Source organism: Aquimarina sp. Aq78 (genome assembly GCF_900299525.1).
Taxonomy (GTDB): Bacteria; Bacteroidota; Bacteroidia; order Flavobacteriales; family Flavobacteriaceae; genus Aquimarina.
Window position 1 is genome coordinate 1 of record NZ_OMKA01000026.1, and the last position, 57,671, is coordinate 57,671.

The window sequence follows — 57,671 nt, forward strand, 5'->3', positions numbered from 1 at the left end:
AAGATATTTATATTGATTTATAGTTTCTTTAACTATAGTATATCCATTACTTTCTCTTTTAAATGTTCTTTCCTGCTCAAGGTTTCCACGTAACCATTCTAATACTACTGGGGGTGTAAAAGGAAATCTATCTATATCAGAATCATCATCTAAATTAAATGAAAACTTATACTCTTTTTTTCCTGTGTTATTTTCCTTAGTCCCAAAGTATTCAGTTACATTCCTATAGCCTACATAACTACTTTTGGTAGTGGTCATAGGGTTATTACTTGATGAGCTAATAATATCTGCAGTAGCAAATGTACCATTACTAAATACTGCCTTTCTTTCAATAAAAAATGGAGTTGATGTAATCCCTCCAGAACTCGAAGTGGTATTGTCACTTTCCCAATTCAAGTACTCATAAGATTTCTCAAAATAACTAGTGTCAGTATCATATTTTTTGATGTTCTTTACCCTTAATCCACCTACCTCATAGTTAACACCATCCGTAGTTAAAGAGCCAAGGTCTAGTTTTTCACCATAAACACGAACCCTAAAATCAGGATAGTTACCAGAGTCATCACGAGTTATTGTACCTTGTATTGAATAATTTCCGGGAGGTAATATTACGCTTGAATCTGTAGCAAGAGCAACTGGAGAACCATCACTTTTAATTAATTCTAGTTGAATCCCACAAGTACGTTGTGATATATCACAGGGATAAGTAACATCAATGAAAGCAAAATCCTGAACTATCTCTCCTGGCGAAATCGTAAACGGTTTATTAATCTCTGATGAATTTTGTATGTCAGAGACTCCAACAGTAACTAATGAGTGTTGAACTCTAGGGGCTATATCATTTGCAAAAGCCAATTGTCCAATAGTATTCCCTTCATATCCAAACACTGTATACCCTTTTGTAGGATGGGTTAGTTTTTCTAATATTCCAGCTTTGGCAAAATCGGAATTTGCGCTTCTATCTGCTCCCTCATATCTTATTCCTAAAAGGGTAACTGAAGGGATTAAACTTGTGTTACTATGTTTCCCATTATAGTATCCCCATAAATCCCTTGCTAAAGAGAAACGATCTGGCAATGGGGTTGAGTTGTATTGCATGCTATAAGGCGGTAAAGATTCCTGACCTTTAGACTGTTGTACAGAAGTCAAAAACATTCTATAATAACGATCATTACCACTACAAGGAACTGCATGAGAATTTCCTACTTCTCCTACAGTATTATAGGTAAGGTTAAATTTTTTAACCTCTTTCCCATCCAAGTCTTTAATGATAATTTCCTTAAGACTATAATCTCCCGGTTGATCTAATCGTTCTGTAGTATTTTTGATAAATTCAATCGTTCCATTTTGACTTTCTATACTTGATATTTTCGAAGAACTAATCATACTCTCGTAATACGTAATAGGTTTGATCCCATTAGAAAGTATTTGACCATCTATTTCTCCTTTAACATTAACATACCGTTGTTGACCTGAAGCAGAACAGGTATCATACGTATTCTCTACATACGTAAATCGTATATAATTCTTTGAAATGGCATCTTCTATATCCATCAATTTCCAGCCGTTAATATATCCGGCATTAAAATTCTTACCGCCACCCAATGAGACACTTCCTAATAATGCTTCATGTCCTTTTCGAGTTCCATCTTGTGATACTCCAAAATAATATTTTACACCATTTGGGGCAGTGATAAACCAAGTTGTAATTCTTTTATTCCCGTCTTTTTGATAATTGATTCTAACATCTGTATGTGGCATAGAAACAATCTGTCCTGATTGTCTAAAAAAGAAACTTCCAGAATATCCCGGGATATTATAATGATACATATCAGGTTCGTAGTCTAATTCTCCATTAACTGCTCTTGTTATAAGATCAGTGGCCTGATTTACCTGACTGGCATCAAATTGAATAGTTAAGAAATCCTCAACTGTTTTTGTAGTATTCAAAAACCCACCAACACCATCATCAGCAATTCCTCGTACCACTCGTGTGACCGATCCTCCAGAACTTAGACTCCATCCTAATCCTGTCCAAGATGCTGTTTCTTCTACCTTGACACCTCCCGCATGATAAGAAAGGCTTACAGGTAAACTTAAATTACCACTTGATACCGACCCTATAGGGATAGAAACGTTGGGGATACCCGAATAAAGACTTACAGGAGTCTCGATAAATTTACCTAATGATGCTACTTCTGGTGTAGAAGGAGCATAGTTTAAATTGTTTTGATAACCGCTTTCTCTTTGAGCAATCAAAGGGATAGAAAGCAACAACATCAAATAAAACGTTAGTTTTCTCATATAAAAGTAATTAGTGACTGATTTTGTTTTTTATTGTATTCCAGTAGCAATATTACGGTATCCCAGTTTCGTTTTTCGGGACTGAGAAAAAAAAATGAAAGTTTTTTAGAAATGAGATAATAAGGTTTCAGGTCACTGATTACTGGTTGCCAGATTTTGGAGATACCTGACTTTGCTGCCATTGCCATTGAGATCCGGTAGCAAACAGATCATAGAAAGATTCTAGACAGCATAAATAGCAGCATCAAAACAGATTGTTTTCCTCAATTGTATAACTTTCTAAATTAAACATATACAGGTGTATGTATTACCCTTGCTCTGTATGTAGTTTGATGCGTAATGCAATATAAAAATCAAAAGAAACGGCTCTGGTAATGGCATGATCTTCTAGACAAACTTTTGCTGCATAGGCATCTACAGTATCATGATACCACTCCCACAAAGCATCGGTTCGGTTGTTAAAACCCATTAATGATAATATCGCCATCCCCAGTTCTACACTAAAAAAAGAAGTATCAAAACCTATCGCGGCCAATTGATTTATAAATCGGGTACCTAATAATTCGTTCTTAATAAGATATAAGATCAAATCCTGATGTGTTGATAGCTTAAATTTCGGGAAAATCTGAGTGTCTAGATCTATTTTCATCTGCTTATAATTATGGTTTCCTTTGATTTAGATAAAATTAGCGTAGTTTCCGGCCTTTGCTAAAACATACATTAGATAAATCAAATGCATGCCAAGTGCTATCTTCTCAAAAAGAAGCGGATATAAATGTGCTCGACTTGTAAAGAGGTAAACCCGAATTATCCGGGTTAAAAACGTGATCTATTATACATCACTTTCTCTTTATAATTAACAGATTTACAGGATTGCCAGGTAGGATGTGCAATATAGTCCTGAAAAAAGAATACCTTAAATCTGTAAAAAAGGTATTGTATTTAATTTGTTGTGCATTTAAGATTTTTGAATCCAAAATTCGTCAATTCGAGTGCTTCGATACACTCAGGATGACAAGGATTATTGGTTTAAAAAAGCTATTCTCGATAGTCCTACTGAGCTTGCCGAAGTACATTTTCTTCATTTCATTACGACAAAACACTCGAATTGACGCTTTTTCACAATGTTTTTCCCAAAAGCACAATGGGTATTATTTTTTATTTTTTTAATGTCTTGCGATATTCTGCTTTTTCTTCTGCAACTTTAAGCAGTTCTTTAGAACAACCTATCTCATACATATGCTTTGCAAGTTGATCACTTGCATATTCGTCTTGTAATTCTTCTATACTAAGATCAAAAACCTCTGCCAGTTTAGAAAGTTTCTTTTTATCAAAATCACGTATGCCATTCTCCATTCTACTCAGGTTTGCAAAATCCATTTGTAATAGACCCGCCAGTTGGGTTAGTGTAAGCCCATTTGTTGTTCTAAGCATTTTGATATATTCTCCAAACGTTTCTTTCATTCACTTTGTCAAAGTTTGACAAATCTACTCTTTTTTTTAATCCCATCATAATAATAGATTCTATTTTTTGGGATACCTGTGTTAAGAAACAGATCGAATATCCTGTACCTGTATACAATCTAATAATTTGTATACGGTTTTAAGATGCCCTATCATTCTTTTGTCCGCTTTATTAACTTCTACTTTGCTTAATATCCCCAGGATCCCATCTTTATATACTTCTAATTCTTTTTCTCCTGTAAGAGGGATTTTAATATAGGTCTGGAACTTTTTTTGGTTGTTATCAATCATTGTTTACACATTTTCTTGACAATCATACATATAATATTGACTATATAAAAATAAAATGAAGAAATTCTTTACATTAGTCATAATAATTCATATGATTAGACCGAATAAAATGAAATCCAAATGACAAAGCTAGGAGCTTATTTAAAAAGAAAAGCAGTGAATAAATCCCAAGTATCTAGAAGAACAGGTATAAGCAAACAAAGGATAAGCGAACTCTCGATCAATGAAAACACAAAGCTTAGAGCAGATGAATTGTATCTCATTGCCTTAGCTATAGAAGTAGATGCCTGCGAACTGCTAGAATATGTTTGTGGAAATCTAAAATTGAAAAAAGAAAGCAAATAATTGCACTATAGTATAATTAAACAACAGTATCTTAAAAAATAAGCATAGATAGAATAAAGGATATATATTCTTTATTTTGTTGTTAGCTACAATTCTCTGAGTATAACACTTTACATGAAAAATTGGTTATTCTTCCTTTCACTTTTACTACTGTTCAATTCTGCGTTTGGACAGAATAAAAGTATAATTGACAGCTTAATAGTAGTTAAGGAAATACCCTACAACACTATTAAAACAAATACGCTTAACAAAATAGGTTTACAACATGAGTCCCAGGAAAAATACCATGAAGCTTTGGTGATGCTCGATTCTGCTTACACACTAGCCTCTTCTACTAATAACAAGCAACAGCTAATAATAATAATGACCAACCAAGGAATAGCTTATACCTGGTTAGAGCAGCATCAAAAAGCTAACAAATTGTTTAAAAGCGCCTATGAAATTGCAACAGAAATTGGTTCTCTCTACCACCAGATGGAATTGGCAGGAAAATTAGCCACTAACAACGAAAGAGTAAAGAATTTCAAAAAGGCGGCTTCATATTATAAAATCCAAACTAATCTGAAAGACACCATCTTCAAAAATGATATGAAAATGGCAATTGCAGAAAAACATACTAAATATGAAACACAACGAATTTTGAATGAGAAACTAAGTGAAGAACGTAAAAATGCAGAATTGCAAAAAGAAAATGTGATTAAAGACTTAAAACTGTTAGAAGAAAGAGCTGCTAACAAAAACTTAGCGTTTTGGGGTGGATTAAGTTTAGGGCTAGTGATATTACTAGGGTTGATTTATTATTTTAATACTCGAGTAAAAGAGGCTAAATCAAAACGTAACGAAGAAACTGTACGCTATAGAGCTGTGTTTGAGGCAGAGGAGAAAGAGCGTTCACGTATTGCAAAAGACCTTCACGATGGCTTAGGCCAGTTGCTTTCTACAGCAAAATTAAACATTGCAGGGTTAGAAGACGAAGTAAATGAAGAGGATAAGATATTAGTTCAAAATTCAATGAACTTGATAGATGAGGCTGTAAATGAAGTACGCACTATTTCACACAATATGATGCCAGCCGCACTTATGGAATACGGATTGGTTTCTGCCATTGAATCATTTGCCAATACAATAAATGAGTCTAAAGCACTTCATGTTAATTTTAGCTACAAAGGAATGGATAACCGATTAGAGGAAAGTAAAGAAATTGCATTATACAGAGTTATTCAAGAAGTTCTAAACAACATGATTAAATACGCTAAAGCAGATAAAATTACTGTAGCCTTGAATCGAATAAACAATAAGGTACACCTTTTAATTTCGGATAATGGAAAAGGATTTGATATAAGTACCATTCACCAAAGTAAAGGCATTGGTTGGCAAAATGTTTTTTCTAGAATATCCATGATAAATGGTGAAGTTGATGTTATTTCTACTGAGGGAAAAGGAACAGATATCCGAATTGACGTAATTCTTTAAATATGGAAACACCTGTGAAAATAATGATTGTAGACGACCATCAAATGTTTATTGATGGAATTAAATCATTGCTTCGAAAAGAGGAATACTTACAAATTGTATCTGAATACCTTTGCGCTGAAGATGCATTAGAGCAGCTTAAAAAAGATACTGTTGATATTGTTATTACCGATATTAGTATGCCAGGAATGAGTGGTATAGAACTTATTAAAACAATAAAATCTACTTACTCCAACTTGAAAGTACTTGTGCTATCGATGCATAACGACAAAGAAGTTGTTAGCGAAATAATGATGAGTGAAGCCGATGGCTATATCCTCAAAAATACAGGAAAACAAGAGCTCATTGAAGCACTAACTAGAATTACGGACAATGGCACTTATTACAGCAAAGAAGTCCTGTCTGTTATGGTGAACAAGGTTAAAAAAGAACGGAAAATTGAAGCCGAAACAAATGAACTAACAGATAGGGAAGTAAAAGTTCTCGAATTAATTTGCCAAGAATATAGTAGTCAAGAAATTGCAGACAAACTTTTTATAGGAAGGCGAACAGTTGATACACACCGTCAAAATATTCTTCGAAAAACAAAAGTAAAAACCATTGTAGGCCTTATTAAATATGGTATAAGAAACGGGTTTACCCCAGATTTCTAGTAGCATTCAACCTTCTTCTCCTATGCTCTTCTGTAATCCTACGGATATAAAATCAGTACAATTACCTATTTTATCAATTACATATAAGAGGTAATTTTGCTGTATAAAATATTAAACATAAAGAAATTAAAAACAATCCTCATTCTTACCTTTTTAATACTATCATATTCTGCCAGTGCTAAACACTGGGTCAAAAACGGTTTGTGAAGAGGGATTTGTGTTTTTGATGCTACAGGAACGAAGAGAGAATCCAATAAAATGAATAAACTAAAAAAGTAGCCAACAAAACACTAAAATGAATATGCGAATTGAGTTGTTTAGAAGGGCATTGCAAATCACTAACATGATTACTTCTAGTAACTATAGAGCATACTCATTTAGTTGGAGGTTGTAAACCATAACTCAAAAAAACATTATCTAATTATGAAAAATTTATTTGTTGCATTATTTTTATTATCTATCTACACAAAATGTTCAAGTCAAACTAAAGCAGAAGCGCTTCTATCTTTGGGTGAAAAAATAGATATGCATAAACTTTATGATAGCAAAAAAAATTATAACTATCTGCTTGAGGAGGTTGATTTTAATCATAACAAAACGATTAAATTTATACAATTCTGTACAGCTTTTAAACTTTGTTCAACAGCATATTATTTGACCGCAAAAGAGTATTCAGAAATAACAGTCAAGCAAAAAGCTGAAAGTAAATACATTCAAATATTTTTCCCCAATAATTCTATAGAGACTAAAAAGATTAACATAAAAACTGAAGAACATTTCGATGGGGAAACCGCATCTAGCATAACAATTTTTCTAGAAAAAGATACACCGCAGTCTGAAGTGAATAAAATAAAAAACGGATTTGTTGATTTATTAAAAATGTATACTATTGAAAAAAAGGTCGTTTTGGACTAAAAGTCAATTGTCTATAATATTTATCAAAACCCCGCTCCCGTCTCTCTAGTGGCTTTACTGTTTAGATAATCAAAACAGACACCTCATCACTATCTATTTTTAATAGTATCTTAAAAAATAAGAACGCCTTAGAAAGTTTTTATACTCAATACTAAGAGTTTGATACAAGATTAAATTTAAAAATAAGCATAGATGTGATATAAAGGATATATATTCTTTATATCATTGTTGTAAGTAATTGAAACCACAAAATGAAATACTTAATTCATAGTATATTTATCTTAGTACTACTAATTATCTCCTCGAATTTAATTGCTCAGGAAGAATCGAACAAAAACATTGTCGAATGGAAATCTGATCGAAAATTACTCTGGTCAGATTTCATAGCAGAACCAAATACAGATATTTTTGCATTTGCTTTAACAAGTTACAAAATTGAGATATTTCCTACTGATGTAATGGTTGATGAAAATAATAATATTCAAAATTATAAAGACTTACATCTGAATGCTCTTTTTTATAAAAATCATTCTTGGGTTATTAAAAAAACCGAAAAATTGTTGCAGCACGAACAATTACACTTCGATATTGCGGAATTGTTCGCTAGAAAAATGAGACAAAAATTCGAGGAGCTTAAAGTCCAAAACATTGCAGATTATGATTCTTATATGAGCGTATATACCATGCTTTGGAAGAAATGTAGAAAAATGCAGAATGACTATGATGAAAAAACAAACCATGGTATTAAAGAAGCAATTAACTCTCAATGGCAAATAAATGTTCATAGTGAATTACAAGATTTGAATAGTTTTGCTCTTGAATAAACTACTTACAACAATTTGTATATTGCATATGCTCCCTTCGGGAAGCAAACGCAATATACAAGAGACGTTGGCTACAATTAAAAACACGATAATAGAAATATGAGCTTTTTCAAAAAAATATTTGGTTCAAAAGAAAATAAAGAATCCGAACGAGAAACTAAAAATGAGAATAACTTAGAGTCTTTTAAACAAGTTCCCTGGATGACAGATTTGAGACTCGAAAATATATCTATTTGTCTTGATTCTGGATTTAAACCAGCTAGTTCTTTACCAACAGAATTTGATCGAGAACTAAGACCTTCAATTGAAATCGCGCAAAGATTAAACGCTATAAAAGCATTAGTTCTTTGGTTAATGGTTCCTCAAGACAATTTAGAAAGTGATAAAATTCTGACTTTCATAGACAAAAATAATCTTAAGGGTTTTATGGACGAAGAAGAAAAAGAAATTCTCAATACATCAAGAGATGATGAACAAGCAAGAAATTCTATTGGATGGAAATTCGAAAATGCTTGGTCTTTAGCTTGGTTTTTTGGGTATAAAGAACCTGATATTACGGGGCAAATGATGTCGGGAGATCAAATGCAAGATATTTTGAAAGACTTTAGTTGTCCTATAGACGAAAGTGTAGAAGATTGGATTAAAGATAAAGAGACTCTGTCTGAAGAAAAGTTGATGAAAAAAGAAGATTTATTTTATTGCCTACATAATGCAGTAAGAAGTGCTCAATTAGGTAGTGAAACAGTTCCCAATGGTTTTGATCCAATGGGAAATGGAGGTGTAATTCATGAACGAAGACATTCCTTAACTTGGATGTTATCTAAAGGTATAAGTTGGGAAGAAACTGATTTAAGCACGTAAAATAACTATAGCCAACACCGTGTAAAAAAATTGCTGGTAAAAAAGCCTACTTACGAAATTAGTTGACTAATCATACACAATCCCGTTGTGTAGCATAAAACAAAATCAAGATTAATTTATAATGACAAGAGAAGAAGTACAACCTGCTTGGGAAATCATAGTCGATAAAGGATTCTCAAACTACAGGAGTTTGACTCGTGACGAAAGAGTATGGTTTAATCTAGAGCCATTAACAACAGGTGGGATTTCTGATCATTACATTAATTATGGAGCGGAGTACAACAAGGATACTATAAAAGATCTAGAATATATTAATTGTGACAAAATTGCGGACCTTTTAAAAAGAATAAATCGATTTTTCATTTGGGGAAAACCTTCAAAAAATATTGATCGAAGAAATCGTCAAATTATGAGACTTGGAGATAAGTATCCTGATTTACTTGATGAAATTGACAAAAAATATTGGGAACTGAATAGTGAACTGGAAAATACATTATTGGAACATATTAATGAAACGGGAATTGGATTGAATAAATAATAAACGTATTTATTTTGTGAGATTTGTCATGTAAAATGCACAAATTATTAGGTTACCTAATGATTATATTGTTTAATGAGGTTCGCGTGAACCCGAACCCCATTAAACATTTACTTATTTTTTATTTTGGCCATGTAGGTGAGTAAATGGCAAATCTTGTTATGCGATTTTGATTATCAAGAACCCCCCAAAAACTAGCTCCATAAGCAACCCCTGCACTTGCAGCCTCTACACTACCTTCACAATTGGGCGCAATACTGTATTGACCAGGATTTATACTTCCAGTCCCATAGACTCCGACTGAAAAATGGCCTTGGTTTGGATAGATTAATGCTAATTTACCTTGTACATACTTTACTCCTGCTGTTTCATCAGCTTTTTGCCCATCAACTGGGGCATGATTAATTTTTTCCATAATCATTATATTTTATTTTCCTACTCTTATTTAATAGAGGCTTTTCGGATTTCGCCTTTATAATTAAAACTGATAGTAGCTACTCAATCGAATATTTTGTTTTTGATTACACCTCAAATATCTGATGAAATTTCAGGTATTACTAGAGTATAAATACTGATTTTTTTAAAACAGGTACTTATACTTAATCTTATTATTTCCTAACATTTGACAATTCAAAATTGAGGAATTAATGGCATGAATTATAGAAGAATGACAAGAAATTACGAATTCTAGGAATGAAGGACAAAAGGGCATAACACGGGATATAAAGGACATATATCCTTTAAATCATTGTTTTCGGTAATTACATATCACTTCTAAATTGTACGCCATAAAAATATTTTCACAGAAAACAGTATGATGTAAATATTATTCCGTACTTACCTTTGTTTTAAAAGTCAGCCACTATAAAATATAATAATGAAAAAAACAGTAATATTTCTAATAGCCTTTTTTATATCATATAGTATTAGCTCACAAGAATTTATGAAAAAAGCCCAATCAAAAGAGGGGTTACAAAACAATAACAAATATCTAATCATAGAACAAGCGAAATTTGGAAAAGCATTAACACTGTCGAGTGATGAAATTTTAACAATTAGCAATAAAGATGATTTAATAGAAATAGAAATTACAGATTATATACATGAATGGGGGTATGATGGACCTCCCGAAGATCCCAACAGGAATTATTTTAGTGATGTACAATATGCTTTAAAAGTGAAAGTAGAAAATGTTATGAAAGTAGAAAATGTTGTGAAAAATTTCTGGGTTTCTAGTTCTGAGCTAGAATCGAAGGGTAGTTTTTCTATTGACTTAGCGAGTTATAATGTCTTAATTCTATCAGATAGATTTGGCCATAAATCATCTTTAATAGAGATGATAATTGATGAAAAAAAATAAGTAACGCCTTAGAAAGTTTTTATACTCAATACTAAGAGTTTGATACAAGATTAAATTTAAAAATAAGCATAGATGTGATATAAAGGATATATATTCTTTATTCTATTGTTAGGTAGCATTTGAAAAATGACCAGAAAACTCATTTTAATATTAGGATTAATAATTGTCATAATCGTCTTTCTAAAATTTGGAAGATCAATTTATATGCCTTTAGTAAACAAATTAAAAAGTAAGGAAACCGTTGAATCAAGGATTGAGAATATTCAAGAAAACGTTTGGAATCGACTTGAAAAAAAATTGGGATTAGCAGGCTACAAAATGGAATATCCAAAAGAGGTAATTCTTGTTGCCCTTAAAGAAGAAAGAATACTTCAAATTTACTCAAAAGATTATAATGGAATCAAATTAATAAAGGAATATCCTTTTACAGCTTTTAGTGGTAATTTAGGCCCTAAATTAAAAGAAGGCGATAGACAAATCCCAGAAGGAATTTATAAAGTTGAGTATTTAAATCCTAACAGTTCGTATTATCTGTCAATTAAAGTGAGTTATCCGAATGAGTTTGATAAATCTAAAACCGAGTTTGTAAATATATCAGAAATGGGTGGAGATATTTTCATACACGGGAAATCGGCAACTATTGGATGCATTCCGATTGGGGATGAAGCGATAGAAGAAGTGTTTTTATTAACACAAAAGGCTATAAATAATAATGTTAAGGTTATTATCAGTCCGAGAGATTTTAGAGTAAATCCTGACTACCCAAAAATCGAGGGAATTGATTGGGAAAACGAATTATATGAAATAATAAAAAACGAATTAAAAACGCTACCTAACAATGGCTATAAGTAATTGCTTGTTCTCGCCTACTTCTGAAAACCCTACAGATTTTCAGCTTGGTGTGTACTTGCTAAGTTAAATGCTAACGCACCAAACTACTCATAGTCGAGACTGTTGGCAGTAACTCTCAAAAAGAGGTGAGAAAACAAAAACTTAATAAAACAATAAACAAGTTCCTACATCCAAATTTTGGAACACTGGTCGTATTTTGTATTGTACTTTATGGGTTGGCAATTTTTCAAGACTACGTTTTCTCCAAAATTAAACCTACTGCCTTTTATTGGACCGATACTATGCTCTATAACATATATTGGCTTTTATTTATTCCTTTTATAAAAATTGCAAATTCCTTTTACAATAAAGTTCCATTCAAATCACTAACCAGCAAAGTACTTTACGCTTTAAGCACAGGGTTTATATATAGTGTACTACATATATTTATTTTTACTTCAATTTTTATTTTAGGCAGTAATCTTATCTATTCTGTACCTCATCGTTTTTTAACAATACTAAAAAATGCAGTCTCAAATCAATTGCATATAACCATTATGGTCTATTTATTTAGCCCTTTTGTTTTTGACTATCTTAAAAGAAAAAAACAGTTAAACAAACACTTCCAAAATCAAAAGACCAATACGACCATTACGGTTAAAAACGGTATTCGTAGAATAAAGATTGACACGTCTACAATTCTATTTATCGAGACCGACAGACCCTACACAATGGTACATACAACCAGTCAGAAAATTTTGCATGATGAGAGTTTAAAAAAACTTGGAGACTTATTAGATCCTCAAAACTTTTTAAGGGTTCATCGCTCGATAATTGTCAATAAAAATCACATAACAGAATTAAAATCAAGAAAGAATGGCGATTATGATGGTATTTTATCCAATGGTCAATCTATAAGGTTTAGCAGGCATTATCGTCAAAATTGGAGTACCCTATTAAACCACTAAGTTCTAAAACCACTCCAGTAAGCTAATTCTTGCATAGTTTCCTTTTCAACATATAGGATTTATTAGACTTTTGACACTTCCTTTAAATTTTATACTAATGAAAAAAATACTGAACTTCGGACTCTTATTTCTATTCCTGATATCATTGGCAAGTTGTAATGGCCAGACAAAAAATGAACCAATATCTAAAAGAAATACCAAAAACAAAATTGTTGGTGGTGGCTGCGATGGTTGTGAATTAATGTATGTCGGAATGCCAAAAAACATTAAGCCTATTGACACAAGTTCGGCCTGGAACGGGAAAGGACAAAAATTATTGGTTACAGGAAAAATACTGAAATTAGACGGAGTCACGCCTGCACCCAACATAATCGTTTATTATTGGCAAACAGACCACAATGGATATTATGCTAACGGAGAAGGCAAATCTCAAAAACACGGTCGTACTCGTGGCTGGGTAAAATCTGATGAGCAAGGGAAGTATTCGATTTATACAATTCGACCCGCACCTTATCCAAATCGTGATATACCTGCACACATTCATTTATCTATTAAAGAACCCCAAATTGATGATGAGTATTATATCGATAATTTAGAATTTGCTGATGATATATTATTGACAGGCAAAAAAAGAAAGTTGCTTAAAAATCGTGGTGGCAGTGGTATTTTAAGGGTACTGATTGATACAGAAATGCAAGTTGCAGAGCATAATATTGTTTTAGGACTTAATATCCCAAATTATCCTACAACTATAGATCATACCATTAAATCTGGTCTGCAAATTGGCGAGGACAACCCTTCTTTTACACCATTTCACGCCTGGGGACCAGACAAAGGTACAAGGACTTGTCCTGTATGTAAATATGGACGATTTCACGGAATTGTTTACTTTGTGGGTAGCCAGCCAAACTGGTCCGAAATAAAAGAATGGCTAACATTTTTGGAACAAGAAAGTGTTACCCGAGAAAAATACTTAAAAGCCTACTTTGTTTATGGTAATAAGAAAGGCTACAGCAAATCGAATCGACAAACAGAGTTAGAGCAACTTGGAAAAGAATTGAACTTAGAAAATATTGCATTGACTTTTGTTCCATCATTTACCGATACGCAATCAGAAGTCCATTTAAATAAGATAAATCCTAAAGTAGAGAACACCATAATCATTTACAGACATCGAAATATAATTGGAAAATTTGTTGACCTTAAACCAACAAAAGAAAATCAAAATGAAGTATCAAAAATGCTGGATAAAACCGTAAGCAAATTCTTCGAATTACCAGAACCTAAGCATCATTAAACAAGAATATACTGCCAACATCGTATATACAACATCGTTATAGCATAGTAGAGATAAAAGTAGATCTAAGATTAAATTTAAAAATAACTATGCATAGAATATATAAGACATATATCCTTTATTCTGTTGTTAGTATTTATTAGAAAATAACAGAGTCTTATTTTTAAAGTTCTAATTAGTGTAACAAGTTTTATTCTTTCTCGTCCTATTGTTTTAAATCAAAAAATATGAAAAATCAAATTATAACAATACTTGCATTAGTAATACTTAGTGCCTGTAAGGACACAACTAAATCCATCACAACTTACCAACCTACTTAATCTGATTATCAAGTTGGTGAGAAATGGGTCTGGAAATTTAAAGGTGTAACAACGAAAGGAGAAGTACGCTCAGATGGAAAAGATACTAGAGAAATAGTCAATACTGATGGAGTTTTAGGTATGACAATCGGAAAGGACACCATTCCCGTTACTGACATTGTTAAACCAGAAAAAAGCGAAACACCTAGGTATGACTGGCCTCTGGAAGTGGGCAAAAAGAGGAAATATGAAAACAATTGGACAAGTCAAGATGGAACAACGGGAAACCAAAGTCAAGATGCTGAAATACTATCATACCAAGAAGAAACAGTAGAAGCAGGAACATTTATGGCTTATACGATTGAATATACAGGTAAAACCACAAACTCTAGAGGTTATAGCGCTGATGAAAAGGAAATTTGGTTGTATGCGCCTGCTATAAAAAACTTCATAAAACTCACTCAGAATCAAGGTGACCTTTTATACGTAGAGGAATTAATCGAATATTCAAAACCAGAATAAATCGAAATATTTTATAAAAACTGAAAGAAAAACAAATGCTAAGAATCATCAATTGAAAAAATTATTTAAATCATCAATCGTACAAGACAAAGAAGAAAAGAAAGAATACCGTTGGCAGACTTCATTAACAGTAATCATTCTGTTCATTTTTGGTTCAGTCATAAATATACCATTTAGTAGAGAAGTCAAAAGATTAAACATAGAAGCAGGCAAGACAGGCATCAACATGAATGAATCGTTTTATTCTGACTTGACCACAATCGGAATTAGTAGTTTAATTTTAGGGGCTGTATTAGTTTTTATCGGCTTATGGGTTTCTTCAAGTGCTAATATGGGAGCACCAGTTATTTCAAGGATTTTTTCTAAAAAACCAGTTAATGGTATTATTAAGAGAGATGCCGTTCTGTCAAGTGTTCTTTTGGCAGCAGTAATTGCTTTATTTCTTTTAGGGTTGTTTGAAATTCAAAAGGAATTATATCCAGTTTCACATAAAATATCACGTCCATCCAAACCATTTTATCTGCTTGTTTCATTTTCTGCTGGAATAACTGAAGAGATAATGTTTAGATTAGGATTAATGTCGTTAATAATAGCTGCAGTCCAATTTTTTAAAAAGACCGAAAATCCATCAAATAGATTAGTCTGGTCGGGCATATTAATTTCAGCATTATTTTTTGGACTTATCCATCTTCCACTATCAAAGAATTTTGTAGAGCTAACACCATTCACGATTAGTGTAACAATAATTGGGAATTTAATAACAGGTTCAACATTTGGCTGGATATTTTGGAAACGAGGATTATTAGTTGCGATATTATCACATATTGTATTTGATTTAGTTTTTCACGTAATAGGAACACCGTATACATAAAACAACAAAGGCTAACAACAGCTATAATTCATTGTGGTTTTGTGCCACACCAAAATAAAAGTATAAATCAATGGCTGATTTCTAAGCGGAATAATCCTGCGGATGATTCCACAACAAAATCATAGCCGAAACCGTTATGTGCAAGAAAAAACAGAAAATGGGAAACAAAAGAAATACCGAATTTGGCAATTCTAATATCATCTCTTACAGATAAATAAATGACAGAGTTTGTCTGTTTATAGAACCTTTCAAGGAAATAAATTACGCTTCTAAAATAATGCTCGTTTTTGAAGCACCATACTCTGCGATTTTTTCAAGAAAGGAAATAAGATGCTTATTGTTTCTAAAATAACCTAAAACGCATAAGCAATCATCACCAGTAATTCTATCACAACTTTGCACTTCTTCCATTGCTTGTATTTGTTTTTGAGCATCATTTGATCCTCTTGATTCTCGGTGTATTACTAATGTTATATATGCTTTAGTCTCAATCCCCAATTTTTCATGATTCAATTTTAGACCATAGCCTTCGATTATGCCTTCTTCTTCCATTTGCCGAACACGCTTGCCTATGGCAGGAGCAGACAATCCTACTTCTTTTCCAATATTAGCGAAGCTTTCTCTAGCATTAATCTTTAGCATTTCAAGTATCTTTTTATCCAATGTATCCATTTATAATCGTAATTTTATTATTATTTATTCGATAGTATCGAATTCAAATATACAATTATTAATTCGATTATAAACTAAAAACAAGATAATGCATTCTATATTTGTGTTACACTGTTTAAACAGGATAGTTTCCAATATAAATTAATCAAACCGAAAAAGATAAAACATGAGTCCATTTTTAATTGATAGTATTGGCTATACAGCTCTAGTGATCAATTTATATTCTATGTCTACCAAAGGCGAATATAAACTACGTTTAATATCACTAATCGCGAATACAGGTTACATTTTATATGGTGCATTAATTAGCGCTACACCAATAATTGTAGGCTGCACAATTGCTGTATTGCTTCATGGTTATCATATAAGAAGATTACGAATAAATAAGAATAGTAATGATTAAAATAAAAATAGCTACAAAAGCAGATACAGATGTTTTAGCACTTCTAGGTCGACTAACATGGGCTGAATCTCATGGTCATTATATCGAAGATAAAAGCGATGTATTAAAATACCTTAACGAGAATTTTTCAGTTTTTAAAACGAAACAGAATATAAACAATCCCAAGCAACTTTTCTATATTATTTATGCAGATGATTTACCTGTCGGTTATGCAAAATTAGTAGTAAATGCATCAAACGAAAATATTACATCACAAAACAGTTGTCAATTAGAACGAATTTTCATCCTAAATGATTTTATACCCTTAAAAATTGGACAACAGTTACTAAATTTTGTTGAAGAGCAAGCCAAAAAATTGCAATTAGATACCATGTGGCTCACCGTTTACATAAAAAACAATAGAGCCATTAGATTCTATGAAAGAAATGAATTTAAAAACGTTGGAGAATTAAATTTTATAGTCAATGGAAAAGGCTACGAAAATATAGTTTTCTCAAAAAAAGTATAAATATGCAAGACTATTAAAAATCTAGGAATAGAAGAAAAAACTACTGTCAACAATGTATAAGAAAACATAAGGGTTTTGGGTTTAATCAAAAAGTCTGTGCTTATCCTCTGTCCTACGATTTCTTATACTAACCGTTGTAGTGCATTAAGGAAATGACAAAAACCGAATTAATATATAAAGCAGGGAGTGTAATTTAAGCTCTGTAGTTGCTAGCTTTTTTACTCAATCCATTTTCTAAATTCGCTTGTTGCAGATGCGCTTGTAATCAAATGTTGTTTGTAGTTTTTGATTGAAATTGCCAATCTGTCTCCAAAGTAAGGCTCAATTTTTTCGATGAAATTGATATTTACAATTTCACCACGATTAATTTGAAAAAACTCTTTGGGGTTTAATTCTTTTATTAAATCAGATAACTTGTAGCGAAATTCATTTTCTTTTCCGTTTTCATCAATCCCGATGCATTTTCCGGCATTAGATAAAATTGCTCCCGTATTTTTTGTGCTTAAAATTTTTATTTCTGTTTTGGTTTTTATGATGATGCGTTCTTTGTAATTGTTGTTTAATTCGTGAATGGTTTCTGATATTTTCTTCCAATCAATCTCTTTGTTTTGTAGGCTTTCAAACTTTTCCATTGCTTTATTAAACTTGGTATAGCTAATGGGTTTTAGTAAATAAGCTATTCCGCTTACATCGAAAGCTTCTTGGTAAAAAGTGTTATAGGCGGTGGTAAAAATAATTGGGGATTTTATAATGTTGGTTTTCAATAGAGAAAACACATTTCCGTCTAACAATTCAATATCAGAAAACACTAAATCTACCTGTTCATTGGTTTGATACCATTTTTCAACTTCTTCTTTGCTTTGTAACGAGGCTACAATTTCGATGTTGCCATTGTATCGAAGAATATGGTCCGAAATGATTTCAATATTTATGGCTTCGTCTTCTATGATTAGTACTTTCATATTTCAGAAATTAGTGGGATTTCAACAATAAATTCAGTATCAGTTTCTGTAAAAATAACGTCTTTGTTAAAATTGATTTCATATTGACGTTTTAAATAATCATTTCCCGTTCCCGTTCCGAGCGTAAAATCTACTTTATTTAGTTTGTTTTTTATCACAATGGTATCCTCTTTCCGCGAAAGCGAAATTAATAGCGGATTTTTTTCACTCCCTTTATTGTGTTTTATCGCATTTTCTATGCATAGTTGTAATGAACAAGGAATTATAAATCCGTTTGTGCTTTCGATACTATTTTCAATTTGATAGGCATTCCCGAAGCGTTTTTCCATTAAATTCATATAACTTATTAAGAATGACAGTTCATCTTTCAACTCGGCCAATTGTTTTTTTCCATGTTTTAAATAGTAGCGATATACATCAGAAAAATCATCGATAAAACTTTCTATTTGCTCCGGTTTTTTTCTTGCTAATCCTGATAAAACACTCAAATTATTGAATAAAAAATGAGGCTCTAAATTCTTTTGTAGCATTTGCGATTGTAACGTTGCTTTTTCTTTTTCGGTTTGCTCTAATTCTAATGTGGTTTTTTGAGATTGTCTGAAATATAAAAATGCAGAAGTAAGCGCAAAAATATCAACAAGTATAAAAGCAACTGACATCGTGTTTATAAATCTAATCATAAAATCATATTCATTATTGTTCATTATAATACCCAAAAGAACATAATCAATAATAACACCAGCGATAACAAATAATAAAAAAGACAAAATATAAACCTTTACAAATTTTAGAATTGTATTTGTCGTGTCTATTCTATTAATGACTTTCCAAGAAACTAGTACTGATATTACCGAAACTGCAGAAAATAGAAAAACAGAAACGTGGTCGAAATAGTCATAAAAATCAATATCACTTTTAGTTCGCACGTTATGTAAAAGATAAATTTTACCAGCATTACCTAGGAACAATAGGGCAATGACTATTAAAACTTGTTTTAGATTTATTTTTTGATTGAAAATCTTCACTGCTTTGTAATTTTAGATGTACAAAATACATTTTTACGCTAAAAAAAAGCTGTTTAAAATGTCTAATTCTTTAAACAGCTTTATTTTCGATTAATTAGTTTTTGCTCTGTTTTGCTCTTCTTCGTTTCCAGAATTACGTTGCTTAACTTTTATCTTTTTGTTACCAAAGCTATAGTTTAGACCAATCTTCACACCTCGGGTATCAAAATAATTATAGTATGTTTGGTCTATTCCGTTAGTTTTGGTGTTTACACTCGTTGCCTTACGCTTTAAAATATCGTTTACGGCTACTGTACAATTTAGTTTTTTGTCTAGTAACGAAAATTTTAATCCCAGGTCTAGACTCACCATTTCAGATATTGAAAAATACATCAATTTTTGTGGCGAGGCATAAATAAGCGTGGTTTCTGCTTGTATTGTTTTTGCTTCGTTTAAATGGAATGTATTTCGGTTATACAATTGAAAGTTCCATCTGCTTACTAATTCTGCGTCTAAATTAAACCCGTCTTTGTATTGCGTATCCATTTTTGATACCGTTGCTTGGGTTGTCGTATTCCACCATTTTGTTGGGTTGTATATAAAAGTTTCAGTTAACCCGTAATTATAAGCTGTATAAAAATTGTCAAATGTTACCACTATTCTTTGTTGTGCTCCATCTTCTGCTTTAATAATGTTGAAATATCCATTATCTACATAACTTACAAATGCTTTACTGATGAGTTTTCCTTTGTAAATGTGCTTTACTTCTAAATTCTCAGAAATTTGTGGTTTTAAAAACGGGTTTCCTTCTTGATACGAAATAGGATTAATGTAAAATCGAAACGGATTTAAACGCTCAAAACTAGGACGTTGAATTCTTCTGCTATAACTTAAATTAAACATATTTTCTCTACTAGGAGTATACCCTAAAAATACAGATGGAAATAGTTTGTTATACGAATTGATATCGGTTTGATTGTTTGTTTCTGAAACTCCTTTTGTTCGAGTGTTTTCAAAACGAAGTCCGATTTTTGTTTGCCATTTTTTACCTAATGGTTTAGACATATCTGCATATATTGCATTAATATTTTCAGAATACATAAACTCATTACTTTGAGTTGGATCAAAAATTGGTGTGCCTGTAGTGGTATTGTAAAACGCTACATCGCTATCTGTTTTTGTAATTGTGGTTTTAACTCCGTAAGAAAAATTAGCCCACTTGCCTGGGTGTTCCATATCTATTCTTCCGCTATAATTTTTAATGTTTTGATTGGTGCTGTTTTCTGCTTCAAAATAACTTTGGTTTGTAACAAATTGTTCACTGCTAAAACCTCTGTTAGAAGAATTATTGAAATTAAAGTAATCAACATCAATAGATAATTTTCTACCAAGCGTATCTAATTTTTGAATGTAATGCGCATTAATTGAGTGATTTTTGTTTGTTGTCTCGGCGTTACCTTCATTAATAGTGTACGTTCCATTACCATCATTTATCAGTGTTCTTCCACCATCGTTTATACCTTTATCTTCAGACAAACCTGTGTATAAAACTCCGACAGTAGCGTTATTTGTTACATTGTAATCTAAACCCAGCCTGCCCGAAATCATATTTTCTTTATTTTTCATATCAAGATTTGATACGGTCGAAGCCGATGGGTAAATAATATCAAATTGATTAAATTGTGCGGTATGTCCTTTAGTTCCATTTAACGAAGCGATTAAACTTACTTTGTTTTTATTGTAGTTAAATGTATTTCCAAAATTAAATAACGGATATGTTGCTTGGGTGTAAGAAGTTCTTATTTGATTATTCCAGCTATTTTCTTTTGATTTTTTTAGAACAATATTAATAAGTCCGCTATTGCCTTCTGCATCATATTTTGAAGGTGGTGTGGTAATAACTTCAATATCTTTAATATCATCGGATGCAATGCTGTTTAAATAAGCCGTTAGTTCGTTACCAGATAATTGTATAATTCTATCATTAACCATTACTTTTACAGTTCCTTTCCCTACAATGGCTAATTTGTCAGTATCTACATTTACACTTGGTGTGGCTTTTAGTGCATCAAGCGCGGTTCCACCAGTACCTGCAACTGTGTTTTCTACGTTAAAAACTAATCTATCTACTTTTTGTTGAATAAGCTTTTTACGTGCTGTAATTACGACTTCTTGTAGTTGTTGTCCTTCTTCTTCTAAAACGATTGTTCCGATATTAGATTGAGTAGGGCTTATTTTTTGGGTAGTAAATCCAACAAAACTAATTTCTATATATACATTTTCTTTCTTTGGCTCGATAGAAAACGCTCCATTTTCATCAGAAATCACCCCATTAATTAGCGAATTATCAGTTGCACTTTTTGCAACCACATTGGCAAATAGAATAGGTTGGTTTTGTTTGTCGATTATTTTTCCTGTAAAAGTCTGTCCAAAACTAATTGAACAAATAAAAGCGATTAAGAATGTAGTTATGATTTTCATAGTATATAATATTTCAAGATTAATGACACCCCAAAAGTATCTTGAGAGTGCAGTTTTCGAAATAGCTGTACAATGAATTGAGGGAAAAATGAAATGAATTAGGGGAAATAAAAAAGGCGTTCGACAAAATTGTTAACCCCCTTTTTAATATTGCTAAACATAAACATAGATAGAATAAAGGATATATATCCTTTATTTCGTTGTTGTGCTTAATACGAGAAAAAAAACCAGGCAACCATTTTATCAGAATTTACGTCTATTAAGTAAAGAACTTTAAAACCAATCCATAATGAACAAAAAACAATTCTGGAATCAACTTACAATATTTGTAATTGTGCTTTTACTGATTTTATTAACAAGAGAATATTTTTCACAACGACTAATAGAAAACGGAATTGAATCATATCAAACTCATACTTTCCTGAAAATTGGTGCAAACCTGATTTTGATCGTAATTTCGTATTTCTTTATTAAAAACAATGGACTCTTCAAAGTTGCTGGAATTAAAGGCACAAATCTACAAAAGTGGCACTTATTATTGTTTCCGCTTATTTATTTAGTATTGCTCAACGCAATGATAATGGACGATATTGATACCAACATTCTATTTCCTAATATCGCTTTATTTTTAATCTATTCGATATCAATTGGATTTGCTGAAGAATTGAGTATTAGAGGTTTTTTGCAATCACACTTGATAAACTACTTAGGAAATACAAAAAAGAATTTTATTTTATCCGTTTTTGTATCTGCTTTATTTTTTGGGCTTATCCATATATTGAATTTTGACAAAGGAATTTATGGAGAATTATCGCAAGTTTGCTATGCTACTTTTATTGGGGTAATGTTTGGTGTTTTATTGGTGATTACAAAAAGAATTTATCCATTAATAATTGTACACGCAATAATTGATTTTGTCGGTGACTTAGACTCAGCAGGATTTCCAATTAAAGAAAAAATAAGTGACCCAATGTCAATCGAAAATGCTATTATTATTACATTACTTGCTTTGCCTTGCTTATTGTATGGAATATTTCTAATGAAAAAGTATGCATTGATTGAACCAATAGAAAAGCATTAAGCCCCACTCCCACTAGCGTCTCGCTAGTGGTAGTACTGTTTAGATAACCCAAAAGATACCCATCACTATCTATTTTTAAAATAGTATGTTAAAAAATAAGGAACACCTTAGGGAGGTTTTTTATCCTCAATAATAATAGGTACATTTAGCAAGTAAACACAATCCCATACTTCAACTCTAATGAGTTGAAGTATGGGATTGTGTTTGGTAAAAATAAATGGTGATTGTGGTTTTCCACAATTATCTTATCAATGAATCATTGATATTGTACCTCGCAATATGAGTTTGATATAAATTTAAAAATAAACATACGCGGGATATAAAGGATATGTATTCTTTATTCTGTTTTTAATTGCAATCTCATCAAAACTAAAATATGAATATAGAAAGATTACACAGAATTTTACTAGACTTACAAGAAGAACTGGATAATATTAACCAAGCCAACTTAATACAGCAAGTAGAAATACATCTACAAAATCAAGTAAGTCAACCAAACCAGCCTTCTCACCAAACTAATCTTGTAAAATCACTTGAAAATTTATATCAAGCTCTTTCTAAATCTAAATACAATAAATATTCTCCAAGTTGGAAGCAAGTAATAGATGAAATTGCAGTTGATGATTTATTTGGAATTAAGCTTAAATCTAAAATAGAAAATATCTTATCTGCTAACGCTATTACTCCAGCAAAAGCACTTGCAGATATTAAAGAAATAAATAATGACTTCAAACAATTCAAAAGTGCAATAACCAATACTTTAAGTGGATTTGAAGAACTAGGAATTGAGGAAGAAATTCTTGAACCAGGACAATGTGAATTAGGTTATACTATCCCTCGTGAGTTCATTGACAATAAACTTTCTTCATTTAAAGATGAGATTAAGGAGTTAACCTTCATATTAAATCATATTTCAGAAGCTGTAGAAGGAGAGAAACAAGAATTCAAAATTAAAACTATTTCTTCAAGTGATTTTCTTCTATATGTTATAATCGGTCTACAAGTTGCAGATGTATTATCCAAAGCCACCGAAAGAATTCTTAATCATTATAAACAAATACTTGAAATTAAAGTTTTAAGAAACCAACTTAGTGAAAAAGGAGTTCCTGCCGCTAAGACTAAGTATGTTGATTCATATGCTAACGGAATGATGGAATCTGAAATTAAAAAAATTGCAAAGGAAGTTCTTGACGAACACTATAAAAGTGACAATGGAAGAAAAAACGAACTTGAAAATGGCGTTGTATTTGCCCTCAATAAACTAGCTAATAGAATTGACAATGGGTTTAACGTAGAAATAAGAGTTGAACCTTTACCAAAACCAAAGAAAGACGAAGAGGTTACGGAGGAAAAACAAGCTGAAATTGATTTGGTGACTTCAATTCAGGAAAGTTCAGAAAAAATAGAATTCATAGAAACTGATGGTGAATCGATACTTAAATTGCCAGAAAATAGTGGAAATGAAGAATAAAGCCAGCAGTTAACAATGGCTATAATTAATACGGGTTTCGATGCTTACCCCAAAGTTAAGTGCTTTTTAATTAAGTTCGCTAAATCTTTTGATTTGGTATTAAAAGAGAAAAATGAAAACAAAATACAAAAGATTTGGCTTGTGGCTTAACCGAAGATAATTGCTTATTTTCTGCCCTACTTGCCACATATTTAACGTTGGGAGTAATTTAAATCGACATTTGTCAATGAAAGAAGAACAGAAAACTTATCTGGCAAAGCAACTTGACCAATCAACAGAATCTTTTGTCAATTTTTGGAAAGAAATGCAACGGTCTGAATTTCTCATGAGTTATCTTGAAGTTGGAAATAAATCCATCGAAAAAAATAAAGATGAAGCAAAAAAACACCTTCAAGATATCTATAATAACGATGCAAATCCAGACAAGGCCAAAACTGAATTAAGCATTCTGTCTGAGAAATTTCTCAATATTAATTATTACGAAAATCACTTAAGCGCATTAATTTACGTTCGCGCTTTGGACAATTTCATAACATACTTCAAAGAAATTCTTTCAGAAGTTGTCATCTCAAAGCCTCAAATACTGAAATCGAAGGAATCAGAAAATTTGGATTTTATTTTAGCATTTGATACGATGGACGAACTTGCTAAGGCGATTGCAACCAAAAAGATAGAAGAGCTATTTTACAAAGGAATTGAAGACATCGAGAAATTTTTTAAAAAGAGACTTGGAATAAGCATATTTAAAAACGAAAATGAAAAATCTAATATCAATTTCCTTATAAAGCAACGAAATTTGGCAGTACATAATCGAAGAAAAATTTCGAAAGATTTCATAAAGCAATTTCCAGATTTTAATTTGGAAGATGGAAAATATTTGACTTACACTTTTAGTTACGTAAGTCAAATTAATCTTCTTCTATTTAATTTTTTAGTTGATATCGATGAAGAAATTTCTAAAAAATTTAAACTTAAAAAAATTGCATTAAGAGAGTAAACTACACCCAACAACTGTATAACTAATTGCTGGTTCTAAAAACTACAAAGCTCAAGAAATTGGAACAAAAAAATTCTTCAACGTAGCTTCTCACGAAGTTTTGAAATTCTATCTCTATAGAAAATCTATTACGGAATTTACTGAGTCTAATCAAAGCCACTTTATGCTTAAAGAGATAGAGTCTTTACTAAATAACAAATCAACGCTCCCTCACATTATTTTTTCGACCATCGGTATATTAAATGCTTCCCTCACATAGCTTTACCTCATCCCCGCATCACTTTTATCGACCATCGGTATAGGTATAGCTTTCCGCGCATAGGTATACTTCACCCCCGCACTACTTTTATCGACCATCGGCATACCGGCAGCTTCCCCCGCAGGGGTAAAACAAACCCCCGCAACAGGGTGAGTCTCCCCCGCTGCGCGGAGAGCCCAACCCTGTGCGGGGGCCAGTAATACCAACAGATTATCGGCGTTTATATCGGCTAACATATCCCTTATAACGCTCGGGATCTTTTCTAAACGCATATTTACCCGTTTCGCGAAGCTCATCTATAGCCTCCTTAAGATGGGTATAGGCACGATCCCGTATTTCTTTGGCTTTAGAATTATCTAAGGTCGCCCCATTCGCTTTGGCCAGCAGTTCTGCCAGGGTATCCGATTTTTGGGCTGCAATATCAAAGTTTCTAAGGTCATACTTTGCTTTTTCTAGCTCTGCTATATTGGCTTTACCCAATACACTAATATCCATCAAATCCTGGATCATATCGGCATCGCCTTCTCCATCTGCAATAGCACGTACACGGGCTAGCAAATCCAATCGTTTACGAAACGCAAAACGCAAATCGGCCAACAGGTCGTTTCTAAATTCGTAAGCCTTGGGGGATTCTTCCCGCCAGGCTTTGGCTGCTTCTTCCTGGCTATACCGCTCTTTCATCCAAACGGCCTGGGCATATCTACATGCCCCGGTTCGGGTAGGTAAATCTTCCCCATGCATCTGCCAATCCAGTCCTTTGGTGAGTAGCGTTTTTTTATCCTCCTCTGCCCATACAAATAAGTTTTCGGCTTCTTGCATAAATACATCGATAGGGATTGTTGGTGATTTTACCTCGTCTTGTGGTAACGCTTCTAACAGCACCAACTTGGTGTCATAATTTTCTTTAGACATTGTATATCATCTTTTGAAATCTATTGCTTGTTTAAAAAAATTTGCAATACATCGTAGTTAATAAATAATTGATATACAATGATACAGCACGCTAGTTTCATTTTTCGGAACTCGAAAAAATAGTGGCAATTAATTTTACCATGCAAATCGAAGGATTTTTTATACTCGATACTAATAGTTACATTTATCAAGTAAACATAACTATACATAGAATATAAAGGACATATCCTTTATTCTATTGTTACCAAACATATTGACAAAAAGAGGGAATATAAAACTACTAATACTGACAATCGTATTGCTAGTACTTAATTACAAATTAAAATGATAGAAGTAAACAAAGTAAGTACAATAAAATCATCGATACTAGACGGTATTGAAGTTAAGTCTGCTACGTTTATTGATAAAAACTTCCCTTTTCATTTTCATCAATGTTGGAGTCTGGCTTGTATCGAATACGGAAGCGAAAACATAGCGTTTAACAATTCGGAGTTTTTGGTCAGCAAAAATGCTTTGCAATTAATTCCCCCTTACTCAATTCATAAAAACTGGGGCAATACAAATAGTGCCTGGACTTATAAAGCTCTCTATATCAGCAATGATGTAGTCAAAAATGTTTCAAAAAAAATAAATGCCGATTATTCTCATCTAGCAAGCTTCCCTTATTTTATCTCATATAGTAACAATGAGTTTGACATAAACGAAGCATCAATTTTTAAAATCCTTGAAAATCTTTTTTTGGATACTTTGAATGATGCTAAACAATCTTATTTTCAAAAAAATGCTGATGAACCTTTTGATGATATTCTAAATTATTTGTCTCTAAATTATAACCAATCAATCACTTTAGAAATGCTACAAAAAAAGTTTAAAGTGAATAAATTTAAACTACAAAAAAGCTTTAAAAAGAACATTGGTTTAACACCTTTGGAATATCTAACTACCATTAGAATCGAAAACTCAAAAAAGCTTTTTTATGGGGATGTTCCTTTGGTAGAAATTGCGCTTGAATCAGGGTTTTATGATCAAAGTCATTTTACTCATAGTTTCAAAAAATACGTTGGAGTAACTCCTGGTAATTATAAAAAGAACAGCAAGATTTTACAAGACTTGTAATTCTCTCAAGAAGTATATTCGTTTTCTTAATTAAAACAATGAGAAATCAACACATTTATAATAAAGGAAGAAAACATGAAAACAACAACGTTATTAATATTAACATGTGCTTTATCGCTAAACACAGTCTTTGCTCAAGAAAATAAGGAAAATGACAAATCTAAATCATCGTCCCATACAATTGCCTATACTTCAAAGGGAGTAGCAAAAATTTATTCAATCGATAAAGAAGGTAAATCAAATATTAAAAGTATAAATACGAAGGGTGATTACTTAGCGTTGTCTCCTGATGGAAAAACATTTGCTTTTCGAGTATATCATGATGACGGAAAGACTTGGTCTATTCATACAATGAACAGTGATGGTACGAATAGCAAACGATTAACTCATGCAAAAAACAAATGGGATAGTGCACCTGAATGGACTCCCGATGGAAAAAAAATTGCTTTTGCAAGAGAATATAAAGATTCGGAAGACGTTTGGCAGGCAGAAATTTGGATTATGAATCAAGATGGTAGCGAAAGAACTCAAATAGAATCACTGAAAGGCAGTAACCCTTATTTTACTCCAGATGGAAGAATAGTATTTACTTCAAAATACAAAGATAAAAAAGGTGAGATAAGCATAGCAGATATTGATGGCACCAACATTATCCATTTGACAGATAATGAAGCTGAAGAATGGCATCCTGAAGTTTCTACTGATGGTAAGCAAATCGTTTTTATGTCTAATAGGGATGGAAATTTTGAAATTTATGTGATGAATATTGATGGTTCTAATCAAAAACGATTAACATTTAATAATGTTGGTAATTGGCACCCATCCTGGTCCCCTGATGGTTCTAAAATAATTTTTTCATCAACCAACAAGGATAAAAAATCACATATTTATATTATGAATAAGGATGGTTCTTCAGTAAAAAAGATTCTCTCTCATGGTAGAAAAGCGACATTTCTGCGTTAGCCAGGACCAAATAATGAAGCTGCTGTTTCGTTTTCTTCTGATTTAGATGAAATATATTTTTCAGGAAAGAGTGAAAGCGAAAATTGGAATGGGACTGTGTATTTCTCAAGATTAGAAAACAAAAGATGGACTAATCTTAAGAAAATAAATTTTACAAAAGGAAAGAGCAGTAATGAATCGCATCCATTTATGTGCCCTAGTGGTAAAAGAATTTATTTTATAGATGATTATGGTAAAATTTGGTATGTAAACCGTTTTAAAGATTCTTGGGGAGATGCAATAAAACTTGATTTACCTATAAATGATGATAAAGTTTTTAATCCGATTGAAGCCAAAAACGGAGATCTTTATTTTTTTAATACGTCAAAACGGAAACTGGTTTGGTAACAATGAAAAATAACAACTTTATATTTTTAGTACTTGTATTTACAATGTTTTTCAATTCATGCGATACTAAAAAATATGAATCAAAAAACAGTGATTTACCAATTACACGAGACACCTATTTTGGACAAAAACCACCGAGCTTGACTCCTGAATTGTTTGCTCCCGGAATCATTTCACTTAATGGAAGATTTGAAGGTGCCGTTTCGTTTTCTCCTGATTTAGATGAAATATATTTTTCAGCTTATACTGAAGGCGAAAACACATCTATCTATTTCTCAAAGCTCGAAGGTAATGAATGGACTCCCATTAAAAGAGCAAATTTTACCAATGGGAAAAAAAATACAGAAATGCATCCATTTGTCAGCCCTAATGGTAAAAGAATTTATTTCACAGCTTTGGATTCTAGCTTTGTAGATGAGAAAATTTGGTATGTAAACCGCACAGAAGATTCCTGGAGTCATGCCATAGAACTTGATTCACCTATCAATGATGGAGTCGTATTTGCTCCTAATCAGGCCAAAAACGGAGACTTTTTTTATACCGAAATATCAGGTAGAAATATAAAAACCAATTATGCCCTCAATAAAAACGGTAAATATCCCGAAGTGCAGGAAGTTGAAATTGAATTTGGTCATCACGCATTTATTTCTCCATCTCAAGACTATTTACTGGTGACCGGTCGAAACGAAGAAGATGAAAGTAGAAAAGATAATGATATTTATGTTTATTTCAAAAAGCAAGACGGAACGTGGACAAAACCAATTAATCTGGGTAGTACGATAAATTCTGATGTTGATGAAGTAAGCCCGAGAATCACTCCGGATGGTAAATATTTATTTTTCGGTAGAAGTAAAAATCTGCATTGGGTAAGTACAGAAGTTATTCATAAAGTACGGCCAATTGATTTTAGGAAGTAACAATAAATTTAGCGTGCATAATTTTGATACCGATTGTACATACGCTTGGTAACAAAGTATAAAAACAATAGCCGATACAGCTGTAAATTTAAGGATTGTTGCTCGCTTCAACTCTATTGTAAATTGAAAATGAATGCTCCGTAATCGGCTACTATTCTTATACCAACCGTTAAAATTCAATAAGCCGATGACATCATTATTGAAAAAAACAAGGAACACCTTAAGGAGGTTTTTTATACTCAATAATAATAGTTACATTTATTAAGTAAACGCAACCCCATTCTTCAACTCTTAAGAGTTGAAGAATGGGGTTGTTTGGTAAAAAAATAGCCATATATAGAAAATAAATTACATCTTATGTTATCAGATGAAGAAAAAAACAAGATAGAACTCGAGGAAAAATATAGGCTTGAAATTAAATCCAAGCTAGACACTAAGAAAAAAGTTGACCTCTTTGAGAAATCAATTAAGCTTATACAGGTTTTGGCGATAATCATAGGAATTTTGTTTACTTATTTGGAATACATAAGATTTAATGAAGAAAAGATTGAAAAGGAGAAAGAAAGAAATGCTCAAACGGCAAAGGAAATAAGAATGCATTTTTATAAATACCAATTGGACTATTATGCCGAAGCTACCGATGCAACTTCGACATTAGCAACTGAAGAACGAGATTCAGAAGATTATCAGAATGCAAGAAAGAAATTTCAACGACTATTTTGGGGGCGATTGGCGATTGTTGAAGAAAAAACCGTGGAAGCACAGATGGTTAAATTTAAGAATCTTTTGGAGCAGTATGAACAACCTGAAAGCAAAATAACAAAAAGTCAACTTAAACAAGCCTCGTTGAATCTTGCTCATGATGCAAGCAGATATACCATTAGAGTTTGGGTGGACAGTACTGAAAGAAACAACTATAATAGATAGACATAATTTAAATTGAAAAGTAAACGAATGCACAACACCATGTAAAAATGTATCAAAACATATTTTACATTAAACGTTAGTAGTAATTTGAAAAAACTAATTAAATGAAAAACAAACACAAAAATTTTGATCGCAGAAAGTTCATTAAGAAGTCTTCTTTATTTGCTTTAGGAACAGGAGGGTTGTTTGTGCTGCCAAATAATGCTATGGCTCATTCTCAAACGAGCCAAGATAGAATTAATATTATCGGACCGAAAGAAGGGTTTACTCCACAAATTGGGACATTGGTGTCTATGATGGATTGGATGCGAATGGTTATTTTAAGTCCAGTGAAAAAGATGAGTATTGAAGATTTAGATTACCTCATTGATGAGAAAGCTAATTCCATAGGTGCAATGTTATGGCATCTAGCGGCAACAGAAAGGTTTTACCAAATACATACTTTTGAAGGGAAAAAGTGGGGCGATTGGAATGAAGAAGATAAAATGAATTGGAACATTGCATCGGGTCTGGGCGAAGAAGCACGTAAATTAATAAAGGGAAACGAAATTGATTTTTATCTTCAAAAATTAAAAGATGTTAGAGAAAATACTCTTAATGAATTTAAAAAACGCGATGATGAGTGGTTAATGGAAGTAGACGAAGAGTGGCCATGGGGTCCAACCAATAACTATTGTAAATGGTTTCATGTATGTGAACATGAATCGAATCATAATGGACAATTCAAATTTATAAAAAGCAGACTCCCTTCAGCAAAAAAATAAGATTTAAACTTGCTAACAAAAGATAAAATGCATTGAAACGCATTTTACACCAAACATTATAAACAATTGTTCAAAATTTAAGTAACAATTACAATTATGAAGACATTCATCTATAATAAACAAGGAAACAAAATAAATCAAAGAAATGAAAAAAACCATTTTTACTTTAGTCTTGGTAATGATTAGTATCAATAGTAATGCACAAGAAGTTACTTCTTTTTTAAATATCAAAAGAAATGCTTCAGCTAGTGTTAGTGCCCTTTTAGGGTATACAGATCCTAATTGGACCGGAACATTGTTTTGGAATAAAATTGGGGATGTTAGAATTAGGAGCATAGATTCAGAATTTCACTTTGATCGTAATGGTAATTTTGGAATTGGAACCGCTACTCCAGATAGAAAATTAAGTATATTAAGTGCTCAAAGTTCTTACCTAAACCTAAAAACTAATAATGGACACGAACTCTTAATTGGAGCAGACACTAACGGAGGGATTATTTCGACCATGTCTAATCACGATTTAAGCATTAGAGCTGGTAGTAATTCTACAAAAATGACTGTTAAAGCAAATGGAAATATAGGAATTGGAACCATTAATCCAGATATGAAACTTACCGTAAAAGGAAATATTCATGCCGAAGAAGTAAAAATTGACCTTAATGTTCCTGCTCCTGATTACGTATTCAAAAGTGATTATAATTTGAGAAGTATAGAAGAAGTAGAAACTTTTATTAAAAAAAACAGTCATTTACCAGAAATCCCATCTGCAAAGGAGTTTGAACAAAATGGGGTAATGCAAGCCGAAATGGATATGAATCTTCTTAAAAAAATTGAGGAGTTAACTCTTTACACAATCCAACAAGAAAAGAAAATAGAAAAGCTGAAAAGAGAGAATCTAGAGTTAAAATCTTTATCTAATCGATTAACAGAAATAGAAAAACTACTTGAGTCTAAAAAATAAAAAGCTTATAACACAAAAATAAAAAACATGAAAACGATTTTTTACTTGAGACGTCGTTGTAAGTAATATGAAAAAAGCAAAAATTGTATTCGGATTTCTATCCTTACTTTTAATTGGTTGTACCCCAAAGAAAAATCAATTAAAATCTGATATTGCTTTGACAAAAAAAATTGAAAAGCAATTTGAATTAAATGATGAAATTATTGAATTCCAAAAGTTGACCAATTTTGAATGGGATCATGTTATCATATTTGAACCATATTCTTCGATAAAAAAAAATGGAATAGAATGGAGTTTGAATTTATCAAATATTCAAGAAAATAGAATAAAATCCGATGACGGAATAAATTTAATAGTTTTTTTAAAAGATAATAAATGCATAAAAATTTTAGAACCATCCAGGCAAATAGGAGATTTCAAAAACTTACAAATACCAATTCCCAAACAAAACGCTAAGTTCTTTAAAACAAAAAACAGAATTGAATTAGTCAGAGATAATTCTAGCAAATACTATTTTTATCGTGACATCACTCAATTTTCAAATTTTAAAGATTTTAATGAAATGAGAGGAATGGTTTTGAATCATCAAAAAAACCCAAACTCAAATAAAGGATTACAGCATATTCGAAAAGACAGTTTACATATTTTGATTTTAGAAAAAATCATAAAAGTAGCTCCACGTAGAGTAGCTTACGAACTTTTGGATACTGTTCATTTAATTGATACAATTTCTAAATATGATCTACAATTAGGTTATTGTAAAAGTATTAATGAAAAAGATGAAGAAAAAATCATATTTGGATTTGGAAAAAACAGTAAGACAGAATATTTAGATAATTTAGTGAAGGTTTGGAGAATTGATTTAATAAAAAATAGATTTATTAAACTCAATAAAAATGATTTCAAATGTTTTAATGAAGAATATGAAAATGGCAATTGAAAAAAGTTTACAACAACATACATGATCTTATAGTAGTCAGCTAATTAAACGATTAGCCATTGTGTTTTTGGTAAAGTGCCATAGCTTGCAAGAAACAAAGTAACATTTTTCCCTGCTACGACACATATATTAAACGTTAGGCATAACTATGAATTGGAGGATAATTAAAGAAAATAAAAGGAAATATGCTGACACATCTTACTACCTAAAAGCTGAAAGAGATTGTCCAGAAGGAACTATTGTCTTAGAGATACGTTGGATTGAACGCTTCATGTATGACTTAACAGTTGATTTACATAGAAAAAAACCAAAACGTAAATTCTTTCTTTTTAAAAACACAAAACATGAATCACTCTATAGTTGTTTAGTCTTCTATAATGAACGTATAGAAAAACATGGACATCAAATAATGAGAATGACCGAGGATTCTCCAATAGAAAAATTAAAGAGGTTGGATTCGCTTCAGAAGGATGCTGTTCTCAATTATATGATACAAGAAAAATATGATGTGGATTTTACAACAACTCTGCCTGAGAAAAAAATGTCTAACAATGACTATAATTAATACGGGGTTGGAGGAAAATAAAATGTTTAACCGATTAAAATAAAAAACGTACTACAACACCGTTGTGCTACACTTAAAATGACCCGAATTAAAAACGAAAATATTAAATTAAAAGAATTGAGTGCAAACCTTAACTCGATTTCAGAAAATCTTAAAAATGACTTTGAAAAGTTTAAGGTAAAAAAGAAGAAAAAGTCAAGTTTAGATTTTCGTGAAACCGAATGGGAATATATGATTCAAGCTGGTAGAGTAATTTGGGTTCTTTTTGACCAATACTCCAGGCTATTAGACAAAAAACTTCAGAATATAATTGGAGATTGGAAAAGCGTAAACAATTCATCTTATAATCCGAATTGGGCGAAGGGTAAGACCTTTGAGAATGTTTGTAAAAAATGGATCGACAATTTTGACTGGATACTCAAATCAAACGGAACAACCAATTCGTATGCAACTGGAATGGAGATAATTGCGAAATATATTAATGAAATAAAAATCTAGTACAACAAGGTGTATAATCAATTTCAAAAAGTATTCGCGTACTTTCTTCTAACTAATCATACACAAAACCGTTGATCTGCATTTAAATGACAATATTAAAATCAATTTTATTAACTCTCCTTTTTGTCATCTCTTTGGAATTGGCAGCCTCTTGGATTCTGCTCTTTGATATTGAAAAAGAAAATATTTTCACCACTAAACTCTATAATCTAATTAATGGAATTATTGAGTTAGCATTTGTTTTATTATTATTAAAAATTGTACTTAGAAATCAAAATGTAGTTCCATTAAAAACCAACATTAGATATTACTTGGCGTCGATTATCGCTGGGGTTAGCTATCCTTATGTCCAAACCCCTTTAAACGAACTTTATAACCTAATTTTTGAAACATCATATCGAATTACTTATGATTATGGAATGGAAGGATTACTCACCTGGAATTCAATTGCCGTCATACTTCTAATCCCTATGGCCGAGGAACTATTTTTTCGAGGGTATATCTTAAAGCAGCTTCTGACAAAACATAAACCTATAATTGCAATTGGAATTTCAACTTTGTTATTTGCTTTAATTCACTTACCCTATCAAGCAATCTTTTTAAATAGTATGGAATTTAATGGGCACCTAGCGTATATAGCATTTTTTGGAGGATTGATATCCGGAATCATATATTATAAATCAAAGTCTATAGGACCTTCTTTGATTTTCCATATCACATGGAATTTAATGGTTGTCTTAATCTAAAATAAAAAAAGAAATGCTAACAACATACATGATCTCATAGCTACTAGATAGTTAAACAGATGAACTTCCTGTTTTTGGTATGTCATAATAGCTTACAAAAAACAAAAGATAGCCACCAATACACAGAAAAACCCAAAAACAAGGTAACATTTTACCCTGCCACGACACATATATTTAGCGTTAGCTGCAATTCAAAAAATAAAAATGATCCAAGATTCGATTTTAATAGAAAACAGACATAAAAGATTTATAAAAACAGTTTGTAACTCCGAAATTGTCTGGGGACTTAAAAATCATGAAGGATTTGCAAGCTCCAGATCTGTTCATTATGAAGACAATGATGGAGAACCTATCAGAATTATTTGTTTTTGGGCCGAAAAGGCTTTAGCTAAATCTTGTATCAAAGACGGATGGACAAAATATAAGGTTGCACGAATCTCGTTATCTGACTTTATGGAAAATTGGTGTATTGGAATGGGAAATGACGGACTTCTCGTTGGAACGGAATTTGACCAGAACTTGTTTGGTTTTGAAGCAGATCCTTATGAATTAATATTAGACTTATCTACTGAATTAAAATTCATTGAAAAAGATTTAAATTTTCAAAAATTCCAAGGAGTAAATGATTTAGAAAATCAAGTAAAAGAAGCTCTCGAATAAAAAAATAACTAACAATATGTTTTTAGATAACCCAAATAAATACTCTTCACTATCTATTTAAATAATATCATTATACAACAGTATATTAAAAAATAACCATATATAGAAAATAAAGGATATATATTCTTTATTTTGTTGTTGTACGCAATTTGACCATAAATGAAAATCCTGATTTCAACATTAATAATTTTGACTTTCTATTCTTGTAATGGACAAAATATTTACGAACTGAATAAAGCGGAATTAGAAAATTGTCATACTTGCCGACCAAAAAAGAAAAATCCATACCCGAAGCAAGATTGGGTTCAAACTGACTTGACCCGATATCGAGAAATGATTAATCCGATTTCGGAATTGAAACCGATTATATCAGAGTACTTAACTGTTTATCCATCACTTTTATCGGGAAAGGGAAATGCTTCAAGTAGAACAATTGAATTACTGGATGATTTAAAATTAATTTCTCACGACTTTTATGGCGGTTATACAAGCTTTAACCTAAAACTATTGATTTATAATAATTTAATAATTTACTCAAAATTATACACAGAAGTTGAAGATAATGTATTTGAGAACGTTTATTTAAAAGAAATAACTATTCCATTAACCTGCAGCGGAACAAATATGGAATACTTTAAAATTCACAATGAAAATTTAGCGGAATATAAAAAAATACACCCAAATTTCACATTAGAAATTGACATTAATAAATATACGACTGATGAGCTAGATGCATATTATAATTTAAATGAAGTCGAGTATAATTTTAACACTTATCAAGTTGATGAAGATTATCCTCATTTAGCAAATGAATTTGTAAAAATACTTTTGGAGCAAGAAAAATATGAAATTTTAGAAAAACTATTATTTGGTGTAAATCCAGTCGCTAGAATTTACTCTTACACAGCTTTAAAAATAGCCATTAGTAACGGATATGCCCCTAATTCTTTTGTTACAAAACAAATGGAAAATGTAAAAAGAAACGGACTTAAATTTAAAAGTGGATTTAATTCATCTCACAGTCTGACAACTGATTTCGACTTTACAAATAAGTTAAACTTTGAATAAAAACTGCGTACAATAATTTGTATATTGTGTATGTACCCTTCAGGATGCTAACGCAACATACAAGAAACATTGTATTTAATGCAAAATGAATAAATGGAATACGAATTATCAGAAGAAAAAATTCCAATTTTTAATTCAAACTTTGAAAAAGGGAACGAATTAGCTGAAGGTCTGATCATAATCAAAGACCAGAGTAATTCTAAATTAGGATTTTGGAATAAAAGAAAAGCTAAAAAAGCAATTAAACATTACACAGAATGCCTCAATCTAATACCAAATCATTGGCAAACAAATTGGTTGATTGCAAAGGTTTATCAAGCAATGTCTGAGAATAAAAAAGCTTTAGAGCATTTTAAAACAGCAGTTAGAATTGAAAAAACAAATCCTGACTTACCACGGGAAGCTTCAATTTCTGCAATGGATTTTGGTAATGTAAAATTAGCAGTCAAATATTCTGAAGAAGCAATCAATCGTGAACCAAATGACGCTGGGCTTTATTGTAATCATGCTGTGAATTTAATGGTATTAGGAAATGATGATGAAGCCCTAGCTTATATTGAAAAAGCAATGGAAATAGAACCTAATGATGAAATAAACAGGAATGTTCACTCTCTAATAAATGATGTTGTCTCTGGAAAAAGAAAAAGACCAAAATATAACGAACTTAGTTAAAAACACTAAACACAACAAGTTGTAATTAAAAACTGAATGGGATTTAAAGTAGGAAAAGAAGTTCCTCCAATGGAGCGAGAATTAATATATCTCCTTGCTGACCTCTGTGTCAAATGGGGTTTTTGTATACCTCCTGATGGTCATGACGAAATATCAAAGCAAGAACATTACCGTGCGATTGAATTTGCACAGGATGTTGTTAAAGCAGAAGGAATGGAAGGCTATGCAGGTTGGGTAAATCGAATAGCAGAACGTTTCAGAGAAAGATTTGGAACAGATGAAATTGACTCTGTTACTTTCGTTGACAGAGTGAGAGGTGTTAAAGAAGATTGGTGATTCACAGGTAACTATGGACAATTTCGATTTTTTCAAAACTTCAATGCCGAATACCAGAAAAGCTGACTTTTACTTGGGCTGTTTAGATGGTTCGGTATTTATTGACTTCAATAGAATAGGAAATGACCAAATGTCATTAGTCCGAATTTCATTTGATGGATATGGATGCTGTAATTTGGATGAAAAAGCTGAATTTCTAAATAAAAAGGAATCTGCATTGCTAATTGAGGAATTGAACAAAGAACATCTAAATCAAGAAGCTATAACAGCGTTGGTGAAAAAGGCAATAAAAATAAATAAAGAACATATTTGGAATGATGCTCTTGAAAAATATGAATTAATAGAAAAGAAGAAAAAAACACCTAACACTGTATATAAAATCAGAGCAATTTAGTACCCGATCTATATATCTCCCTATTTGCAAAGGTTGTGCTCAATATCATTAAGTTAAAGGCTTAAACTATTGATTTAAAATTTATTAATAGTGGATTCCGTTCTTCAACAGAATGACAAATCAGCTCATTTCCACATCCTGCAAATTTTTGGTATGCACTTAGAACCTTTGCTTAAACAAATTTTCATCTCACTAATAATCAATTTTTTAACTTTTTCTTCTAAATTTTGTATTACTCAAGTTTAGTATCTTTCCTGCTTCAATCAAAAACATCATCATGTTCAAATCACTCTTCACTTCAATTCTTTGTTTTGTATTTAGTATTGGGGCCCAGGCACAAGAAGCATATTTTACAATCGACCCTACCTTAAGCCCAGATGGGCAAACTATTATATTTAGTTATGATGGGGATTTATGGAAAGTTCTCTCTGGCGGTGGTGAGGCTTCCCGACTTACAGGAATGCAAGGTGAAGAGACATTACCAACTATTTCTCCCGATGGGAAATGGGTAGCTTTTAGTGCTACCCAGTATGGTAATAAGGATGTGTATATCATGCCTATGAAAGGAGGAGAAATTCGTCAACTTACTTTTCATGATGCTGCAGATGATGTAGATAGCTGGGCATGGGATTCAAAAAGTATATATTTTACCTCATCCAGAGAAAATCGTTTTAGTGGATATAGGGTAGCTGTTTCTGGTGGGACTCCAAGACGTTTATTCGATCATTATTTTAATACTGTTCATAATATAGCAACCCATCCTACGACAGGAGAAATTTTCTTTAACGAAAGTTGGGAAAGCAAAAATTTTACCCATAGAAAACGATATAAAGGAGATTATAATCCTAATATAAAGTCTTATAATCCCCAGACCAAAGAATATAAAGAACATACTTCATATAAAGGAAAAGACTTTTGGGCAACAATAGATAAAAATGGGAACCTCTATTTTGTTTCTGATCAGGCTAACGGAGAATATAATCTGTACACCTTTAAAAATGGTAAAAAAACAGCCCTTACCAAATTTGATACCTCTATCGCAAGACCACAAGTAAGCACTAATGGAAGTCAAGTGGTTTTTGGTAAGGATTATCAAATTTACCTGTATGATGTAGCTACGAGTACCACAAAAAAAGTACCGATTAAGATTTATCTTAATAACACATTAGATAAAACCCAGGATTTTAAGACAAAGGGAAACATTACCAATTTTGATATTTCTCCCGATAATAAAAAGATGGCCTTCGTTTCGCGGGGTGCGTTATTTGTTTCTGATCCAAAGGGTAAATTTATTCAGCAAATACCTGTTAACTCTGCAGAACGTGTAGTCGAGGTAAAATGGCTTAAGGATAATCGCACCTTGTTATACAACCAGACTGTAGATGGGTATCTTAATCTGTTTACTATTTCTGCGGAAGGAAAAGGGAAAGAAAAACAAATCACCTCGGACTCCCGAAGTAATGTAAATATAGAAATTAACCCAAAGCGTACACAAGCAACGTACATAAGTGGTAGAGATGAATTGCGCCTTCTTAATCTCGAAAACCTAAAAAGTACTACTGTGGTAAAAGATGAATTCTGGGCACTATATCCACCACAGCCTCGATTTTCTCCAAATGGACAATACCTCGTTTATAATGCAATACGCAATTTTGAACAAGATATTTTTACATACCATATTTCTACAAAAAAAACAATCAATCTCACTCAAACAGGAGTAAACGAAAGTAGTCCTTTCTGGTCCCCCGATGGTAAATACATCTACTTTAGTTCTAATCTTACGCAGCCCAGTTATCCCTATGGGCTAGATGAAGCTGGTATTTATCAAATGGCATTAGACAAGTATGAAGCTCCGTATACGTCTAAGAAGTTTGAAGAATTATTTGTCGAAGAAAAAGAAGACGATGAGGGCAAGGATGAAAAGAAAGATGCCGATAAAAAAGATAAGACTAAAGCTATAAAGATCAATATTAATCCAAAAGGATTGATGGAGCGTATACAACGTATTAGTCCTGCTTTTGGGTATCAAGGCGGGGTTCATGTGTTTGATAAAGAAGAAACTACCTATGTGTTTTATATCTCTAATCATGATGAAGGAGATGCTAAACTATGGAAAACCACTATCAAATCGTTTGAGAAAAACAAAACAGAGAAAGTTGGAGATGCCAAAGTTTTTGGGTATCAAATAGCATCGGCAAAAGATAGTTATTATGTACTGCTAGAAGGAAATATTCATACCCTGGATATTGAAAGCAATAAAACAGAAGAAATCAAAATTGATTTTAAATTCAGAAAAGCATTGTCTGATGAGTTTCAACAGATGTTCCAGGAAGCCTGGGCTGGTTTTGGAGAAAATTTTTATGATGGTGATTTTCATGGAGAAGATTGGAAAAAACTTAGAGATCAATATGCGGCTTATTTACCCTATATTAATAATCGTTCTCATCTAAGACTATTATTTAATGATATGTTGGGTGAGCTAAATACATCTCACTTTGGATTTCGGTCTACCGGTAAAGAAGAAAAGCAATTTTATGGCACTAAGACACTGGCAACAGGGGTTGTTTTCTCTAAAAATGACCCATATCAGGTAGAAAGAATTATTACCGACAGCCCTGCAGATGTAGCTAACAAAAATATACTCCCTGGTGATCAATTAATTGCTGTAAATAATCAAAAAATCGATTCAAAAAACAATAGAGAACTATATTTTACACAACCATCACTGGATAAAGAAATACAATTAACACTCCAACGTAATTCACAAAAGATAACGATAAACCTACACCCTATCTCATCAAGAGATTTGAGAAACTTACGATATGATGAATGGGTCGATAGTAACCAATCCTATATAGATCAAAAAAGCAATAAAAAAATAGCCTATGTTCATATGAAGAATATGGTGCGTGGGCAACTCAATAACTTTAAAAGGGAAATGGTTTCTGAAGGGTATAAAAGAGATGCCCTAATCCTTGATTTACGAAATAACACAGGAGGAAATGTACACGATGAAGTATTACAATTCTTATCCCAAAAGCCTTATCTAAAATGGAAATACAGGGATGGTAAACTTACCTCACAGCCCAATTTTGCACCAGCTGCAAAACCAATTGTAATTCTGATAAATGAGCAAACCTTAAGTGATGCAGAGATGACCTCTGCTGGTTTTAAAGAACTAGGCCTGGGTAAAGTTATAGGAACAGAAACCTATCGATGGATTATTTTTACCTCTAGCAAAGGTCTGGTTGATGGTTCTTCCTATCGTTTACCTTCTTGGGGATGCTATACATTAGATGGTAAAAATTTAGAAAAAACAGGAGTTGCCCCAGATATTTATGTTAAAGAAACATTTAAAAATCGATTAGAAAACAATCAACCACAATTAGATAAAGCAGTATCAGAAATAATGAAGCAGTTAGGAGCTAAATAATTGTCCAAAATTAACAATATCGCATTGTTAAGGTATGTATATCAGATATCACAATAACGATCCCGCTAAAACCCGTAATTATGATTAAAAAAAGTATCGCCGCGAAAAAAGTTAGTCTGTTATTGCTGTTTTTTATAATCAATTTTTTGCTGTTTCCCTCTATCACTATGGGGCAGCATCGATACACCGGGGTCTCGGACCAGAATCAGACGGGTTCGAAAGGGATCTCTACCGATGGTCTGGTGGCATCCTATGATTTTGAGACGTATACCAATACTGGGTTGCTGAAAGATTTTGGTCCTTTTGAGAATCATGGTAAAACTTTGAGAAACCTCGACACACTAGGTCCCATAAATAAAGCTCGTAAATTTTCTACTCTCGCTGATATTGTGGTTCTTCCTGATCATACAAGTTTTGATCTTGATGGTCCTATTACAGTAGCAACCTGGATGAAGGTTTCTACTATAAATCTACATCAACATATTTTAGCGTGTAATGATAAGTTTGTCCTTTGGATTACAAAATCAAATAAGTTCAAGCTTGCAGACACGCAAGGAAATGCTTTTACTACATTAGAAGGAACGGTTAAGACCGATGGTTGGCATAGTGTGGTCGCTGTATGGTCTGGAACCAAAGGAGACACACTTTCTAAAGATAACATCAAAATATTTGTTGATGGTATACAGATGGATGGTACTTATAAGGGTAACTGGAGTCCCAGTACTATGCAAGCCAATAATGCATGTGTCATGGGTTCGACACTTCATGGTGCTATACCGCATCAGGAATTACCTTTTGTAGGAGCAATAGACGAACTACAAGTCTTTTCTAGAGTTCTTAATGAGGATGAAATAAAAACACATGCGACAAAATAGCAAATAGATTACTACTTGATTTTATTAAACCTCACAGGCTTGTGCTGTACTTGTTTCAGTATCCCTGTAAGGTTTATATTTTCATTTTTCCTTGTACACATATTGTCCAAAATTAACAAACAAGCTCTTTAGTATTGCTATTACTTTTGCTTTATAAGTAAAAAAGCATGAAGAACTTTACGTTTCAAAAATACTGGTACTTAGGAGTTTTAGGATGTATTGGTTTCTATACGTTCTCAGATGTGATCGATTATTATCATGGTCATGGTTCTATTTGGGGCTTATTAAGCCTGTTATGGTTCCTTTGGTTTTTATACTTCTTACCCAAAAACCAACAGCAAAAATGAATATAGAAGAAATTGTTTTCCTTTTCCAAACTTCAGAGATACTAGACTATGTAGCATATTTTTTTATCATCAATATAGCACTTATCTTTTTTGAAATTTGCTTAGACTTTTTTACCAGCAAGGAACGAAGATGGAAAGATACAGGAGCTAACATTATTATATTTTTTCTCGGACAATTATTAGAAAAAACAGCCTTTGGTGCTATCGGGATTATTTGCCTCCTACCCTTTTATCATCTTTCTCCATTTGAGATCCCAATGAATGGCTGGACTTGGGTTGCAAGCCTGTTGGCTGCTGATTTTACATATTATTGGATGCACAGGCTAGAACATGAGCATCGTATTTTATGGGCCAATCATAGTGTGCATCATTCTTCTGAAGATTATAATCTAACAGTATCTATGCGATTAAGCATTATAGAAAGTGCAATCGAGTGGATCTTTCTTATCCCGATGATATTAATTGGTTTTAATCCTTTTCAAGCCATAGTTTCATTAATTTTTGTTGCGCAATATCAAACATGGATACATACCGAAAGAATTATCAAACTGGGTTGGTTAGACGAAATATTTAATACTCCATCTGTGCATAGGGTACATCATGGTTCTAATGAAAAATACCTCGATAAAAATTATGGTGGGGTTCTGATACTATGGGATAAACTATTTGGCACATTTCAGAAAGAAGAAGAAAAAGTGATTTATGGATTAACCAAAAACATAAATTCTAACAACCCCATCATTATCAATTTTATCGAATATAAAAATATATGGAAAGACGTAAAGCAATGCAGAACCTGGATTGATCGATTTAGAATCATCTTTGGTAGTCTTATATGGCGCCCTTCCTATTTCAAAAATCATAAAAAAAACAATACATGACAACTATAACAATAGCTAACAAACTAGTAGAACTGTTACGAGAAAAAAAAATTTTGGAGGCCCAGCAACAATTATTTGCTACAGATGCGATAAATCAAGAACCTGATTTGTATAAAGAAAAATCAGTAGTAGGTTTAGAAGCTATGATTCAAAAAGAAAAGCGTTTTCTTTTGTATATAAAAAAATGGAATCATTTTGAAGTTTCAGAACCATTAGTGAGTGCACATCATTTTAGTATACGAATGATCACAGATGTAACCATGGTAAACAATGATAATATAACTATCGATGAGATCATTATCTATGAAGTGAGTGATGGAAAAATCATAAAAGAGCAATTTTTTTATCATTAAAATTATTTAAAAGGCAAATTCTATTCTATTTTTTTAAATAACCATTACATTTCTTTGTTAGCGTCATTTAAATAAATAGCATGAAAAATCATTCATTATCAATAGTATATATATGTCTTTTGTTCTTAATTATAGGTTGCACTTCTTCTAAAAAAGAAACCGAAAAATTTGTTGAGGAAGAATACACTACCAACGATCAAAATCCAAAATGGGTAAGTAGCTTAATCAATGCATATAGAACCCTAAATGAGAATCAAAGTATTGAAGCAGCTAATCAGCTATATGAGGCTGCAGAACTAATGCCCAAGAAAAATTGGGAGATCTATTTTATGGCAGCAACTATTTATGCTCCCAAAAACAAAAATAACGAAGCGTTTCAATCCTTAGATAAAGCTATACAAGCAGGGCTTAGAGATTCTGTATTAACAGCAACCTACCCCGGCTTATCTAATCTAAGAAACGACTTAAGATGGAATACCCTATTACATACTATAAGTAATAATAGAAAAACGTATGTACAAGCTATTAAAAACCCAGGGCTATTAAAAGAATTGGAAGAAATGTGGGCACAGGATCAACTTGCATTATCTCAATATGAAGAAAACACAAAAGCTCTGGACAGTAATGCATCTGCAGAAGAATATCAATTACTCTTTAAACCCGTCGAAGATCGATGGGAAATAAACAGGAATAAGCTCGATAGTATAATTGATATTCATGGTTGGCCCGGAAATAAACTTGTGGGAGAAGACGGAGCAAAAATAAGTTGGGCAATACCACAACATTATCCCGATGTTTTTTTCAAACAAAAGTGTCTTTCTCTAATTGAAAAAGCAATGAAGAAGGGAGACATGGATCCCAATCATTATGCAGAACTTAATGATAGGATAGCTCGAGACACCTGGCAAAAACAAATCTATGGAGCAAGCATGGCACAAGATGCTCCTCACCCTATTAAAGATCCAGCTAATGTGGATAAAAGAAGAACAGCATTAGGGCTTCTGGAACCTATAGAAGTATATGCATATTATCACGGTATCAATTATCAACGCCCTGGTGAAGAAGAAGCTAAAATAGCATTAGCCACAACACATCAAAAAGCACAACAAAATTTTGAATCCTTTGAAAAACTTATAAATCAGAAAAACATTGATTCGGCAAATACGCATATTGCAAACGCAATATCATTTTATGGAGAACTTAGCAATGAACAACTTTACCAGGCGTCATTATATCTTGCTCCGTTCGAGAATAACCGTTCTAAACGGATCTTCAAAAAAATTCTAAAAGTTCTCATCTGGAGAAAATGGGAAGGTAGATTTCAAATAGCTAAACAATCAGAATTTGTTTCATGGCATGAAAAAAAGGAATGGTTAGAAATCACAAAACTCCTTCAGAAGAGTCAATAATTATTGTTTTTAACCCTCAAATATCAATTTCTTCAAGATCTAAACTATCAAAGAAAATATCAACATCAAAATCATTTTCAAAAGCCAATTTATAAAACATCTTGGCTTTTTCTTCATCTTTATCGACTTCCTCTCCCATAATATACATTGCAGCCAATTGTCCTGCAGCTTTACCATGACCTAGATTAGCAGCTTTGGTATAATATTCTATTGCTTTATTGGTGTCTTTTGGTATAGTTTCGTATCCTGTAGCATAGTATGCTCCCAGATTATAGATTGCTCTGGCATTATTGTTTTCTGCAGCTTTAATACACCAATCCAGCGCTTTTTGCACATCTTGTTCTGCTCCTATTCCCTGGGTATAATAAATACACAATTCGAACATAGCATCTGCGTTTCCTTTATTGGCGGATTCTTGATGTGCCAATAAAGAAGCTTCCAAATTTTCTTTATATGCATACCCTTGATATAGCATATAACCTTTTAACAAATATAATTCTCCGCTAGAATCTTCTTTCTCCAATTTTCTAACTAAACCGATAATATCATTAGCGGGTATAGAAGTGAGATTAGCAAAATAGGCTATTCGTATATATTTTATCCACGCATCGATACCATATCCCAATTCTGCAGCCAATTTAAAGTAAGAAACCGCTTTCTCAGCATTTTGATCGACACCAATACCTTTATAATAAATCATACCTAATTCGTACCAACCAGCAGAGTTACCAGAATCTCCTGATCTAGTATATAGGTCAATCATTTCATTAACCTTATTGATATCCAATATCGCAATCATCAAATCTCCTCTCTCAATTTTTTCCTGAATTTCCTTAGCCTTTTGATAATCTGTCATAGTAGTATTTATTTTATATCAGTTATAGTTTGAGTTTACTGTAAAAGAAAACAATCAGACTGCCTCAAATAATTTTCCTGGCAGCGGTTTTACAACCCCTTTTAGCTCCATATTAAGTAAAACAGAAGCCGTTTTAAATGTAGGGATTTGGCATTGTAAGGCTATGACGTCTAATAGCTCTTTTCCGTTATCGATTAAAAAATTATAGATTTTTTTTTCTTGCTCATCTAACTCTACAAATAGTTTTTTCTGTACGGCAGGTTGTTCATTTTCATCAAGTTTCCAGTTAAGCATATACATTAGATCAGCAGCACTGGTAAGCATATGTGCTCGCTGGGTCTTTATCAACATATTACACCCCTTGCTTAAAGGATCATGTGCTCTACCCGGTACTGCAAATACATCGCGATTATAGGAATTAGCAATATCTGCAGTTACCAAAGAGCCCCCTTTATCTGCACTCTCAATAACAACAGTTGCCTCACTAAGTCCTGCAATAATTCGATTACGACCGAGAAAATTTTTGCGATCAAAAGTGTCTGTGCTCCAAAAATCTGTGAAAAACCCACCATTTTCCTCGATCTGAGCAACATACTTCTTATGAGCTTTGGGATAAATTTGATTTAAGCCATGCGCCAAACAACCAACAGTTTGTAAATTATGTTTGACCGCTGCGCGTTGTGCTGTGATATCCACACCATATGCAAAGCCAGATACAATAACCGGATTTACAGGAGCCAGTGTTTCTATCAATTCTTCGCAAAACTGTACTCCATAACGAGTCACCTGACGAGTACCTACAATACTAATGATTTTTTTATGTTGAAGATCAATATTTCCCGAACTAAACAATACCACCGGGCTATCAATACAATGTTTCAACCTTTCTGGATAATCCTGCTGATCATACACCAGGCAATTGATATTATTTTCCTGCACAAAACGTAGTTCGTTTTCTGCAATTTTTCGATACTCAGGATTATGCAAATCTTTGATCTTCATTTTTCCTATGCCATCAATTTTGAGCAGGTTATTTGTTTTTTCGGTAAGTACTGCTTCTGCATCACCTACTTCACGTATTAATTTTTTGATAGAACTATCCCCAAGATTGGTTACTTTTTTTAGGGTAAGTAAAGCCAGAAGTTTTTCGATGGTCATGTAATAAATTGTAAGTCAGTGCAAGAAACAAAAAAAATCGAAACTGTTAATAAATTCAGCAGCTAGAGTTTAAATGACCTTCATTTTTTTATACCTTTGGGATAATTAATTTTCACTAACAAAGAAAGCATATTTTAAAAGGGGTAATGAATAACACAGCTAACTACATAAGCGAACTATTATATCGATATGAATGCATAATCTTACCAGGTTTTGGAGCATTTTTGACCAGGCGTCAACCTGCTACAATCCAAGATGGTACTAATGCATTTTATCCTCCTCAAAAATTAATTTCTTTTAATAGCCAATTGAAAAACAATGACGGCTTGTTAGCTAATTATATTTCATCTGCAGAAAACATCTCGTATACAGATGCTGTTGCCAAAATCCAACGTTATGTTTTATCTCTTAATGAAAAGATGGCAAACGGACAACGTATAGAATTAGAGAAAATTGGTTCATTCTATACTTCTGTAGAAAATACGTTACAATTTGAACCTTTACAAGAGGTAAACTATCTTACAGAAGCGTTTGGTTTACATTCTTTTGCATCTCCTGTAATTAAAAGGAATGTTGAGATCAAGCGCGAAGTATATAAGGAGGATGTAGAAGCTATTGAAGAAGTAATCCCGCTTACCTTTACTCCAGAAAAACGTCGCGAACGCCCTTATTTGCAGTATGCAGCTGTTGCAGCAATCGTATTGGGAATTGGTGGTTTTTTTGGTTTGAAACAAGTTAGTGATACTAATGTAAGTTATAATAATAAGGAATGGCAAAAAGCCAATCAGGAAATTGAAAATAGAATACAGGAAGCTACTTTTGAAATTTCAAACCCGCTCCCTGCTATTAATCTTAATATTATAAAAGGTAAAGGAAATAGCATTTTAACTCCTGAAATATCTAAAACTGTATCAGGAAATTTTCATATTGTAGCCGGTGCTTTTAGAATTGCATCTAATGCAGATAGTAAAGTACAAAAACTTAAAGCGCAAGGATTTAATGCACATCTTATTGGAGTAAACAGATATGGTTTACATCAGGTAGCATATGAAAGTTATGAAAATCGTTCTGAAGCGATACAAGCTTTAGCCAGAATTAAAAGAGAACAAAGCCCTAAAGCTTGGTTATTGATTAAAAAGTAATCCAAAAATCATACTACTATTATATAGTGCAAGTATTCTGTCGCGACCGCAATAGAATACTTTAAGATGAAGTTTAAATACTCATAAATTAATACCATTTATAATTTTCTCATTATGGTATTACCGCATATCTTTGCAAAAAATTTAAAATTGCATGGAATCCAGACATCCTTCAGAATCTCTTACTACTTTAACCGATTTGGTACTAACAGGAGAAACCAACCCTTTAAATAACTTATTTGGAGGAGAACTTTTAGCTCGTATGGATCGTGCAGCAGGAATTGCAGCAGGTAGACATTCTCGACGAATTGTGGTAACTGCTTCTGTAAATCATGTTGCTTTTAATAAGGCTATCCCACTAGGTAGTGTTGTAACTGTCGAAGCAAAAGTTTCCAGAGCTTTTAGATCTTCGATGGAAGTGTATATAGATGTTTGGGTAGAAGATCGCCAGAGTGGAGATAAAACTAAAGCCAACGAGGCTATCTACACCTTTGTTGCTGTAAATGAAAGCGGAAACCCAGTAGCCGTACCTTCTATAACGCCAGAGACAGAACTCGAAAAACAAAGGTATGATGCCGCTTTACGCCGTAAACAATTGAGCCTGGTGCTAGCAGGAAAAATGAAGCCTAGTGATGCTACAGAACTAAAAGCTTTATTTGTCTAGATTGCTCAAAATTACTCCTTGTTAAAGAATATCAGATTTTTTTAAATATTACTATTGCATTATGACCGCCAAAACCAAATGTGTTATTCATAGCAATATTAACAGTTCCTGTTATAGCTTCTTTTGTAATAATATTTAGTTTTTTTGGAATTTCATTAGCAATAGTATTCGTATTAATGGTCGGTGGAATTATCCCTTCATTAATTGCTTTAATGCATAATATACTTTCGATTGCACCAGCGGCACCAAGTAAATGACCTGTCATAGATTTGGTTGCACTGATTTTAAGATTTTTGGGTGCGTTTCCGTAAATTTTTGTGATTGCTTTGATTTCACTTAAATCTCCAACAGGAGTTGAGGTAGCATGTGTATTTAAATAATCAACTTCTTCTGGATTAATTTGTGCTTCGTCCAAAGCAAGCTCAATAGCTTTTGCTGCTCCAAGCCCCTCTGGATGTGTTGCTGTCATGTGATATGCATCTGCTGTCATTGAAGCACCTATGATTTCGGCATAAATTTTAGCTCCTCTTTTTTTAGCATGATCCAAATCTTCTATCACTAGTGCTCCTGCTCCTTCTCCCATTACAAAACCATCTCTTTCGCTATCAAAAGGCTTTGAAGCTTCACTTGGGTTATCATTTCTGGTAGACATCGCTCTCATTGCATTAAATCCACCTATAGAAGCCTCAGTAATTGGTGCCTCAGACCCACCGGTTATAAATACTTTTGCCTTTCCAAATTTTATGTAGTTGTAGGCATCCATTATGGCCGAATTTGAAGTAGCACAAGCAGAGACTGTAGTATAATTAATCCCCATTAGTTTAAATTTCATGGAAATCATTCCAGAAGCCATATTCGATATTAATTTAGGTACAAAAAATGGATTAAATCGAGGGGTATTACTATTTTCAATATATCCTTTCACTTCTTCTTCAAAAGTATTCATACCTCCTTGTCCTGTACCCCAGATCACTCCAATATCGAAAGGAGATATTGAGTTTACATCAATTTTTGAATCTTCAAATGCCTCTGTTGCTGCATATAATGCATATTGAGTAAATAAGTCGCTTTTTCTAATTTCATTTCGTTCCAAGTATTTTTGCGGATCAAACCCTTTAACTTCACAAGCAAACTGAGTTTTAAATAAAGATGGATCGAATTTCAAAATTCTTGCAGCTCCACTTTTAGCATTGATCGCATTATACCAAAATTCTTCTACAGAATTCCCGAGAGGGGTTATAGCGCCTAAACCGGTGATTACAACTCTTTTTTCTTTCATATTAAGACAAATTATACTTACTAATAAGTAAGTTTAAATGGTTAAAAAAATTATATACTCTTCAATATTGAAGCTTTAACAGATTTTAAAATATTTTTCTGGATAACTTTATCAAGGATGAGAGATGAAAGTAAAGCTGCAATAACTACGTCTGTTTTTTCATCGGCCGTCTCAGTAAAATTAAATTCCTTCTTTTTAAGACCTTCTTTAAGTACGTCTTGCATCCAGCCACGAATTTCCTCACTCATCTTTGTTAGTGATGTCTGCATATTGTCTGGCAAAGATTCGTAAGAAGAGCCCAATGCTCCTACCAAACAAACTAAGTTAAGAGATTGGTTTTTCTCATAAAGAGCAATAAAATTCTTTAGTTTCTCTTTTGGTAAACATTGTTCCCATTCTATATATTTTTTCTTAAACGCATTTCTTGTTTTAAGAATAATTTCTTCTCCCAGATCTGACTTTTTCGGAAAATGATAATGTACCGCAGCATTCTTTATTTGTAGTGGCACAGATATATCTTTATAACTAAAAGCATTATATCCTTTAGTTCTAATTAGCTTTTCTGCCAGATCCATTATTTCTATTCTTTTATCAGACATAATTTACAAATATACTTACTAATAAGTAAGCAAACAAGAAGTGAAGATATAAAAACCGTTTCTACTTGATTACCTACATCTTATAAATCCAACTTTGAGGATTTAATCGTTTTGCATTTTGATAGATTAAGAACTTCATAATCGTTCTACCAGTTGTTGGATTAGTGCGCACCTCACCTATCGCTTGTTTAGTTGATACTTTCTGCCCCTCTTTAACACTAATGTTCGCTATATTATAATACGTGGTGATATAATTACCATGTCGTATTTGTATCAAACGACTCGCTCCTTTAAGTTTTTGGATTGCGATCACTTCTCCTTCAAAAATGGCTCTGGCAGGCTCTCCTGATCTCGTTTCAATTTCTACCCCACTACTATTGATTTGTATATTTGGAAGCGTAGGGTGAGGCTGACGGCCAAATTTCTTTGTTATTCTTCCAGTTCCAACAGGCCAAGGTAATTTTCCTTTGTTAGATGTAAAATTATCGGCTAATATTTTGGCTTCGGCAGTAAGGGCAAATGTTGTTGCAGATCCTTTTTTGGTTACTTTTTTACCTGCTTTCTTATTGGCTTTAGCGATGGCCTCCCTAATCAACTTCTCAATTGCTTTATCAATTGCGCTGGCTTGTTGTTCTTTTGCCTTAATTTGTTTAGTATAGGTTCCTTGTTTTTTTCGAATAGAAGTCATCAAAATTTGTTGCTCCTTTTTCTCTTCTTTAAGCTTACTCTGTTCTTCACGATTCTCATCGATCAGTACTTGTTTCTCTTTTTTTTGTCTTGACAAATCTGTATTTAAAACCTGAAGTGCTCTGGTGTCGTTTTCTATTCGCCCTGCCTGTTCTTTACGATGTTCATTATATTGTTTCATATACTGTAATCGCTTATAGGCTTGAGAAAAATCAGAAGAAGAAAGCAAAAACATAATTCTACTTTGGTGAGATTTGCTCTTATAGGATTTTGTAATCATCTTAGCATAATCCTTTTTAAGTGCTGTAAGTTCCTTACGATATGCTTTTATTTTTTTAAAATTCGTATTGATCTCTCTCGTCAACAAATTAGCTTGTTGATTGGTGACTTTTATTAGGTTTTTACGTGTCCCTATCTGTGAGTTGATAGTTTCTACTTCATAAAGAACAGAACGCTCTTTACGTTTGTTATTAGCCCGTAGCTCTTTCATTTGTTCAATCTCTTCTCTAAGTCGTTGCCGTTCTTCTTCAAGTTGCTGTTGTTTGCTACTTTGAGAAAAAGATGGACTACAGACTACTAATAAACTTACGAAAAATATAACCTTTAAAAACCTCATTGAATAGTGACTTGCTTATACCCTGATGGTATTTTAAACGGAAAACTCACCTTAGCATTGTAATCTACCGTTTTATAATCTATCCCAATCATGGTTTTTTCTTTATCCTGCAATGCTTCAATATAAATTTCTTTAGGAAAATCTTGATTTCCTACTTTTTGATAGCTTTGATAACTAATTGCTAGATCTCTATTTTCTATAGGTTGTTTTAATCGTTGCGAGGACATTTTAAAGGTGTCTGGGTGTATTAAAAACAATCGCTCAAAAAGTGCCAATTCTGTTTTAGGTTGTAATTGATATACTTTTCCAGTTATCGAAGATTTATATTTATCCTTCCTTAAGTTAAACAACGCTTGTCCTAAAAGCATCTGTTGTACTTTATTATAATCCAGATCTGTACCCAACCAATCGCTTAGCAGTTTAAAATCTCCTTCGAAATAGGTGTTATTGATTTTCTCGTAATAGCTTACTTTTTCTGGTGTTATTAGTGCCTTTGCCAATGTAATACCCAACATCTTTACGCTAATCCAAATGGTTTTATCTTTTTCGATTCGCAGCGTAGCATTAGGGCTATAAGATTGTTTACCATCATCGTATTTTACCTTTATACGAGCATTAAGTGTTTTAAAATTAAAAGATCGATTGTAGTGATTTGCAATTACTTTTTCTGCATTTAGTTTTTTAATGCCAGACGTACTTATCGCCTTGGTTCCTTTACAAGAATTAAGCATCATCATAGCAATGCACAATAGATAAAATATTCTGTTCATTACCCGCTTATGATTTTTTCTGAAGTTGATTTGCTTTTTGTTGATATTCTGAGGCTTTTGTAGTGTTTCCCAGGTTGCGATATGCCTCACTTATTTGTTGGTAAAAGTCTGATTCCATCTTTAGATCATCTATCACATAATCTATGCCTATAGTTAGAATTTCAACAGCTTCCGCCGCTTTTTCGAGATGAATCAATGCTACGCCATTAGCCAAATAGAAAATAGGTTGTGCAGGATACATTTCTAAAGCTAATTCGCTTCCTGTCTCTACTTTTTCATATCGCTTTAAGTCTAGTTGTAATAATAAGATTCTTTTTAGCAATACAAAATCATTAACATTACTTTTTATTCCTCGTTCATAAAAATTGAGTGCTTGCTCTTTTTTGTCTTTTTTATAATAATAATGACCTAGTTCTGTAAAAACTTTCCCATTATTTTGACCATTAGAGAGTAATGTAACAATGCTCGTTAATTGAGATTCGTATTGTGGATTCTTATCTAGAAACGGTAAAAAATCATTAATTACTTTATATTTTGATTCAATGTCTATTTTATTACTTTTTAAAGCAATTTTCATTGAATTGATGGCTTGTTCAATATTATTTTCTTCAAGATAAAACTTATATAGTGCTAGATGTACGAATTCTGATTTTGGCTTTTTCTTCAATAGTAATTTAGCCGTTTCAAATGCTTTTTCTTTTTGATTATCCTTACTATACAGATAGATCAGGTTTAAATAGTTCTGTTCTACTTTAGGTTTTTCTTTTATCTTTTTCTCTAGTCTACTAATTTGACCATTTGGATTAATAATTTTTGAAGAGATCCTTTTTCGTAATCGATTGCGATATTCATCGGTTCCAAATTCATCATCTAGTTCATCAAGAACGATTAATGCTTCTTCATATCGTTTTTCTAGAAAGTATAAATTTGCTAATTGCTCTTTGAACATAGGGTTGAATGCGACTAATTTTTCTACTACCCCTATTGATTCTTGATATTTTCGTTGTTGGAAATAAACTTCAAACATAAGTTCGAGGATAAACCTATTATTAGGTTTAACATCTAATACTTTTACGAAATTATCTTCTGCACTTTGAAATCGTTTTAGTTCTAAATAATTCTTACCTAATTCTAAATATAAAAAATCAGGTTTTGGATCAATCGCAATACATTTCTCTAAGGCTTCAATTGCCTTATCATAATTGGTAATCGCTTTTTGTTTTAAAGCTTCAAAAAAGTTCTCCTGAAATTCATCAGAAACATTTCCAAGGTCGTCAATATTTATCTCTTGTTTAGGCTCTATGTCCTGAGACAAGACCGCATTATTTCCACTCCATAAGAATAGACATAAAAGACATATATGTTTCCAATAGTTAATCATAAATCGTGTTCTGCAATACTGGTATTGCATCATAAATTATTCCAAAACAGAATAGTCTCCAATACTAACTGTAGTGAAGTTTCCGTCATAAACCGCATTATTTCCTATCATAGCATTGTCTAAGTTAGCATTTTTTATGACAGTTTTGGTCTGAATCAGACTATTTTTGATTGTTGCATTCTCAATTGTACACCCTTTTCCTATCGAAACATTAGGTCCAATAGTAGCATTTTTTAACGTTACTCCTTCACCCAAATAACATGGAGCAATAACGGTTGAGTTTTCTTGAGTAACTTCATTGCTAACCAAATGTTCTCCATCTTTTTGTAAAAACCCTAACATTCTGGTATTTGTTTCGACAGTAACATTTTTGTTTCCACAATCCATCCATTCATCTACCTGTCCGGTTACGAATACTTTTCCATTACTCATCATTCTCTTAATACCATCATTAATTTGGTATTCTCCTCCATTAATAATGTTATTATCCAGAACATATTGCAATTCGTTTTTAAGAACTGCTACATCTTTAAAATAATATATACCTATTACCGCCAGATCTGATACAAACTCTTTAGGCTTTTCTACCAATTCTACAATCTCGCTTTTATCATTTAGTTTTACGACGCCATAAGCTTCGGGTTGATCTACTTGCTTTACCCAAATTACAGAGTCTGCATTTTTATCGAGATTAAAATCCGCTCTGATTAATGTATCTGCATAAGCAATTACTGCAGGCCCCGACAAAGATTCTTTGGCACACATAATAGCATGTCCTGTTCCCAAAGGTTGATCTTGTCTATAAATAGATGCTTTTGCTCCCAGGCTTTCTGCCAATGTCGTTAAGCTTTCTACCACATCATCTCCAAAAAACGCAGGGTCACCCAATATAAAGGCTATCTCCTCAACTGGTTCTCCTAAAACTTTAGCAATATCAGATACTAACCGATGTACAATTGGTTTTCCGGCAACCGGAATTAATGGTTTAGGAATTGTAAGTGTATGAGGTCGTAATCTCGATCCTCTTCCTGCCATTGGTACTATGATTTTCATGTGTTTTTAAATTGGTTTTATGCTAATTGTTATTTTATTTAACTCCCGTACTCCCAAATCCTCCTTCTCCTCTAGTAGTTTCAGATAATTCTGTTACCTCGATCCACTCTGCTCGTTCATGTCTTGCAATTACCATTTGAGCTACTCGTTCTCCATTCTGAATGGTAAAATCTTCATTCGACAGATTTACTAAAATTACTCCTATCTCTCCCCGATAATCTGCATCTATTGTTCCTGGTGCATTAAGTACTGTAATTCCTTTTTTGGCTGCTAACCCACTACGTGGACGTACTTGTGCCTCATACCCAACTGGTAACTCTATAAATAACCCAGTTTTTACAATTGTACGCTCTAATGGTTTTAGGGTTACTGATTCTGTTATATGTGCTCTTAGATCCATTCCTGCCGAAGCAATAGTTTCGTAATGAGGTAGATCGTGAGATGATTGATTAATTATTTTTATCTGCATATTGACATACTATTATCCTGTAAAAAAGTTAGACTATTTGCCGTAAAAGCTAAAAGTCAAAATTTTAACTGGATTTATCTTTTTAAAATTTGTTTTAATTCTTTCTTTTCTGAGGCGTACAAAATTACTAAAAACCCAAGTAACAATGGGATAGAAATTATATAATTACTATCAAAAACATAAAATGACAAAATCGAAAAGGTAATGGATATAGAAAGATACATTCCTATCTTCTTAAGATTATAAGGAATAGGGTAATACTTTTTGCCATAATACCATGATAATATCATCATAGATCCATAAGCAGCTAGTGTTGCAATAGCTGATCCAAGATAGCTGTATTTTGGTATTAAAATAAAGTTTAACACTAACGTAATTATAGCGCCTATTACAGAAATATATGCCCCAAACTTAGTTCTATCGGTAATCTTATACCATACAGAGAGGTTATGATATATCCCAAGACAGAGATTAGCCAATAAAATTATAGGAACAATTTTAACGGCCTCCCAATATGCCTGATCTCTTATAATAAAGTCTTTTAATACATGTACAAAAACGACTACTCCAAGTAAAATAACCGCTCCAAAAGCTACAAAGTATTTGGTAATTCTGGCATAGGTTTCGGGGGCATTTTTGTTTTCGGAGTAGTTAAAGAAAAATGGTTCTATTCCTAATCTAAATGCTGTAGCAAACAAAGTCATAAATAATGCAAGTTTATAACAAGCCGAATATACTCCAACTAAATGATCCGCTACATCCTCTGGCAACAAATAATCTAACAAAATTCTATCAAACGTTTCATTAATAGAGTATGCAACTCCTGCTATAAGAACAGGAAAAGCATAATTCATCATTTTTTTCCAAAGGATTCGGTTAAAGCGATATTTAATCTTACTATAGAAAGGGATCAATAATACTAATGTTAATCCACTCGCAATCAAATTAGAAATAAAGATATAATTGATCTCATAATTCTCTATAGTGATACTCTTTAGTATCGAAAAATCTTTTGATAACCCTTTTAAGTATAGTAACAGAATGATATTCAATCCCAGATTAACGATTACATTTACAATCTTAATCAATGAATAGCGCATTGGCCTTTCATTTGCTCTTAGCCACGCAAAGGGAACAATTACTAAAGCATCTAATAAAAGAATCCAGATCACCAAAGTAATGTAATCAACTCTTATATCAGTAAGTATTGCTATTTGGT

62 protein-coding genes (1 of these 62 running past the window's edge) are annotated in these 57,671 nt (G+C 32.4%); 42 read left to right on the plus strand and 20 right to left on the minus strand.

The window, feature by feature from the left end; genetic code table 11:
* The 4 genes from DG435_RS16330 to DG435_RS16350 all read right to left on the minus strand — a co-directional run.
* Positions 1-2,304, minus strand: a 2,304-nt coding sequence (locus DG435_RS16330; protein WP_159098264.1) for a hypothetical protein, incomplete at its 3' end; no start/stop codon positions are given.
* A 307-nt stretch (positions 2,305-2,611) separates the two neighbouring features.
* Positions 2,612-2,953, minus strand: coding sequence for a hypothetical protein (locus DG435_RS16340; protein ID WP_106795201.1), 342 nt, complete (start codon positions 2,951-2,953; stop codon positions 2,612-2,614).
* 509 nt (positions 2,954-3,462) lie between these two features.
* Positions 3,463-3,768, minus strand: a complete 306-nt coding sequence (locus DG435_RS16345; protein ID WP_106792385.1) for a helix-turn-helix domain-containing protein — start codon at positions 3,766-3,768, stop codon at positions 3,463-3,465.
* A gap of 81 nt (positions 3,769-3,849) precedes the next feature.
* The gene (locus DG435_RS16350; RefSeq protein WP_106792386.1) at positions 3,850-4,059 is read right to left on the minus strand and encodes a hypothetical protein; all 210 of its coding nucleotides are present in this window, start codon (positions 4,057-4,059) and stop codon (positions 3,850-3,852) included.
* A gap of 120 nt (positions 4,060-4,179) precedes the next feature.
* Between DG435_RS16350 and DG435_RS16355 the strand changes: the two genes are divergently transcribed.
* The 7 genes from DG435_RS16355 (at position 4,180) to DG435_RS16385 (ending at position 9,668) form a co-directional block, all read left to right on the plus strand.
* On the plus strand, positions 4,180-4,404 hold the full coding sequence (locus tag DG435_RS16355) for a helix-turn-helix transcriptional regulator (RefSeq protein ID WP_106792387.1): 225 nt from the start codon (positions 4,180-4,182) through the stop codon (positions 4,402-4,404).
* A gap of 114 nt (positions 4,405-4,518) precedes the next feature.
* Positions 4,519-5,877, plus strand: coding sequence for a sensor histidine kinase (locus DG435_RS16360; protein ID WP_106792388.1), 1,359 nt, complete (start codon positions 4,519-4,521; stop codon positions 5,875-5,877).
* Between the two features lie 2 nt (positions 5,878-5,879).
* Positions 5,880-6,530: a response regulator transcription factor gene (locus DG435_RS16365; protein ID WP_106792389.1), complete on the plus strand. Its 651-nt coding sequence runs from the start codon at positions 5,880-5,882 to the stop codon at positions 6,528-6,530.
* Between the two features lie 423 nt (positions 6,531-6,953).
* Positions 6,954-7,445 (plus strand): hypothetical protein, encoded by a 492-nt coding sequence (locus tag DG435_RS16370; RefSeq protein ID WP_106792390.1) that lies wholly within the window; start codon positions 6,954-6,956, stop codon positions 7,443-7,445.
* A 251-nt stretch (positions 7,446-7,696) separates the two neighbouring features.
* Positions 7,697-8,269 carry a DUF922 domain-containing protein gene (locus tag DG435_RS16375; protein WP_106792391.1) on the plus strand — a complete coding sequence of 191 codons (573 nt, stop codon included), beginning with the start codon at positions 7,697-7,699 and terminating at the stop codon, positions 8,267-8,269.
* 99 nt (positions 8,270-8,368) lie between these two features.
* The gene (locus tag DG435_RS16380) at positions 8,369-9,130 is read left to right on the plus strand and encodes a DUF4272 domain-containing protein (protein ID WP_106792392.1); all 762 of its coding nucleotides are present in this window, start codon (positions 8,369-8,371) and stop codon (positions 9,128-9,130) included.
* Between the two features lie 121 nt (positions 9,131-9,251).
* Complete coding sequence (locus DG435_RS16385; protein ID WP_106792393.1) at positions 9,252-9,668, plus strand: DUF4375 domain-containing protein; 417 nt, start codon at positions 9,252-9,254, stop codon at positions 9,666-9,668.
* Between the two features lie 121 nt (positions 9,669-9,789).
* On the opposite strand, the gene DG435_RS16390 is transcribed toward DG435_RS16385, so the two are convergent.
* Positions 9,790-10,083, minus strand: a complete 294-nt coding sequence (locus DG435_RS16390) for a hypothetical protein (protein ID WP_106792394.1) — start codon at positions 10,081-10,083, stop codon at positions 9,790-9,792.
* A 462-nt stretch (positions 10,084-10,545) separates the two neighbouring features.
* On the opposite strand from DG435_RS16390, the gene DG435_RS16395 reads away from it, so the two are divergent.
* The 6 genes from DG435_RS16395 (at position 10,546) to DG435_RS16420 (ending at position 15,816) form a co-directional block, all read left to right on the plus strand.
* Positions 10,546-11,028, plus strand: a complete 483-nt coding sequence (locus DG435_RS16395) for a hypothetical protein (RefSeq protein WP_106792395.1) — start codon at positions 10,546-10,548, stop codon at positions 11,026-11,028.
* Between the two features lie 126 nt (positions 11,029-11,154).
* Positions 11,155-11,880 (plus strand): murein L,D-transpeptidase family protein, encoded by a 726-nt coding sequence (locus DG435_RS16400; RefSeq protein ID WP_106792396.1) that lies wholly within the window; start codon positions 11,155-11,157, stop codon positions 11,878-11,880.
* 125 nt (positions 11,881-12,005) lie between these two features.
* A complete protein-coding gene (locus DG435_RS16405) occupies positions 12,006-12,827 on the plus strand; it encodes a LytTR family DNA-binding domain-containing protein (protein WP_199852665.1) in 822 nt (273 codons plus the stop codon).
* A gap of 97 nt (positions 12,828-12,924) precedes the next feature.
* Positions 12,925-14,124: an intradiol ring-cleavage dioxygenase gene (locus DG435_RS16410; protein ID WP_106792397.1), complete on the plus strand. Its 1,200-nt coding sequence runs from the start codon at positions 12,925-12,927 to the stop codon at positions 14,122-14,124.
* A 440-nt stretch (positions 14,125-14,564) separates the two neighbouring features.
* Positions 14,565-14,945 carry a hypothetical protein gene (locus tag DG435_RS25970; protein ID WP_234387082.1) on the plus strand — a complete coding sequence of 127 codons (381 nt, stop codon included), beginning with the start codon at positions 14,565-14,567 and terminating at the stop codon, positions 14,943-14,945.
* A gap of 52 nt (positions 14,946-14,997) precedes the next feature.
* Entirely contained in the window at positions 14,998-15,816 is an 819-nt protein-coding gene (locus tag DG435_RS16420; protein ID WP_106792398.1) for a CPBP family intramembrane glutamic endopeptidase, read from the plus strand.
* A gap of 261 nt (positions 15,817-16,077) precedes the next feature.
* On the opposite strand, the gene DG435_RS16425 is transcribed toward DG435_RS16420, so the two are convergent.
* Positions 16,078-16,488, minus strand: coding sequence for an Lrp/AsnC family transcriptional regulator (locus DG435_RS16425; RefSeq protein WP_106792399.1), 411 nt, complete (start codon positions 16,486-16,488; stop codon positions 16,078-16,080).
* Between the two features lie 166 nt (positions 16,489-16,654).
* Here DG435_RS16425 and DG435_RS16430 point away from each other — a divergent pair, with 166 nt between their 5' ends.
* Positions 16,655-16,891 carry a hypothetical protein gene (locus DG435_RS16430; protein WP_074405790.1) on the plus strand — a complete coding sequence of 79 codons (237 nt, stop codon included), beginning with the start codon at positions 16,655-16,657 and terminating at the stop codon, positions 16,889-16,891.
* Positions 16,884-17,399, plus strand: a complete 516-nt coding sequence (locus DG435_RS16435; protein ID WP_106792400.1) for a GNAT family N-acetyltransferase — start codon at positions 16,884-16,886, stop codon at positions 17,397-17,399. The genes DG435_RS16430 and DG435_RS16435 overlap by 8 nt, the downstream gene beginning before the upstream one ends.
* A gap of 218 nt (positions 17,400-17,617) precedes the next feature.
* Here the strand turns inward: DG435_RS16435 and DG435_RS16440 are convergent, their stop codons facing one another.
* The 3 genes from DG435_RS16440 to DG435_RS16450 form a co-directional block, all read right to left on the minus strand.
* The gene (locus tag DG435_RS16440) at positions 17,618-18,361 is read right to left on the minus strand and encodes a LytTR family DNA-binding domain-containing protein (RefSeq protein ID WP_106792401.1); all 744 of its coding nucleotides are present in this window, start codon (positions 18,359-18,361) and stop codon (positions 17,618-17,620) included.
* On the minus strand, positions 18,358-19,128 hold the full coding sequence (locus tag DG435_RS16445; protein WP_159025545.1) for a sensor histidine kinase: 771 nt from the start codon (positions 19,126-19,128) through the stop codon (positions 18,358-18,360). The genes DG435_RS16440 and DG435_RS16445 overlap by 4 nt, the downstream gene beginning before the upstream one ends.
* Positions 19,129-19,476: 348 nt before the next feature.
* Complete coding sequence (locus DG435_RS16450) at positions 19,477-21,846, minus strand: outer membrane beta-barrel family protein (protein ID WP_106792403.1); 2,370 nt, start codon at positions 21,844-21,846, stop codon at positions 19,477-19,479.
* Between the two features lie 289 nt (positions 21,847-22,135).
* Between DG435_RS16450 and DG435_RS16455 the strand changes: the two genes are divergently transcribed.
* The 3 genes from DG435_RS16455 (at position 22,136) to DG435_RS16465 (ending at position 25,395) form a co-directional block, all read left to right on the plus strand.
* Positions 22,136-22,927, plus strand: coding sequence for a CPBP family intramembrane glutamic endopeptidase (locus DG435_RS16455; RefSeq protein WP_106792404.1), 792 nt, complete (start codon positions 22,136-22,138; stop codon positions 22,925-22,927).
* 376 nt (positions 22,928-23,303) lie between these two features.
* Positions 23,304-24,398 (plus strand): hypothetical protein, encoded by a 1,095-nt coding sequence (locus DG435_RS16460; protein ID WP_106792405.1) that lies wholly within the window; start codon positions 23,304-23,306, stop codon positions 24,396-24,398.
* 226 nt (positions 24,399-24,624) lie between these two features.
* On the plus strand, positions 24,625-25,395 hold the full coding sequence (locus tag DG435_RS16465; protein WP_106792406.1) for a hypothetical protein: 771 nt from the start codon (positions 24,625-24,627) through the stop codon (positions 25,393-25,395).
* 469 nt (positions 25,396-25,864) lie between these two features.
* Here the strand turns inward: DG435_RS16465 and DG435_RS16475 are convergent, their stop codons facing one another.
* Positions 25,865-26,536, minus strand: coding sequence for a hypothetical protein (locus DG435_RS16475; RefSeq protein WP_159025546.1), 672 nt, complete (start codon positions 26,534-26,536; stop codon positions 25,865-25,867).
* 354 nt (positions 26,537-26,890) lie between these two features.
* On the opposite strand from DG435_RS16475, the gene DG435_RS16480 reads away from it, so the two are divergent.
* From DG435_RS16480 to DG435_RS16580, 22 genes are all read left to right on the plus strand, one after another.
* On the plus strand, positions 26,891-27,682 hold the full coding sequence (locus DG435_RS16480) for an AraC family transcriptional regulator (protein WP_106792409.1): 792 nt from the start codon (positions 26,891-26,893) through the stop codon (positions 27,680-27,682).
* Between the two features lie 75 nt (positions 27,683-27,757).
* Positions 27,758-28,645: a DUF5050 domain-containing protein gene (locus DG435_RS16485; protein ID WP_106792410.1), complete on the plus strand. Its 888-nt coding sequence runs from the start codon at positions 27,758-27,760 to the stop codon at positions 28,643-28,645.
* A gap of 96 nt (positions 28,646-28,741) precedes the next feature.
* Positions 28,742-29,032, plus strand: a complete 291-nt coding sequence (locus DG435_RS16490; RefSeq protein WP_106792411.1) for a hypothetical protein — start codon at positions 28,742-28,744, stop codon at positions 29,030-29,032.
* Between the two features lie 2 nt (positions 29,033-29,034).
* A complete protein-coding gene (locus tag DG435_RS16495; RefSeq protein ID WP_199852667.1) occupies positions 29,035-29,949 on the plus strand; it encodes a PD40 domain-containing protein in 915 nt (304 codons plus the stop codon).
* A 357-nt stretch (positions 29,950-30,306) separates the two neighbouring features.
* Positions 30,307-30,876, plus strand: coding sequence for a hypothetical protein (locus DG435_RS16500; protein WP_106792412.1), 570 nt, complete (start codon positions 30,307-30,309; stop codon positions 30,874-30,876).
* 104 nt (positions 30,877-30,980) lie between these two features.
* Positions 30,981-31,640, plus strand: coding sequence for a DinB family protein (locus DG435_RS16505; RefSeq protein WP_106792413.1), 660 nt, complete (start codon positions 30,981-30,983; stop codon positions 31,638-31,640).
* 145 nt (positions 31,641-31,785) lie between these two features.
* The gene (locus tag DG435_RS16510; protein ID WP_159025547.1) at positions 31,786-32,601 is read left to right on the plus strand and encodes a tail fiber protein; all 816 of its coding nucleotides are present in this window, start codon (positions 31,786-31,788) and stop codon (positions 32,599-32,601) included.
* A gap of 67 nt (positions 32,602-32,668) precedes the next feature.
* Positions 32,669-33,541, plus strand: coding sequence for a hypothetical protein (locus tag DG435_RS16515; RefSeq protein WP_106792415.1), 873 nt, complete (start codon positions 32,669-32,671; stop codon positions 33,539-33,541).
* 148 nt (positions 33,542-33,689) lie between these two features.
* A complete protein-coding gene (locus DG435_RS16520) occupies positions 33,690-34,106 on the plus strand; it encodes a hypothetical protein (protein ID WP_106792416.1) in 417 nt (138 codons plus the stop codon).
* A 78-nt stretch (positions 34,107-34,184) separates the two neighbouring features.
* The gene (locus DG435_RS16525) at positions 34,185-34,604 is read left to right on the plus strand and encodes a hypothetical protein (protein ID WP_106792417.1); all 420 of its coding nucleotides are present in this window, start codon (positions 34,185-34,187) and stop codon (positions 34,602-34,604) included.
* Positions 34,605-34,690: 86 nt separating this feature from the next.
* Entirely contained in the window at positions 34,691-35,350 is a 660-nt protein-coding gene (locus tag DG435_RS16530; RefSeq protein ID WP_106792418.1) for a CPBP family intramembrane glutamic endopeptidase, read from the plus strand.
* A 204-nt stretch (positions 35,351-35,554) separates the two neighbouring features.
* Entirely contained in the window at positions 35,555-36,010 is a 456-nt protein-coding gene (locus tag DG435_RS16535) for a DUF2750 domain-containing protein (protein ID WP_106792419.1), read from the plus strand.
* A 159-nt stretch (positions 36,011-36,169) separates the two neighbouring features.
* On the plus strand, positions 36,170-37,078 hold the full coding sequence (locus DG435_RS16540) for a hypothetical protein (RefSeq protein WP_106792420.1): 909 nt from the start codon (positions 36,170-36,172) through the stop codon (positions 37,076-37,078).
* Positions 37,079-37,171: 93 nt separating this feature from the next.
* Positions 37,172-37,750 (plus strand): tetratricopeptide repeat protein, encoded by a 579-nt coding sequence (locus DG435_RS16545; protein WP_106792421.1) that lies wholly within the window; start codon positions 37,172-37,174, stop codon positions 37,748-37,750.
* Between the two features lie 36 nt (positions 37,751-37,786).
* On the plus strand, positions 37,787-38,086 hold the full coding sequence (locus tag DG435_RS16550) for a hypothetical protein (protein ID WP_106792422.1): 300 nt from the start codon (positions 37,787-37,789) through the stop codon (positions 38,084-38,086).
* A 43-nt stretch (positions 38,087-38,129) separates the two neighbouring features.
* On the plus strand, positions 38,130-38,480 hold the full coding sequence (locus DG435_RS16555; RefSeq protein WP_159025548.1) for a hypothetical protein: 351 nt from the start codon (positions 38,130-38,132) through the stop codon (positions 38,478-38,480).
* Positions 38,481-38,757: 277 nt separating this feature from the next.
* Positions 38,758-41,913 carry a S41 family peptidase gene (locus tag DG435_RS16560; protein WP_106792424.1) on the plus strand — a complete coding sequence of 1,052 codons (3,156 nt, stop codon included), beginning with the start codon at positions 38,758-38,760 and terminating at the stop codon, positions 41,911-41,913.
* Positions 41,914-41,993: 80 nt separating this feature from the next.
* Positions 41,994-42,788 carry a LamG domain-containing protein gene (locus DG435_RS16565; protein ID WP_106792425.1) on the plus strand — a complete coding sequence of 265 codons (795 nt, stop codon included), beginning with the start codon at positions 41,994-41,996 and terminating at the stop codon, positions 42,786-42,788.
* Positions 42,789-42,955: 167 nt separating this feature from the next.
* On the plus strand, positions 42,956-43,135 hold the full coding sequence (locus tag DG435_RS25595) for a hypothetical protein (protein ID WP_159025549.1): 180 nt from the start codon (positions 42,956-42,958) through the stop codon (positions 43,133-43,135).
* Positions 43,132-44,016: a sterol desaturase family protein gene (locus tag DG435_RS16570; protein WP_106792469.1), complete on the plus strand. Its 885-nt coding sequence runs from the start codon at positions 43,132-43,134 to the stop codon at positions 44,014-44,016. The genes DG435_RS25595 and DG435_RS16570 overlap by 4 nt, the downstream gene beginning before the upstream one ends.
* Positions 44,013-44,369, plus strand: coding sequence for a SnoaL-like domain-containing protein (locus tag DG435_RS16575; protein WP_106792426.1), 357 nt, complete (start codon positions 44,013-44,015; stop codon positions 44,367-44,369). The genes DG435_RS16570 and DG435_RS16575 overlap by 4 nt, the downstream gene beginning before the upstream one ends.
* A gap of 80 nt (positions 44,370-44,449) precedes the next feature.
* The gene (locus DG435_RS16580; protein WP_106792427.1) at positions 44,450-45,778 is read left to right on the plus strand and encodes a DUF6624 domain-containing protein; all 1,329 of its coding nucleotides are present in this window, start codon (positions 44,450-44,452) and stop codon (positions 45,776-45,778) included.
* Between the two features lie 16 nt (positions 45,779-45,794).
* Here DG435_RS16580 and DG435_RS16585 read toward each other — a convergent pair whose 3' ends face one another.
* Positions 45,795-46,634 carry a tetratricopeptide repeat protein gene (locus tag DG435_RS16585; RefSeq protein ID WP_106792428.1) on the minus strand — a complete coding sequence of 280 codons (840 nt, stop codon included), beginning with the start codon at positions 46,632-46,634 and terminating at the stop codon, positions 45,795-45,797.
* A 54-nt stretch (positions 46,635-46,688) separates the two neighbouring features.
* Positions 46,689-47,792 (minus strand): DNA-processing protein DprA, encoded by a 1,104-nt coding sequence (gene dprA, locus DG435_RS16590; RefSeq protein WP_106792429.1) that lies wholly within the window; start codon positions 47,790-47,792, stop codon positions 46,689-46,691.
* Positions 47,793-47,938: 146 nt separating this feature from the next.
* On the opposite strand from dprA, the gene DG435_RS16595 reads away from it, so the two are divergent.
* Both DG435_RS16595 and DG435_RS16600 read left to right on the plus strand, forming a co-directional pair.
* A complete protein-coding gene (locus DG435_RS16595) occupies positions 47,939-48,934 on the plus strand; it encodes an SPOR domain-containing protein (protein ID WP_106792430.1) in 996 nt (331 codons plus the stop codon).
* Positions 48,935-49,088: 154 nt separating this feature from the next.
* Positions 49,089-49,598, plus strand: a complete 510-nt coding sequence (locus DG435_RS16600) for an acyl-CoA thioesterase (protein ID WP_024769764.1) — start codon at positions 49,089-49,091, stop codon at positions 49,596-49,598.
* Positions 49,599-49,629: 31 nt separating this feature from the next.
* Here the strand turns inward: DG435_RS16600 and fabF are convergent, their stop codons facing one another.
* From fabF to DG435_RS16640, 8 genes are all read right to left on the minus strand, one after another.
* Positions 49,630-50,877: a beta-ketoacyl-ACP synthase II gene (fabF, locus tag DG435_RS16605; RefSeq protein WP_106792431.1), complete on the minus strand. Its 1,248-nt coding sequence runs from the start codon at positions 50,875-50,877 to the stop codon at positions 49,630-49,632.
* A 50-nt stretch (positions 50,878-50,927) separates the two neighbouring features.
* The gene (locus DG435_RS16610; protein WP_106792432.1) at positions 50,928-51,476 is read right to left on the minus strand and encodes a TetR/AcrR family transcriptional regulator; all 549 of its coding nucleotides are present in this window, start codon (positions 51,474-51,476) and stop codon (positions 50,928-50,930) included.
* A 73-nt stretch (positions 51,477-51,549) separates the two neighbouring features.
* A complete protein-coding gene (locus tag DG435_RS16615; RefSeq protein WP_106792433.1) occupies positions 51,550-52,779 on the minus strand; it encodes a murein hydrolase activator EnvC in 1,230 nt (409 codons plus the stop codon).
* The gene (locus DG435_RS16620) at positions 52,776-53,549 is read right to left on the minus strand and encodes a DUF4292 domain-containing protein (RefSeq protein WP_106792434.1); all 774 of its coding nucleotides are present in this window, start codon (positions 53,547-53,549) and stop codon (positions 52,776-52,778) included. Before DG435_RS16620 ends, DG435_RS16615 begins: the two co-directional genes overlap by 4 nt.
* A gap of 7 nt (positions 53,550-53,556) precedes the next feature.
* The gene (locus DG435_RS16625; RefSeq protein WP_159025550.1) at positions 53,557-54,930 is read right to left on the minus strand and encodes a lipopolysaccharide assembly protein LapB; all 1,374 of its coding nucleotides are present in this window, start codon (positions 54,928-54,930) and stop codon (positions 53,557-53,559) included.
* Positions 54,931-54,966: 36 nt separating this feature from the next.
* Positions 54,967-55,983 (minus strand): sugar phosphate nucleotidyltransferase, encoded by a 1,017-nt coding sequence (locus DG435_RS16630; protein ID WP_106792436.1) that lies wholly within the window; start codon positions 55,981-55,983, stop codon positions 54,967-54,969.
* Positions 55,984-56,017: 34 nt separating this feature from the next.
* A complete protein-coding gene (gene dut, locus DG435_RS16635; RefSeq protein ID WP_106792437.1) occupies positions 56,018-56,452 on the minus strand; it encodes a dUTP diphosphatase in 435 nt (144 codons plus the stop codon).
* A 74-nt stretch (positions 56,453-56,526) separates the two neighbouring features.
* Positions 56,527-57,671 carry the 3' portion of an oligosaccharide flippase family protein gene (locus tag DG435_RS16640; RefSeq protein ID WP_106792438.1) on the minus strand. Its footprint extends 307 nt past the window's final position, so 1,145 of the gene's 1,452 nt are visible here — the last part of the coding sequence; its start codon lies off the right edge, out of view — the gene reads right to left on this strand; the stop codon is at positions 56,527-56,529.

Excerpts from the sequence above, each read along its gene's own strand:
- DG435_RS25970 (WP_234387082.1), top strand. The coding sequence starts at position 14,565 with ATGACAATCGGAAAGGACACCATTCCCGTTACTGACATTGTTAAACCA.
- DG435_RS16365 (WP_106792389.1), top strand. The coding sequence starts at position 5,880 with ATGGAAACACCTGTGAAAATAATGATTGTAGACGACCATCAAATGTTT.
- DG435_RS16615 (WP_106792433.1), bottom strand. The coding sequence starts at position 52,779 with ATGAGGTTTTTAAAGGTTATATTTTTCGTAAGTTTATTAGTAGTCTGT.
- DG435_RS16575 (WP_106792426.1), top strand. The coding sequence starts at position 44,013 with ATGACAACTATAACAATAGCTAACAAACTAGTAGAACTGTTACGAGAA.
- DG435_RS16400 (WP_106792396.1), top strand. The coding sequence starts at position 11,155 with ATGACCAGAAAACTCATTTTAATATTAGGATTAATAATTGTCATAATC.
- DG435_RS16555 (WP_159025548.1), top strand. The coding sequence starts at position 38,130 with ATGCCGAATACCAGAAAAGCTGACTTTTACTTGGGCTGTTTAGATGGT.
- DG435_RS16485 (WP_106792410.1), top strand. The coding sequence starts at position 27,758 with ATGAAAACAACAACGTTATTAATATTAACATGTGCTTTATCGCTAAAC.
- DG435_RS16545 (WP_106792421.1), top strand. The coding sequence starts at position 37,172 with ATGGAATACGAATTATCAGAAGAAAAAATTCCAATTTTTAATTCAAAC.
- DG435_RS16350 (WP_106792386.1), bottom strand. The coding sequence starts at position 4,059 with ATGATTGATAACAACCAAAAAAAGTTCCAGACCTATATTAAAATCCCT.
- DG435_RS16380 (WP_106792392.1), top strand. The coding sequence starts at position 8,369 with ATGAGCTTTTTCAAAAAAATATTTGGTTCAAAAGAAAATAAAGAATCC.
- DG435_RS16580 (WP_106792427.1), top strand. The coding sequence starts at position 44,450 with ATGAAAAATCATTCATTATCAATAGTATATATATGTCTTTTGTTCTTA.
- DG435_RS16345 (WP_106792385.1), bottom strand. The coding sequence starts at position 3,768 with ATGAAAGAAACGTTTGGAGAATATATCAAAATGCTTAGAACAACAAAT.
- DG435_RS16550 (WP_106792422.1), top strand. The coding sequence starts at position 37,787 with ATGGGATTTAAAGTAGGAAAAGAAGTTCCTCCAATGGAGCGAGAATTA.
- DG435_RS16570 (WP_106792469.1), top strand. The coding sequence starts at position 43,132 with ATGAATATAGAAGAAATTGTTTTCCTTTTCCAAACTTCAGAGATACTA.
- DG435_RS16565 (WP_106792425.1), top strand. The coding sequence starts at position 41,994 with ATGATTAAAAAAAGTATCGCCGCGAAAAAAGTTAGTCTGTTATTGCTG.
- DG435_RS16625 (WP_159025550.1), bottom strand. The coding sequence starts at position 54,930 with ATGATTAACTATTGGAAACATATATGTCTTTTATGTCTATTCTTATGG.
- DG435_RS16520 (WP_106792416.1), top strand. The coding sequence starts at position 33,690 with ATGAATTGGAGGATAATTAAAGAAAATAAAAGGAAATATGCTGACACA.
- DG435_RS16440 (WP_106792401.1), bottom strand. The coding sequence starts at position 18,361 with ATGAAAGTACTAATCATAGAAGACGAAGCCATAAATATTGAAATCATT.
- DG435_RS16395 (WP_106792395.1), top strand. The coding sequence starts at position 10,546 with ATGAAAAAAACAGTAATATTTCTAATAGCCTTTTTTATATCATATAGT.
- DG435_RS16525 (WP_106792417.1), top strand. The coding sequence starts at position 34,185 with ATGACCCGAATTAAAAACGAAAATATTAAATTAAAAGAATTGAGTGCA.
- DG435_RS16510 (WP_159025547.1), top strand. The coding sequence starts at position 31,786 with ATGAAAAAAACCATTTTTACTTTAGTCTTGGTAATGATTAGTATCAAT.
- dprA (WP_106792429.1), bottom strand. The coding sequence starts at position 47,792 with ATGACCATCGAAAAACTTCTGGCTTTACTTACCCTAAAAAAAGTAACC.
- dut (WP_106792437.1), bottom strand. The coding sequence starts at position 56,452 with ATGCAGATAAAAATAATTAATCAATCATCTCACGATCTACCTCATTAC.
- DG435_RS16355 (WP_106792387.1), top strand. The coding sequence starts at position 4,180 with ATGACAAAGCTAGGAGCTTATTTAAAAAGAAAAGCAGTGAATAAATCC.
- DG435_RS16535 (WP_106792419.1), top strand. The coding sequence starts at position 35,555 with ATGATCCAAGATTCGATTTTAATAGAAAACAGACATAAAAGATTTATA.
- DG435_RS16375 (WP_106792391.1), top strand. The coding sequence starts at position 7,697 with ATGAAATACTTAATTCATAGTATATTTATCTTAGTACTACTAATTATC.
- DG435_RS16630 (WP_106792436.1), bottom strand. The coding sequence starts at position 55,983 with ATGAAAATCATAGTACCAATGGCAGGAAGAGGATCGAGATTACGACCT.
- DG435_RS25595 (WP_159025549.1), top strand. The coding sequence starts at position 42,956 with ATGAAGAACTTTACGTTTCAAAAATACTGGTACTTAGGAGTTTTAGGA.
- DG435_RS16620 (WP_106792434.1), bottom strand. The coding sequence starts at position 53,549 with ATGAACAGAATATTTTATCTATTGTGCATTGCTATGATGATGCTTAAT.
- DG435_RS16370 (WP_106792390.1), top strand. The coding sequence starts at position 6,954 with ATGAAAAATTTATTTGTTGCATTATTTTTATTATCTATCTACACAAAA.
- DG435_RS16430 (WP_074405790.1), top strand. The coding sequence starts at position 16,655 with ATGAGTCCATTTTTAATTGATAGTATTGGCTATACAGCTCTAGTGATC.
- DG435_RS16390 (WP_106792394.1), bottom strand. The coding sequence starts at position 10,083 with ATGGAAAAAATTAATCATGCCCCAGTTGATGGGCAAAAAGCTGATGAA.
- DG435_RS16360 (WP_106792388.1), top strand. The coding sequence starts at position 4,519 with ATGAAAAATTGGTTATTCTTCCTTTCACTTTTACTACTGTTCAATTCT.
- fabF (WP_106792431.1), bottom strand. The coding sequence starts at position 50,877 with ATGAAAGAAAAAAGAGTTGTAATCACCGGTTTAGGCGCTATAACCCCT.
- DG435_RS16495 (WP_199852667.1), top strand. The coding sequence starts at position 29,035 with ATGAAAAATAACAACTTTATATTTTTAGTACTTGTATTTACAATGTTT.
- DG435_RS16465 (WP_106792406.1), top strand. The coding sequence starts at position 24,625 with ATGAAAGAAGAACAGAAAACTTATCTGGCAAAGCAACTTGACCAATCA.
- DG435_RS16435 (WP_106792400.1), top strand. The coding sequence starts at position 16,884 with ATGATTAAAATAAAAATAGCTACAAAAGCAGATACAGATGTTTTAGCA.
- DG435_RS16610 (WP_106792432.1), bottom strand. The coding sequence starts at position 51,476 with ATGTCTGATAAAAGAATAGAAATAATGGATCTGGCAGAAAAGCTAATT.
- DG435_RS16585 (WP_106792428.1), bottom strand. The coding sequence starts at position 46,634 with ATGACAGATTATCAAAAGGCTAAGGAAATTCAGGAAAAAATTGAGAGA.
- DG435_RS16600 (WP_024769764.1), top strand. The coding sequence starts at position 49,089 with ATGGAATCCAGACATCCTTCAGAATCTCTTACTACTTTAACCGATTTG.
- DG435_RS16505 (WP_106792413.1), top strand. The coding sequence starts at position 30,981 with ATGAAAAACAAACACAAAAATTTTGATCGCAGAAAGTTCATTAAGAAG.
- DG435_RS16500 (WP_106792412.1), top strand. The coding sequence starts at position 30,307 with ATGTTATCAGATGAAGAAAAAAACAAGATAGAACTCGAGGAAAAATAT.
- DG435_RS16385 (WP_106792393.1), top strand. The coding sequence starts at position 9,252 with ATGACAAGAGAAGAAGTACAACCTGCTTGGGAAATCATAGTCGATAAA.
- DG435_RS16340 (WP_106795201.1), bottom strand. The coding sequence starts at position 2,953 with ATGAAAATAGATCTAGACACTCAGATTTTCCCGAAATTTAAGCTATCA.
- DG435_RS16425 (WP_106792399.1), bottom strand. The coding sequence starts at position 16,488 with ATGGATACATTGGATAAAAAGATACTTGAAATGCTAAAGATTAATGCT.
- DG435_RS16455 (WP_106792404.1), top strand. The coding sequence starts at position 22,136 with ATGAACAAAAAACAATTCTGGAATCAACTTACAATATTTGTAATTGTG.
- DG435_RS16450 (WP_106792403.1), bottom strand. The coding sequence starts at position 21,846 with ATGAAAATCATAACTACATTCTTAATCGCTTTTATTTGTTCAATTAGT.
- DG435_RS16540 (WP_106792420.1), top strand. The coding sequence starts at position 36,170 with ATGAAAATCCTGATTTCAACATTAATAATTTTGACTTTCTATTCTTGT.
- DG435_RS16515 (WP_106792415.1), top strand. The coding sequence starts at position 32,669 with ATGAAAAAAGCAAAAATTGTATTCGGATTTCTATCCTTACTTTTAATT.
- DG435_RS16460 (WP_106792405.1), top strand. The coding sequence starts at position 23,304 with ATGAATATAGAAAGATTACACAGAATTTTACTAGACTTACAAGAAGAA.
- DG435_RS16480 (WP_106792409.1), top strand. The coding sequence starts at position 26,891 with ATGATAGAAGTAAACAAAGTAAGTACAATAAAATCATCGATACTAGAC.
- DG435_RS16530 (WP_106792418.1), top strand. The coding sequence starts at position 34,691 with ATGACAATATTAAAATCAATTTTATTAACTCTCCTTTTTGTCATCTCT.
- DG435_RS16595 (WP_106792430.1), top strand. The coding sequence starts at position 47,939 with ATGAATAACACAGCTAACTACATAAGCGAACTATTATATCGATATGAA.
- DG435_RS16410 (WP_106792397.1), top strand. The coding sequence starts at position 12,925 with ATGAAAAAAATACTGAACTTCGGACTCTTATTTCTATTCCTGATATCA.
- DG435_RS16560 (WP_106792424.1), top strand. The coding sequence starts at position 38,758 with ATGTTCAAATCACTCTTCACTTCAATTCTTTGTTTTGTATTTAGTATT.